The organism is Spiroplasma alleghenense (assembly GCF_003363775.1).
In the GTDB taxonomy this organism is placed as follows: Bacteria; Bacillota_I; Bacilli_A; order Mycoplasmatales; family Mycoplasmataceae; genus Spiroplasma_B; species Spiroplasma_B alleghenense.
Map to the genome: position 1 here is coordinate 288,357 of NZ_CP031376.1, position 57,671 is coordinate 346,027.

Genomic DNA, 57,671 nt, shown 5'->3' on the forward strand with positions numbered 1-57,671 from the left:
CAATTCAAAAATTTGAAAGACCAACTCAAACTACTGCAAAAATAAAAACAGCAGTTGTAGAGATGGGAACACCATTGTTCACAAAAGACTTGGAACCCGTTTACAAAGCGGATGGAAGTCAATTTACAACTGATGGAAAATTAGCAAAAATTTGAGAACCAGTTTATGACAAGGATTCTAAATTATTATTTGATCCAAAGGATGAAAAAATTGATAAATCATTATTCAGCAAGAATGGTGAACAAGTTTATAAACCAGACGGAAAACCTGTACTTCAAACTAAAGAAGTTGCTGTGAATACAGAAGAAATTAAAACTAAAACCTTATCTTCAGGACAAGAAATTAAATACATTGAAAAATCAGCTGTAGAATCAGGTAAACCATTATTGCTGAAAGATGGAACCCCGGTTTACAAAGTTGACGGACAACCATTGTTACAAAGTGATATTTTAAAGCAGGCTCCGGAGATATACTATTCAAATGATGGTAGACAGGTAAAAAATATTGATAACACAAAAACTTTGGTTACCGAAAATGGGGTAATTGCTTTTGACGAAAATGGAAAACTAAAAACTATTAAAGAACCAATTTCTGAAATTTTTGAGAAACCATTAGATTCAAAATTAGATAAATTAATTTCCTTAGATAATGAAAAACAAAACACTGATGAAATCATTGATAAATTTAATGATAATACTTTGAAAAAAGCACCAGTTGAAAAACTTGAACTATTCGAAGATGCAGCGTTTATTCAAGAAGAAGATAGTGATGATTTAGAAATTGAAATAAATGAATTTGATGATGATGAATTTGAAATTCATGAAGAAGAATTGGATTCAATGCTTGAAGAAGTTAAAGTGGAAAAAACTATTGAAGTACCAGTTGCCCCAATTGGAACTTTGCTTTACAACAAAGATAAGAAACCTGTTTATGACGCTTCAGGTAAGCAGATTATAATTTCAAAAAATAAAAATCCAATTATTGATGGTATCTATGATTCTAATAGAGAGTTAATATTTTCATCTAGCGATAGAGGTATTGACAAAACTTTATTTGATAATCAAGGTCGTCAAGTATTAAATAGCGATGGGAAATTAATAACCGAACCTAAAACTGTTTTAGTAAATCCTAGTGATATTAAAAATAAAACTTTACCTAACGGAGAAGAAGTTGAAGTTTTCTCTACACCAAATGTTGAATCAGGAATTCCTTTATTCTTAAAAGATGGAACCCGAGTTTATGACAAAAAAGGTGACCAATTAAAATCAACAGGAACAACCGAACCTTTAAGAACAGAAGTTTATAATAAAGACGGTCAAAACTTATTTAAAGATCCAAAAAATTATCAAAATGGAAAATCATTATTTACCCAAGATCAAATTCCTGTTTACGATATTAGTGGTTCAGCCGTTTTAAATGATAACACGGTTTATCAACCAGAAGATAAAAATATTTTAAATCCAGTTGAAAATAATTTAAGTCCTGCTCAAAAAGAAGAACCAGTTGTATTGGCAAAAGTCAAAACTCCGGTTGCTCCGGTTGGAACACAATTATTCACCAAGAACCAAGAACCAGTAAAAACTGCAAGTGGAAAGCCATTGTTAACAGATGGACAGGTTTCAAGAATTAACCAACCAGTTTATGACAATGTTGGTAAGTTGTTATTTACAGCTGATGATAAAAATTCTGACAAATCTTTATACGACAGCAAGGGCCAAAAAGTTTATTCTGAATCAGGTAAACCTGTTTTAGAAACCAAAGAAATTAAAGTTAGTCCCGAAGAGATCAAAGTTAAATCATTACCAAATGGAGAGAAGATTGAATATATCGAAACTCCAATTGTAGAATACGGAGAACCGTTATTCTTAAGTAATGGAAATCCAGTCTATAATTTAGATGGAACCCCATTGTTATTTAGCAAGGAGTTGAATAAAGCTCCAGAAACTTTATATAATAGTCAAAGCGAGCCAATCAATAACTTTGCAGAATCAAAAGAACTAGTGGATAAAAAAGGTCAGCCAGTTTTTGATGATCAAGGTAAACCTAAAACTATCAAAAAACCTGTAACAGAAACTAAGACTATTAAAGAAACAGAAAAACCTGTAACAGAAAATAAAGCTATTAAAGAGGTTGAAACAACTAAACCAATTGCTAAACCAATTATTATTGAAAAAATTGATGAGTCAATCTTAAAAACTGATGAATTAATTTTATTAGAACCAATTGTTGAAAGTGGAACTTTATTATTTGATAAAAAAGGTGAACCAGTTTATGATGGCCAAGGAAATCAATTGACTGCAAAAAGTATTGATGAATCAATTGTTGAAGAAATGTTTGATGCAAAAGGGAAAAATCTAAATCCTAAATCAGATGATTTTGATAAAAAACCTCATTTATTTGACCAACAAGGTAATAAAGTAACTGATAGTTCTGGTGCTTTAATTGTGAAAGAATCAATTATCAGTGTTGATGAAATTGCGCAAAATAATCTTGACGATGAAGTGATTGAAGTGATTGTGGTTCCAGTAGCTAAAAATGGTACAAAGCTTTATACTAACGATAATAAACCAGTCTTCTATTCAAGTGGTCAACCAGTTAAAGCAGATGATAATTTAGTTGATTATGATTTCTCAGATATTTATAACGCTGAGGGTGATTTGATTCTTGAAGAAAACGAAAATAAAGAACTGTTTGATTCTCAAGGGACTCAAGTAATTGAAGATGGTAAAATGATTAAGGTAAAAAGAGCTATTAGAAAAAAAGCTAAGGCTCAAAAAGATTTAAAAGCCAAAGAGAAAGCTCGAATCAAAGAAAACATCGATAAAGCTAATCGCGGGGAAAAACCTGTTTTAAATAACTCAAATCTTAATAATGTGTTTGATGAAGCAAACTCAAGATTAGGGCAAATTAGAGAAGAGTTAAAACAAATTACCAATGATCAACTTGAAGATTCAAGACCAAAATCAGCATTTGACAAATTATCACCAGAATTTGAAGATGATTACAAAACTGATTATGATTTAATTGATTTTAATAATTCAAGAAGACGTCAAAAAGAATTTACAGATGACTTACAACCAATTCCGCAAATGAATCAAAATTTTGTGCCAAAACAAAATGGATTCTTTGATAAGATTGAAGATCGCATGAGTTCAATTGAAAACATGCTAGCTATTTTAACTCATCAAGAAAAAACTATGGACTCAGATCGAATTAGAATTTTGCGCGAAGACATTGAAAGAATTTATTCAGACTTAAATAATATTAACTCTAGTGTTCCTAAGTTTGGTTATAACTCAAACCCAAACCGAAAAGCTAATGACTTTGATATTTGTGGATGTTCGCCAAACGGATGTGGTTCTCAAAAGAGAAAACACCATGTTTATAATGCAGGAAACAATAGTTCACAGCGTCACAATGACTTTAGAGTTGCTAACTTTAGTCACCACCACAATTGCCACCATCAACAAAAAGATGGACGCCAATTTTGTGAACACTGTGGTAAAACCTATAAATATTAATAATTCATAAAACTCTCACATAAGTGAGAGTTTTTACTATTTTATTGCTATAATTAAAAAAGAGGTATTTATGATTGACCATTTAGAAGCTATTCAATGAGACTGTGAAACAAGAAAGTTTTTGGTTTCACAAAATTTTAAAGTCGATTCAAGACTAAAAAGTTTTATTGAAAATAATATATTAACTATCCCAACAACCCAAGATATTGTCAACGAGTTATATCCTTATATTGATTTAAAAATTAAAGAGGAATTAATTGCTAAATCAATTGAAAGGGAAAGCTGTGTTAAAAAAATATTGCAAAATTCAATTGCTAAAAAAACTAAGTTAATCCCTTTTTTACTGGATGAATGTGATGATAAGTTTCATCAACAAATTGCTAAAAGAATTATTACTGAATTTAACCAAATTATTTATAAATATGGGGTCAGTAAAATCCAAACCAACGTAATTAAAATAATTTGAAAAGAAAATCCTGTTATCGGACAAATACCATTTGTCCTTGAAACCAATAATGGGGTTATTATTGTTGATATTAGAACGGGGCAAACTAACTTTGAGGACAGAAGCAAGGGGTTATTGTTTTTATATGAAAAACTTTGATCGCAAAATTCTTCATCAAAAGTTTTAAAGAAAATCTTAATTAATCCTCGTTGAGATATCGCTGTCCAAGAGGTAGAAAATCCAAATAAAAATGAAATTTGAAAGTTATTAAATTTTTAATACCAGGACAAAATAGACTATGAGTGAAGCAATTTTGCACCAGCTAATTTGCAAAGTATCAATTTAACAAGTGATGACCAAGTTTACAAGGATAATATTTTTCCTTTTGAACCAAATAAAACAGCATATTGAATCAATATAAATAATTTTGGTTTTGGTTCTTATAGTGGAAGTCAGTATATAGAAACAAATGAAGCAGAAAGTACAATTGATGGAAAAATACAAAATGGTTGAAAACTCAAAGAAGAAACTAAAAAACTGTTTATGCAATTTCAATTCATAAACAGTTTTTAAGTATATTGTTTTTAAATAATTCAAGTAGATTCTCAATTTTCAGTTTGACCATCTAAATTATCAAAGGTTGATGTGGCTGTAAAAGTTATTTTCATAAAATCAGTACCATTAATTATTTCTCTAGTTTTAAATTCATTAACTTTTGAGGTGAAGAATAGTTCCTTATAAGGAAGCCCTAATGCGGAATCCTCTTTAGAATATAAATCTAATTTTTCCTCTATTTTTAGTTTTGCTTCCTCAGTTTTACCGTCCTTGATTAATTCTTTTAATTCTTTTTGACTAGATTGGTATTCCCATGAAAAGGGATTATTCTCACTATTTTCATACCCGTGATCATAGCTACTTAGCATGTAGTGAATTGTTTTTGAATCAATTTTACCATTTCTGTCTATTTTTTTTGTTTGATTGAAAGTAAAATCAATGTCTTTATATTCATAAGTTTCTCCGCCTATTATATTTTTAATTTTTAAATCGAATTTAATTTTGTATTCTTGACCACTTTTAAAGGGTTTTTCACTATTAATTTTTTCATCAATATCTGAATGCACCCAAACTTGTCTGATACTTCAAACTTCATTTTCCGGATATTGAAAATCTTTAAACATCATCTCAGATATAACATTTTTTATTTTCTCCGCAATCCTGTAACTTAATGAGGTTCATTCTTTTTTGTCACCTACTTCCCCATCAAATAAATAAAACTCTCCTAAATATTCAAATCTTTGTTCTTTTACTCAAGCATCTAAGTTTTCCGCATTTAATTCCATTTTTTTAACTGGTGTTTCAAAACAAGAAACTACTCCAGTTGTTGATGTTGTCACTAGTCCCAAAGCAGCCAATACGCTTAATAGTTTTTTCATAATTTTCCTTCTTTCCTATAAAATTTAAGCATTTAAATTAATAATAATTTAAATTTATTATGTTTTTATTTAAATTAACTAAATAATTCAAGTAGATTCTCAATCCTCAGTTTGGTTATTTAATTTTTCAAATGTTGATGTGGCTGTAAAAGTAATCTTCATAAAATCTGTTCCATCAATTACTTCTCTAGTTTTAAATTCATTAACTTTTGAGGTGAAATAAATTTCCTTATAAGGTAATTTATCTGAATTCTTTCCGGTTGAATAGTAGTCTAGTTTATGTTCTATCACTTGTTTTGCTTCTTCAGTATTGCCAGTTTTTATAAGCTCTCTCAATTCTTTTTCCCCACTTTTGTACTTTCAAGAAAATGGATTACTTTCCTTATTTTCATAGCCGTCACAATTACTTAACATGTAATGAAGAGATTTTGAACTAATTTCATCCCTTTTTGTAAGTGTATTGGTCTGTTTAAAAGTAAATTCAAGCTTTTTGAATTCCAAGGTTTCCTTACTATTCAAATAGTTGACGTCTAGATCAAATTTAAATTTATATTCATGTCCACTTTTAAAACGGTTCTGATCGTTTATTTGTTCTTTATAGTCGCTGTAACTTACACGAACATATAAGTCTATTAATTCTTTTTCTGGATATTCAAATGATTTTAGCATTGCTTCTGCAATAGTGTTTCTTATTTTATCCTTAAAAACCTCCATTAAAGAAACTCATTCCTGGTTTCCTTCCTCATTTAAATCGTCAAATAAATAAAATTCTCCTACATATTCGAATTTTTGTTCCCTTACTCAGGCATCTAAGTTTTCGGTATTTAATTCCATTTTTTTAACTGGTTTTTCAAAACAAGAAACTACCCCAGTTGTTGATGTTGTTATTATCCCCAAAGCAGCCAGTATGCTTAATAGTTTTTTCATAATTTTCCTTCTTTCCTTACTATTATTATAGTAAACTAATTTTTCGCTTTTTAGAAAAAAAATTAAATTTTTTCCATATATTTATTTATTTTTTAGAAAATTGGAATATAATGTTTTTGTATAAAGGAGAAAAATTATGAAAAAAAATAACACTCTTAGAAAACAAAAAAATACGAAACTTTATAATAAACACATATTTACATCATTTTTTATGGTTTCAGTAATAGCGATCGGAGCTTTGGTTGCAATTCCAAAAACTACACAACAATTATTCAATTTCGAAGGAATTAACTTTGGTAGTCAATCTGAAGCTGTTGAATACGCACTTTCAAATAGTCGCAGACTAGAATCAAATGATCGTAACTATTATTACAAATATAACAATAAGGTTTATTCATTTTCAGAAAGAAATGCTGTAATTGACAAAATGATTTTAGACTCTCAACTTAGAGAAGAAAGTACTTATAAAAATGTAAATGATTATGTAATTTCAAATTCTGGGGAGTTGTCAGCCAATGTAAAAACCGAGAATAACGATGAACTTAAGAAAGTTTATAAGGGAAGAAATGGATTTTCTTATGTTGATATAGATGAAGCAGCCAGAACTTTTCAAAATTATGATGAAGTAATTTTGATGGAAAATCTCAACAAAAATTCTACTGAACAATTAGAATTTTATAATGAAAGCGAGGCTATTCAGTATTTAGAAAATATGAAAAAAGAATCTCTTGATAATGGTGAAGAAAGTGACTGTTATTTGGTTTCTGGTTCATGCCAAGATGAAGGAGCTGTTAAGCAATGATTGAAAAGTAGCTCTACTTATAAATATCGTTATAAAGACTATGAGTGAAGCAATTTTGCACCAGCAAATTTGCAAAGTATTAATTTAACAAGTGATGATCAAGTTTACAAGGATAATATTTTCCCTTTTGAACCAAATAAAACAGCATACTGAATTAATATTAATAATTTGGGTTTTGGTTCTTATAGTGGAAGCCAATATATAGAAACAAATGAGGCAGAGGCCACAATTGATGGAAAAATACAAAAAGGATGAAAACTTAAGGAAGAAACTAAAAAACTGTTTATGCAATTTCAATTCATAAACAGTTTTTAAGTATATTTTTTTTAAATAATTCAAGTAGATTCTCAATCTTCGGTTTGACCATCTAACTTATCAAAGGTTGATGTGGCTGTAAAAGTAATCTTCATAAAATCAGTACCATCAATTATTTCTCTAGTTTTAAATTCATTAACTTTTGAGGTGAAGAGAAGTTCCTCATAAGGAAGTCCTAGACTTGCATCGTATTCATCAGAATATAAATCTAAGTCATCTTTTATTTTTAACTTTGCTTCCTCAATTTTACCATCCTTTATTAATGATTTTAATTCTTTTTGATCGGGTTTATATTTCCAAGAAAATGGGTTATTTTCATCATTTTCATACCCATGATCATAACTACTTAACATATAGTGAATTGTTTTTGAATCAATTTTACCATTTCTGTCTATTTTTTTTGTTTGATTAAAAGTAAAATCAATGTCTTTATATTCATAAATTTTACCGTCAATAATATTTTTAATTTTTAGATCAAATTTAAATATGTATTTTTGACCACTTTTAAAAGGTTTCTCGCTATTAATTTTTTCTATTAAATCATCATAATCTACCGACACCTTTATGTTTAAAACTTCATTTTGTGGATATTCAAAAGATTTAAGCATCATTTCCGATATAACATTTTTTATTTTTTCTGCAATTCTAGAATCCAATCACAACCATTCTTTACTTTCTCCTTCTACACCGTCAAAAAAATAAAATTCTCCTATATATTCAAATTTTTGTTCTTTTACTCAAGCATCTAAGTTTTCGGTATTCAAATCCATTTTTTTAACTGGTGTTTCAAAACAAGAAACTACTCCAGTTGTTGATGTTGTCACTAGCCCCAAAGCAGCCAATACGCTCAATAGTTTTTTCATAAATTTCCTTCTTTCCTATAAAATTTAAGCATTGCAATTAATAATAATTTAAACTTATTATGTTTTTATTTAAATTAACTAAATAATTCAAGTAGATTCTCAATCTTCAGTTTTACCATCTAAATTATAAAAAGTTGATGTGGCTGTAAAAGTTATTTTCATAAAATCAGTACCATCAATTATTTCTCTAGTTGTAAATTCGTTAACTTCTGAGGTAAAATAAAATTCCTTATAAGGTAAACGGAACGCTGATTTTTCTGTAGAATATAAATCTAATTCCTCCTTTATTAATGCTTTTGCTTCTTCAGTTTTACCTTCCTTAATTAATGATTTCAATTTTTTTTGACTAGATTGATATTTCCAAGAAAACGGGTTACCTTTATCATTTTCATACCCGCGATCATAGTTACTTAGCATATAGTGAATGGTTTTTGAATCTAGTTTTTCGTTTCTATCTATTTTTTTTGTTTGATTAAAAGTAAATTCAATGTCTTTATATTCATGGGTTTCTCCACCTAATATATTTGTGATTTTTAAATCAAATTTAAATTTATATTCTTGACCACTTTTAAAAGGTTTTTCGCTATTAATTTTTTCCTTAAAATCTTTATAATCGTCTGAAACTCTTATGTTCAAAACCTCGTTGCCTGGATATTCAAATGATTTAAACATCATTTCTGATATAACATTTTTTATTTTATACCCAATGATATTACTTAATAATGGTCATTCATCTTTGTCGCCTACCACCCCATCGAAAAAATAAAATTCTCCTACATATTCAAATTTTTGCTCTTTTACTCAGGCATCTAAGTTTTTGGAATTTAATTCCATTTTTTTAACTGGAGTTTCAAAACAAGAAACTACCCCAGTTGTTGACGTTGCTACTAGCCCTAAAGCAGCCAATGTGCTTAATAGTTTTTTCATAATTTTCCTTCTCTCATTACTATTATTATATTAAACTAATTTTTCGCATTTCAGAAAAAAAATTAAATTTTTTCCATATATTTATTTATTTTTTAGAAAAATGGAATATAATGTTTTTGTATAAAGGAGAAAAATTATGAAAAAAAATAACACTCTTAAAAAACAAAAAAATATGAAACTATATAATAAACACATATTTACATCATTTTTTATGGTTTCGGTAATAGCAACCGGTGCTTTGGTCGCAATTCCAAAAACTACACAACAATTATTCAATTTTGAAGGAATTAACTTTGGAAGTCAATCTGAAGCTGTGGAGTATGCGCTTTCAAACAGTCGAAAACTGGAATCAAGTGATCGTAACTATTATTACAAATATAACAATAATGTCTATTCATTTTCAGAAAGAAATGATGTCATTGATAAAATGATTTTAGATTCTCAACTTAAGGAAGAAAGTACTTACAAAAATGTAAATGATTATGTAATTTCAAATTCTGGGGAGTTATCAGCAAATGTAAAAACCGAGAATAACGGTCAACTTAAAAAAGTTTATAAAGGAAGAAATGGATTTTCTTATGTTGATATAGATGAAGCGGCTAAAACTTTTCAAAATTATGATGAAGTAATTTTAATGGAAAATCTCAATAAAAATTCAACTGAACAATTAGAATTTTATAATGAAAGCGAGGCTATTCAGTATCTAGAAAATATGAAAAAAGAATCTCTTGAAAATGGCGAGGAAAGTGATTGTTATTTGGTCTCTGGTTCATGCCAAGATGAAGGAGCCGTCAAACAATGATTAAAAAGTAGTTCAACTTACAAATATCGCTACAAAGACTATGAGTGAAGCAATTTTGCACCAGCCAATTTGCAAAGTATTAATTTGACAAGTGATGATCAAGTTTACAAGGATAATATTTTCCCTTTTGAACCAAATAAAACAGCATATTGAATCAATATTAATAATTTGGGTTTTGGTTCTTATAGTGGAAGCCAATATATAGAAACAAATGAGGCAGAAGATACAATTGATGGAAAAATACAAAAAGGATGAAAACTCAAAGAAGAAACTAAAATCAATGCGTTATTATCTTCAATGATGTTTATGTCGGAAATGTACAATGGCTTGGATTCATTGACAAGGGCTCTAAACGATAAAACAGAGGCTTGGACTCTCGAAAAAGACGTTTTCAATAACAACACAGATGAGTTTAACTTTTTTAAAGAAAACGTTGCAAATCTTGCGGATATAGATTTAGAAGCAGATGATGACGGGCTTAATTTAAAAAAATTTGAAGATGAAATTAATTCCAAAGCCAAGGACATGGATTCTCAAACTAAAACTCTAGTATTTTTTAGAAAATTATCAAATTTGTCTTTGGTAAAAAATAATTTAGGTTCAGATGGCAAAGATGGAGACATGCAAAAGTTTGAAGATGAATGCAAAAAAGTTTTAAAACAAGTAATTACCTCAGATGATGAAAGAATGGAAGAAATTTATGCTGAATTATTTGATATAAACAATCCAAAAATTGGTGTTAACGATATTATCGATGTCTTTCTAAATCCTAGCAGTTTTCAATATAAAAAAGATGACACAAGATTAGCTTTTGTTAATGTTATTAAAAAAACTACTGAACTAGGAGATGCCATTATGAATCCGATGTCTGGTTTAGATGGATTGGTAAGCAAATACTACGATGCAAAAGGTAGACCAAAAGATGTAGAAGTAACTTACGAAGATAAATTAACAATTGTAGAAGCCCAAAATCAAGTAATCAAAAATAAATATAAAGAATCTGATATGATACTTCTTGATGATGGTAATTTTTATTCTAGAGAAAAAGTTATTGAAAAAAATTATGAAAGAACAAACGATATTGCGATAACTGCTGAGAGAAAAATTACAACAACAAAACCGGCTGCAAAAGCGGGATTAGAAAATTTAACTGGTAAATTTAATACTGCTCAACAAATTTGGGATTTGGGAAACAAATTATCACCATATAAATACAAAACACTAGGAATTGATTTTGGTGATGGACAAGAAATTTTATATACTTACTTATCAATTGGCTATTTTGGTTGAGAATTACATAAACCAAGTCCGGGAAAAGCTCTAACTAAAATGAAGTTATACGATAGTGTTAATACAAATCAAAATGAAAGTGGTTTTAGAGTTAGAGGAAGCTACTTTACGAACCAAATAGATGCAATAAATTATTTGAAAACTCTAATGATTCGCGATCCAGAGGAGTATACCGAAATCCAACAGTTTAATATTAGTATCATGGACAAAACTGAAGAAGGGATTATAAATAACGATACTGAAAATTATCTTTCAAAAGAGGAACAGTTAGATATTTTCATAGATCAAATCTTTCAAAAATACTATGCTAATATGAAACAAAAGTATTTCACAGATGGATTTGGAAACAAATTTGACAATAGTATTGATGCTTTAAATAGCATGCGTGAAAACATTACAAAAAGAAATTTTGTTAAAAAATATCAGTGAAAAGATAAAGATTCCATCAAACGAAACTATGATTCTTTTGAAGAAATGATTACAGTTCAAAATAATTATATTAAAAATACTTACATTAATGAAAAAGTAGTTTTATCAAGTGATTTAATCGCCAATACCAACTTTGATAAATTAGATGCCCAAAATGGAGGACAAAATAAATTTTACTCAATTGTTGATGGGTCAAGACAAAGATACTTTAAAACCTATGATGATGCTTATTATTTTGTTTTAAGAAAAAATAATTTTGAGTTAAATATTGACGAAGTAGTTAACTATCAAATAACTTATAACGGAGAAGTATTTGCCTCAGAAGAAGAATTTATCAACTGAGTTAGAGAAAATACTAAAGTAGTAAACGGAAAGGAAATGGTGCATTAATATGTCAATGAGTTTATTTAAAATATTATTAAGTAGTCAAATGGCTTTATCAGTTGGTGCTTCTACGGCTGTAATGGTGGCTGATAATCCCATATCCCAATCAGATCATGAATATGAAGTTGAATCAATGAAAAATTTAATAGCTTCAAAATCAAAGGTCATTTCAAGTGAAGATATTTATGAATTTCAAGGACAAGAATTTAGTGGTCGTGAGGAATTAGATAATTATATTTATAACAATGATTTAATTCAAGAACAAACAACATCTTCGAATTTAAATAAAATAATTAAAGATCACCAAAATAATATTCTAGACAAAGATAAAATGTATGGAACCGATTTTGAGGATTTCCAATTAATTTATCGTGATGCTTTTGGAAACGCCCAAACTTCAAGAGAAAAGTCTTTAAATTCTTTTACAAATAAAGGTTTGGTCCGCCAAAAATACAGTTACGACTATCAAGGGTGATATGATTCACCAACTGAGGCTAAAGATAACTTTATTTATACTTCGGGATTGGAAAAATCATTATATTATCAAGTTGATAACCGTTATTACAATTTATTTAATACAAAAGATCAAGAAGAACTGAAAAGCACTTTTCTCGATGGTTACTATGTCAAACCAAGTAACTTCACCAAAAATGATAAGTTATTTGGGGATAACCAAAAAATAGAAACTAATGTTTATAATAAATTTCGTGATAGCTGAGTGTCATTTAATCGCAAAGGGGCAACCGAGGGAATTGAAGATGATTTAAACTATCAAGACTATATTGATTTTAAAACATCAAGATCTATTAGAATGAACCCATATTAATATGCAAAGAGCTTTATTGAAAAATTTCAATAAGCTTTTTATTTTTTTTAAATATATATCAGTTATTTCAATCAATGACATCAGTAACGTAGGCATTAATATCTGTATATTCATTATTATGAATTGTTCCTTTCTTTAAAAGAGCGTGAAAGCTTTCAATTACAACGTTATCACTACATTGACCGACTCTTCCCATAGAAATTTTGATCCCTTCTGCATGACATCTATTTTTGTAAGCATTTGAGATATATTGTGATCCGTGGTCAGAATGAATTATAATTCCGTTTGTGCTAGAATTAATTTTTTTTATTCTAATCACTGCAGCATTAAAATTATCTAAAACCAATTTTAAATCGTTAAATTTAGAAATTTGAAAATCTATTATTTGTTTTGTACAAGCATCAATAATTGTTGATTGATACATTCTTTTTCCATTTAAAACTAAGTATGTTACATCTGTATATAAAACTGTAAGTTCCTTTTGAATATTATATTTTCTTTTAACCAAGTCTGGAAAATCTCAAATTTTATTTACTTTAGCTTTTCGTCTTTTGTAAATATATTTCCTGACATATTTTGAAATAATTCCTTGTTCTTTCATAATTCTAAGTACTTTTTTATGATTAATTCTTGGTAAACCAATTGATTCGTAGTATTCGTTAGTAAATTTGGTTAATTGTCTGTAACCAAACTGTTCCTTGTTTTCTTTAAAAATTTTTCAAAGCGTATCAATATGAAATTGATCTTTAATAATCGTTCAGTCTTTATTTTTGAAACGATTTCAATAAGAACGCTTTAATTCACAAACTTCAAGTAAAATTTTTAACTTATGATCTTTTAATTCCTCACGAATGAATTCTACTTTTTGTCTTCTGTTGACTTGTAGAATTCATGGAGCTTTTTTAAAATTTCATATTTTTCCTCCAAAGAATCCATTTCTTTTTTTTGTTTATTTAGTTCCTTGTTGGGAGAAATGCTATTTCTTTCCTTATAGAATCAATCCCTGATAGTGTGGTGAGACATATTGAATTTTTTTCCTGCCACAACATTTCCCTCAGTTCTTGCATAATCCATTATTTCTTTTTTTAATTCATTAGTATAGCTGTTAAATTTTTGTCCTTTAGTTGCCATAAAAAAATGAACCTCCTAAATGTATTATAAGGGGTTTCCCAGATATTACAATGGCGGGTTCATTCTACTATTAAAATTACACCATATAATGATGTTCATGTTATTATTGATGATGTGAATTACAACAGCAACGCTGTTGAAATCAATTCCTTAAAAAAAGGATACGACGCTAATTATTTTCAAGATAAATCAAATTATACAAAAAGAACCGAGACTTCTGGAGGTAAAAAAAAGTTTTATTATACAAATACATTTCAAACTGAAAATGGAAAGCGAACATTAAAATTTCTCCCTAAAACTGGAAGCTCGCTTGGTGCTGATGTTGATTTTAATCGAATTGGTTTTTCGAATGTATATGGTTCGTCAATTAATTTATATTCAAAAAAAATTACTGACATGGTTGGAGAAAACAAGGAACAATATAATATTTATGAATCAACTGGTCTAAATTATGCAATTAATAGCGCTCATGATATTAGAAGCCAAGATGTTTTAAACATGTACTCAATTTGATTTCCATACTTTGTTAAAAATGAATTCTTAAACTTTAAAGGAGTTGAGAGAGGAGAATTTAACAAGTATGGGGTTAAAAAAGACTTTTTATATGATGTTAATGGACGAAAGGGTTATGACTACTCTTTATCTGATGGTCTAGATTACTATCACAATACTGTTAAACCAGATTTATATAAAAGATATGTAGGTACAGATCAACATGGTAACAATCTTTACCGAATTAATAACAATTTTGATGCCACAAGTGAAGAGTTAGAAAATTACTTTTACCTACAAGGAAAACAAGATATTCGTTTAATGTATACTTTCACCGGGGAAAGAAACCACTCCTCAATTGATGGAATTTCATTAGCTCAAACTCAAGCAGAAGCACAAGAAAAACTATTTCAAATTGAGAGAAGTATTTTAAGTAAAAAATACTTTGCCTATGATGTTTATGGTAACTATGAAGTTTCAGGTAACAATGAAGATGAAGCGGTGCGTAAACTACAACAAAAAATTGATTTACAAGCTCGTTATGTTCACAAAGATGAAATTGCTAGTTGAAATGATCAAGTGGTAAGTTTTGAAAATGTCATTAGTGATGGGGTTTATATGACTTATCGTACTAAAGTTAATGGAGAATGAATGTACTTTTTAAACTATCATGACGCATATAACGCATTAACTGGTAATACTTCTAGCCAAAAAGTTGTTCATACTAAAATCGTTAATGTATATCTTTACACCCAATATAAAGGTGATGAAAAAATTAACCACACTTACTCAAGTGATGAAGAATTAGAAGCGTTAGCAAATAAAATATTAGGTTATGTTAACTAAGAAAAAAAATAAAATAATTTTAGCTGTAGTATTAGGGATAGTTTTAAGCTCAATTAATATTACGGCTTTAATTTTTATCAAATCCGGGCTTTTATTGTGAACAACTATAATATCAACAATTATCATATTTTTATTAATCGCTATTATGCTAGAACTCAATCAGGTGAAAGAAGAGGAATTTGAAAGTAAAATAAAGGGTAAAGAATTTCAAAGAAAAATTTGTGAAATTTTAACAGTTAGTTTAGTGGCTATTATTTGTTTGAACTTCATGGTTTTTTACTCACTTTGATCACTTATTAATAGTTTAATTTCTCCCTCAGCTACAATAATTTTTGTAATTTTAATTACTTGGTTTGTAAGTAATTTATTAAATAGTAAAATTTCTGCACTAATTTCAGCACTAATTATTTTTCAACCATTAATAAATAACATTAATTTCTATAGTTTAACTGCAATTGGAGCAGTTGGGGGAACTATTCATATTACCTTTTTTGGCAAAGAAAATATTTTTGAAGATGAAAAAATCAACGATAGAATAATAAATTTTAAACTTCGTATTATTACATTATCAATAGTAACAGCAATTATTTTATATGGGTTTTTTCCTTTCTCAAAACCAGGAATTTACCAAGATACTTTAGGTTTTCAAAGTTGAAAGAAAATCGTGAATTTATTGCCAGTGTTACTATTATTAATCACCAGCTTATTTTATACAAATTATCTTATTTGTATACCAATTTATATTTTTTCCCAAATTTTAATTAGCAGTCTTTTGGGATTTGCAATACAAATTAATGCTCATAACCAATTGAACTTCTTAGCTTTAGATAATTTAGTTTTTAGTAATACAGATTACTTACCGATTTTTTTAAATATTATTAAAACCGGCTTTGATTTATTTATCATTTCATTTATCGGTATTTTACTACTTATGGTTAGCGAAAAATTTAATGAAATAAGTCAAAAAAAGTTTTTTAATTGGATTGACCAAGACGATAGTCAAAAACCTAGACTAAAAACACTGAATATATTTACTTATGAAATGATATTTTATGGAAGCAAAAGCTCTAAATATTTATATGACAGTGAAAAATATTCACTAAAACAATGCAAAAGAAATATGATATTAGAATCATTTGAATTACTTTTAAATTCAATAAACCCATTTGGGATAGTAAATTTAACTTCAATTTTGTGATTTTATCAAAATACACAATCAGCTCCCAATATTTTAGTGATTCATTTACTAGAGTTTAATTGATTAGTTTATATAGCATTTATTTTTATTATTACAACCGATATTCTCGGTAAATACAGTGATTTTCTATTTAATAATTGAAAATTTGATGTTAGAAGGTTAAAAATTCACAAAAAATCAGGTATTGAGGTTAAATAAACAGTTAATTAGTCCAATAACTGATCGATATTAAAGCAATATTTTAGTTTTTTTAATATAAAAGTAGGTGGTATTCGTCGATATGTCAAACAAAAACGTGCTATTTTTACCATATTTTTATTACCAAATAGGGTAGACGCCAATAAAAAACCTAAATAAAAGCACATTTAGACATAAAAAAACTCTCAATACATCATAAATATAAATGATTTTAAGCATTTATTGGGTCATTGAGAGTTTTTTATTTATTTTAAATTATTAATTTCAGTTTGATTTGCTTTTTGATTTACTGCTACCAAAGCTTTTTTTAGCTTTTCCTGCTCCAAAATCACGTTTGCGACGATCTTTTCCTGCTCCGCCCTTATCGAATCCAGATGCTCCAAAATCTGCTGATTTTGTAAATGATCTTTCTCCTGAAAAGCCGTCTTTTCTTGGTCCTGAACTACGGCTGCTATCTGAAAAACTTCTTGATGAACCTCCACCATTTGATGAACCTCTAAATCCACCACTTCTTGATGAACCTCCACCATTTGATGAACCTCCACCATTTGATGAACCTCTAAATCCACCACTTCTTGATGAACCTCCACCACTGCGTCTTTCAACAATTGGTAGTTCTCAGCTTTCGATATCCATTTTTTCGATTTCTTTGTTTTGGTATTTCTCTAAATCTTTTAAATGGAAGAAGTTATTTCTATTTCCAACTAGTGAAATTGAATTACCGTTTGAACCAGCACGAGCTGTTCTTCCGATTCGGTGAATGTAATATTCGTGATCGTGAGGTAAGTCATAGTTAATAACATAGTCAATACCAGGAACATCAATTCCACGAGCAGCAACATCAGTTGCTACCAATACTTTAGTTGCTGATGTTTTAAAAGCTTTTAAAGCGCGATTTCTCTCACTTTGACGTTTGTCACCATTAATAACAAAGCTTCTAACTCCGTTTTTATATAGTAAATTACTAATTTCCTCAGTTTGAGACTTAGTATTTGCAAAAATAATGCTTAATTCTGGCTTAATTTTGTTATAAATAGCTACTAAAGCATCTTCTTTGTTGTGTGTTTTTGTATCAATAAAGTACTGTTTAATATTAGCTCCACTTAAAGCTGTTCTCTCAACTGAGATTTCAACGGGATCTTTTAGGTATTTATTAGCAATTTCAATAACTTGTTTGTTCATGGTTGCTGAAAATAATAAAGTCTGGTGTTCATTTGGAACTACGCTAAACAAATTGTCAATATCTTGTTTGAATCCCATTTTAAGCATTTCGTCTGCTTCATCTAATACAACAGTTCTTACTTGGTCAAGTTTTAATACTTTTCTGTTTAATAGATCTGTGATTCTTCCTGGAGTACCAACAACAATATTGGTTCTCTTTAAGGCTTGAATCTGGCGAGCAATATTTGCTCCTCCGGTAACTCCTGTTGAAGTAATACCTTCTAAATACATTGATAAATCGCGTACTTTATCAAGGACTTGTAGTGACAACTCTCTTGTTGGTGTAACGATGATTGCTTGAACAAAATTAACATTTGGAGTTATTCTTTCAAGGATTGGTAATAAAAAAGCCGCTGTCTTTCCGGTTCCTGTTTGAGATTTACCAATAATATCTTTGTTTTCCAAAGCTACTGGTATTGTTTTTTCTTGAATCTCGGTTGCAACAGTTAAATTATGACGTGCAAGGGCTTTTTGAATTTGTGGTTTTAAATTTATTTCATTAAAATTCATTTGAATTTCCTTTCTGTTAGTTGGAGGATTAAGGTATGACTGTTTTTTATAATAAAAAAACCCTTAAACTTGAAAAAATTCTCAGACCAAACGAACAGAAATCAAGTTTTCTACAACTTATTAAGTATAGTTTATTTTAACAATTAAGTCAAATGAAAATCGGGCTTTTTTAAATAATTTTGCACTATTTTTTATAAAATATTTTGAAAATATGCTTAAAAATAGTAAAATAATAAGGTATTTGGTCAAGCCAAAGATTAGATAAGAGGTCATAAAATGAGCGATAATAAATATAAACCTGTAAATTATGCAGAACTAATTATTTCTGAAGTAGATTCAGCATACAAAAATTTCATTAAAAACTATTCAAAATTATTTACATTACCTGAAGAAATCCAAGATTTCATTAAAACAAATAAAAGAATTGGTGATCAAGAGCAGCTGGAAAAATATACTGTAGTTTTGGAGCAAAATTTCACAAAAATTAGTTGTAATCAGGGTAAAGAAAATTTTGCAATTTTCTTAAACCACCACTTCTACTTTGTTCGTAATTCACTAATCAATATTAAGTCAATTGATGCTAACTTATTGGAACAAAAATTACCAACTTCAGTTATTTCTGAACCAATGGGAATGGATATTGTTGCTTTAACTGCAGTTCATATGCTTGGAGCAAATGCTACTCAATTACAAGAAACTTACCAAAAACTAGAACTTGAAAAAGATGATAAAGCAATTTATTCAAATTTGATTAAATTCTTATCAGATACTTTAAATCTTGATGGAGAATCAGCCTTTAAAATGCTTTTAGATAATATTGCCAATTATTTACAAAATTATAATGAAGTTTATAAAGGTATTTCTGATTTACCCGAAGATGACTTTAGTGCTAAAAGAATCGAAATGTTCATGTACTGCACAGATGCCTACTTCCTATTAGGGATAATTTACAAAATTTTATTAACTACACCATTAAATAACGGGGTAATTGATAAGGATATCTATGGTCGATTAGTGCCAGAATTGGATGCGTTTAAAAATATTTAAATTAATTTAAAACTTCAAGTTAATTTGAAGTTTTATTTTTTGTCTATTTTAGCTAAAAATATTGCATTATTTGGGGATAAAATGTATTATATATTAGTGTAACTTCGATACACACGGTATTGTGGAAAGGAGGCTGAATATGCCAACAATTAACCAATTAGTAAGAAAGCCTCGTAAGGCTAAAACTTGAAAAACTAAAGCGCCGGCTTTGAACCGTGGAGTTAATACTTTGTTAAAAAAAGTAACTAAAGTTTCTTCGCCTCAAAAACGTGGGGTTTGTACCCGTGTTGCTACAATGACACCTAAAAAACCCAACTCAGCGTTACGTAAGTACGCAAGGGTTCGTTTAACTAACGGAATGGAAGTAACTGCTTATATTCCTGGAGAAGGACATAACCTACAAGAACATAGTGTTGTTTTAATTCGTGGGGGAAGGGTAAAAGACTTACCTGGGGTTCGTTACCATATCGTTCGTGGTACTCTAGATACAACTGGAGTAAACGGAAGAATGCAATCGCGTTCACTATACGGAACAAAACGTCCAAAAGAAAAAAAATAGTAAATTAAATTAAATAAATAGAGAGGGGTCAAAAAATGAGAAAACATCAAGCCGAAAAAAGAGACGTTCTTCCTGATCCAGTCTACAACTCAAAATTAGTTACGCGTGCTGTAAATAAAATTATGTTAGATGGTAAAAGAGGAACTGCTCAAGGAATTCTTTATGGAGCTTTTGATAAAATTAAAGCTAAAACTGAACAAAATCCAATCGATGTCTTCAACAAAGCAATTGATAACATTCAACCACACTTAGAACTAAAAGTTCGTCGTATTGGGGGAGCTAACTATCAAGTGCCAGTTGAGGTAAGTAATGAACGTCGTGTAACACTTGCACTTCGTTGATTAGTAAACTACTCACGTTTAAGAAACGAAAAAGAAATGGTTGACCGTTTAGCAAATGAAATTATCGATGCTTCAAACGCAACTGGTGGTTCTGTTAAAAAACGTGAAGATACTCACAAAATGGCGGAAGCAAACAAAGCCTTTGCTCACTACCGTTGATAAAATATATTAACATTTTTAAATTTATGAAGGAGAAAATAAAATGCCAAGACAATTTAGTCTAGAAAAAACACGTAATTTTGGTATTATGGCCCACATTGATGCGGGTAAAACTACTACCACAGAACGTATTTTATTCCATACTGGTAAAATTCATAAAATTGGTGAAACTCATGAAGGAGCTTCACAAATGGACTGAATGGCACAAGAACAAGAACGTGGAATCACAATTACTTCAGCAGCTACCACAGCTTTTTGAAGAGATTTGCGTTTTAACATTATTGATACTCCTGGTCACGTGGACTTTACTGTTGAAGTAGAACGTTCATTGCGTGTCTTGGATGGGGCGGTTGCTGTATTAGATGGTCAAAGTGGGGTAGAACCTCAAACTGAAACTGTTTGAAGACAAGCAACAACTTACAAAGTACCAAGAATTGTTTTTGTTAACAAAATGGATAAAACCGGAGCTGACTTTATCTACTCAGTTAAATCAATTGGAGATCGTTTAGGAGCAAAAGCTTCACCAATCCAATTACCAATCGGAGCAGAAGATGCTTTTGATGGTATTATTGACTTAGTAGAAATGAAAGCTTATCATTTTGACGGAAAAGCTGAAGAAATTGCAAAAGAAATTGAAATTCCAGCTGATTTAAAAGATCAAGCTGCTCAATTACGTAATCAATTAATTGAATCAGCAGTTGAATATGACGAAGCCTTAATGGAAAAATTCCTTGATGGAAAAGAACTAACAGTTGCTGAAATTAAACAAGCAATTCGTAAAGGGGTTCTATCAGCTGAATTCTTCCCAGTACTTGCAGGTTCAGCATTCAAAAATAAAGGGGTTAAACTTTTATTAGATGCTGTAACTGATTATTTACCATCACCATTAGATGTTCCTGCAATTAAAGGAATTCTACCAAATGGACAAGAATCTGAACGTAAAGCTGATGACAAAGAACCATTCTCTGCATTAGCATTCAAAATTATGACAGATCCATTTGTTGGTAAACTAACTTTCTTTAGAGTTTACTCAGGAGTACTAAATAAAGGAAGTTATGTATTAAACGCTACAAAAGATAAAAAAGAACGTGTTGGACGTTTATTAAAAATGCATGCCAATGACCGTGAAGAAATCGAAGAAGTTTACGCTGGGGATATCGCCGCAGCGGTTGGACTAAAAGATACTACTACTGGGGATACTTTAACTGATGAAAAACATGAAATCATTTTAGAATCAATGGTTTTCCCAGAACCAGTTATTAACCTAGCTTTAGAACCAAAAACTAAAGCTGACCAAGAAAAAATGGGAATTGCTCTGAATAAACTTTCAGAAGAAGATCCAACATTTAGAACATTTACTGATGAAGAAACTGGACAAACAATCATCGCTGGAATGGGTGAATTACACCTTGACATCATCGTTGATCGTATGCGTCGTGAATTCAAAGTTGAAACTAATGTTGGGGCTCCACAAGTTTCATACCGTGAAACTATTAAAGCTTCAACTAGAGCTGAAGGTAAATATGTAAAACAATCAGGGGGTCGTGGACAATACGGTCACGTTGTGATTGACTTTGAACCAAACCATGATAAAGGATTTGAATGAGTTGATAAAATTGTTGGGGGTAAAATCTCAAAAGAATATATTAACGCTGCCAAAGCTGGTTTACAAAACGCTCTACAAAACGGGGTTATCGCTGGATACCCAATGATCGATGTAAAAGCAACTATTGTTGATGGTTCATACCATGATGTCGATTCAAATGAAATGGCTTATAAAATTGCTGCATCTTTAGCTTTAAAAGAGGCTGCAAAACGAGTACAACCAGTATTATTAGAACCAATTATGTCAGTTGAAGTTACAATTCCTGACGAATACTACGGAGATGTAATGGGTAACATTTCATCAAAACGTGGTTTAATTGAGGGAAGTGAACAGCGCGGAAACGCACAAACTGTTAAATCAAAAGTTCCATTAAGTGAAATGTTTGGTTATGCAACAGAATTACGTTCATTTACTCAAGGACGTGGTAACTATACAATGCAATTTAGCCACTATAATGAAGCACCAAAATCAATTGCAGAAGAAATTATCAAAAAAGCTGGAAAATAATTAATTATTTTTATAAAGTTAAATACTTTATTTCCAGTTAAAAAACTATTGTATTTAAATCTATTTATAATACAATTATAAATGACATTTGTCGTATTATTATAAATGAAGGGAAATTAAAAAAATGGCAAAAGAACAATTTGACCGTAGTTTACCTCACGTTAACATTGGAACAATCGGACACGTTGACCACGGTAAAACTACATTAACAGCTGCAATTACTAAAGTATTAGCAGCAAAAGGTGGAGCAGAATTTAAAGATTATGCAAACATCGATAACGCACCAGAAGAAAGAGAACGTGGAATTACAATTAATACTTCACACGTTGAATATAAAACTGCAAAAAGACACTACGCTCACGTAGACTGTCCTGGCCACGCCGATTATGTTAAAAACATGATTACTGGGGCTGCTCAAATGGATGGGGGAATCCTTGTTGTTGCTGCAACTGATGGACCAATGCCTCAAACTAGAGAACATATCTTATTATCAAGACAAGTTGGAGTACCAAAAATCGTTGTTTTCTTAAACAAATGTGACATGGTTGACGACGAAGAATTAATCGACTTAGTTGAAATGGAAGTTAGAGATTTATTAACATCATATGAATTTGATGGTGATGGAGCTCCAGTTATCCGCGGGAGTGCTTTAAAAGCTCTTGAAGGTGACGCTAAATGAGAAGCTAAAATCGAAGAATTAATGAACGCAGTTGATGAATACATCCCAACTCCAGTTCGTGAAACTGATAAAACTTTATTAATGCCAGTTGAAGACGTATTTACAATTACTGGACGTGGAACTGTTGCAACAGGACGTGTTGAACGTGGAATTGTAAAAGTTAACGAAGAAGTTGAAATCGTTGGATTACATGAAGAAAGTAAAAAAACAGTTGTTACTGGATTAGAAATGTTTAGAAAATTATTAGACTTTGCTGAAGCAGGGGATAATGTTGGAGCATTACTACGTGGTGTTAACCGTGAAGATATTGAACGTGGACAAGTTATTGCTAAACCAGGATCAATCAAACCTCATACTCAACTTAAAGCACAAGTTTATGCTTTAACTCAAGAAGAAGGTGGACGTCATAAACCATTCTTTAACAAATACCGTCCTCAATTCTACTTCCGTACAACTGACGTAACTGGTGAAGTTACTTTACCAGCTGGAACAGATATGGTTATGCCAGGGGATAACGTTGAATTAAACATTGAATTAATTAAACCAGTTGCCATCGAACAAGGAACTAAGTTCTCAATTCGTGAAGGTGGACGTACTATTGGTGCGGGAACTGTTGTTGAAATTACTAAATAACAAATTCTTATTAATATCAAAAAACTGAGATTTCTCAGTTTTTTTTGTTTTTAATCTGGTGTTTATTTTCTATAAATTAATAAAAAAAATTGCTAAAATAAATAGGTTTTATATTATATAATAGTAATAATAGGAGAAACATAAATGAAAAAATTATTAGTAGTATTATCTAGTATTGCAATTACCGCTCCAACTGTAACTGCGGTAGTTTCATGTACTGGAAGTAATCGTAAAGTTCCCGTTCCCGAGGGAAAAATCGAAATCGGTAATCGTTGAACCGGAGTTGATGAGCTAGACTTAGAAACTGGTTCAAAAAGAGCTAAAACAAATAAAACCACAACTATTCTAACTGAAAACCAAGGACAAGGTTCACGTAAATCTCGCTCACAAAGTGATAAGTTATTGAAAAGTAGTTTAGCTGGTCAAAACCTAATTGAAAAGAATTTAATTACAAATGCTGAAAATATCAAATTTAAACCATATGCTGACATTGGAATTGTTGAAGATAATGTTGAGTACGCTTTAAAATGACATAGTAAATCAGGGGCAAGTTATGATGAAGCCATGAAAGCTATGGATATTGCGGATAAAAAAGATGTTATTAATTACAATGATTTAGCGGCAATTGATAACAATTCAGATTTAATTAACCGTTCAAACGGTGATGGAGTAGTGCTAGGATTTATGCAAAATGCTAGTGATAAAGGTGAGTTAACTCCAATGTGGGATGCTGCCCCAAAAGACTTTAATAATAACCAGTCAGAAGAATGATTTGATGCCAGATTTAACAAATGAAAAAAAGATGGTTTAAATACTAAAAACATGACAATTTCATTTGGTCCCTTTGCAAATTCATTTTGACATACTGCTTACCAAAACAATATGACAGAAGAAGAATTAGCAGACCAGTTATTGGCTATTTCAAACAAATATGGAACTCGTTCATTTGATTTCTATTTTGCAGCTCCATATTTAAGTATTAGTGGAAGTTATAAAGAATCACAAAAATTATTAGCAGGAGCATTAAAAGTTCTTCTAGAACGTGATAATGATATTTCTAACCCATGAGATTTTAGACTTTCATTGGTAAGTTCAACTGAAAGTGGAGTTGGAGTAGCACCGGGATTCTTTACCACTGGTAAAGAAGAACATGTTGGGGATGAATTCTCACCACTTTATGTTTTTACTAAATATTTAGGAATGAACTTCAAATTGAACCTAGTAACTGGGTACTTAACAACTGATAATCAAAAACCAGATGGTGACTGAGAAGTTGAACAAATGAAAAAAGCTATTACCAATACCCAAGAATCATGAAGAAAAACTAACAAGATTTTAAATGGTGAAGACATGTCTGAAAAAGATGTTTATCGTCGAATGGCTGTAACTCCTTGAAGTGGAAGAAGAGCTGAAAATTCTACTTATGACTTTACTCCAAAAGATGCTGCACAATTAAGAAAATTTGCCATTGAAAAAAATCTGGGAGAGTTGTCAATGTTTTACATTACCCGTGATCATCCATCATTTTTTGAAAGTAATGGATTAAGTGGAAGTGCACTAGCAGATAAAAACCCAATTGACCAAAACATTCGTTCCGGAGCAGGATTTGAAGAATACGCTTATGCTAAAGCTTTAAATGGGAAAATGTCATATGATACAGCCCAATCTTTAAAAGAAATTACTGATAAACAAGAAATCAAAAAATTAAAAGGTTATCTAGATATTAATACAATTGCGGATAATAAAAAATTTGATGATATTGAAAATGATGGTTGAGATGGAATTGGTGGGGGTGGACCTAGTGTTTTACCATGAGGGGATGGAGGACCAACATCTCCAGTTGACCCAGGAAATCCGCCAAGCAATAAGAGCTTGTATCGTGATCGTTTTGAAGCTAACCCAGTTCGTGCTCAAAACAACAATTGAATTACTAAAAAAACCAATAAAACCACCTCATATTTCTCACCATATTTAGATGCAGGATTATGAGATGGAAACAACATTGATGAAATTTATAATGGGGGAAACTCAGGAAAGGGTGTTAAAGGATTTGATCACTTAACTTTAGCTTTTGCTCAACAAGTAAATAAACACAATGATAGTTTAGAAATTTCATTTGCTGGATTAGAAAAAAATAATGAAGGTTATACTTACTGAGAACAAAATCAATTAAAAGGCAAAGTGTTAGATCCAATCGTTAAAAAGGGGCACTTTAAAAATATTAAAGTTGCTTATGGAGGAGCTACTACTGGGGGAATGACTGCTAAAAACCCATGAAACGTGGCTTGAGAATTAAGTGGTCATGATATGAATAAAGCAGTGGCAATTCTAAAAACAGGTTTAATCGATTTTCAAAAAGAAATTGCTGATTTAGTAAATCAACCAATGACTAAGGCGATTGACTTTGATATTGAGGGACACGCCCAAGAAAACTTAGATGAATTACATGTTTTAGCTCGTACTTTAGCGGAGATGAAATTAAGTGATAAGAGCTGAGATTTCTCACTGACTTTACCAGTATTACCATCTGGGCTAACAGCTGTTGGATATAAAGTTTTAGATATTTTTGTAGAAGAATATCAAAAAGCTGGCTTAAGTTATCAAGCAATTCCAATTACTAACTTAATGTTAATGGATTATGGAAACCCAATTTACCAACAAGCTATCAAAAATGGAGAAACCAACTTTGATTTAGCTAAACAAGCTTTATTAGCAACCAAAAACAACATTGCTACATCAATCTTTAATAATTACAACGAAACTATTACCATTGATAAAGTCTACCAATTGCTAGCAGCAACTCCAATGATTGGGGTTAATGATACAGTTGATGGAGTCTTTACATTAGAAGATGCTAAAGAATTATATAACTGAGCCAATACAGTTGGTCTAGCATATGTTTCAATGTGATCTATGAATGATGATCGTGGTCGTACCAATAATATTAACGCAGTTAACAAGAGTTTAGTAACTCATGGACTAGCTTATTTAGAGCAATATGATTTTGCTCGTGCATTTGCTGGTGATTGAACTGCTAGTGTTATCAAACCAAGAGATAAATGAGAAAATAATTAATTTTATAAACTCAAGAGAAATTAATAATAGCATTAAAAATCAACTTTAGGATAAAATCCAAAAGTTGATTTTTTACACTTAAATACTATTTTATTAACACTTATAGTTGACATTATATATACAACTATATAAGATTAGTTATATATTAATTGCAAATGATTCAAAATATTAATAGTTTAAAAATTAACATAATCAATACACAAATTATCCCTAGTTGACTTTATATATATATATATATACTAGGTATAGAAGAATAAAATTATAAGGAGAAACAAAATGAAAAAATTATTAAGTATCCTAGCCACCACCACCTTGGTGATCTCAGCACCCCTGAGTGTGATTGCTTGTGGAAAGACAAGACCAGAGGTGAACGACGAATTTGATTATCAAAAACTATTGAATGAATTTCTAATGACAGCAACCAATATCTTCAACCAAAATCTACAAGACGATTTTTCTGATATTTATTTTTTAAGTAAATCAGATGCTGAGGATCAATTTTTGGAATTTAATTTTGAAGAAGCTTGAGAATCATTAAGTGATAGTGGAAATAAAGAATATAAATTGCCTAAAGATCATCCCGAATTTTTTAAAATATCAAGCATTTTAAAATCTAAAGCGGACATCCAAAAAATTAGAGCAGAAGCTCAAAAAGAAATCCTTCAAAATGTTAATTACAAAGCTATTTTAAAAGATGGGAAAAATCCTTTTACATCAAATATTGAAGTTGAGGAAATTACTCTAGTTGAAAAATACAGTGACAAAGACCAAAGAATTTTAGGAATTGAATATAATTTATCAACTGTTTTAGAGCATTTAGATGCAAAACAAAATTTTCAAATCAGCACAATTAACTATAAATCATCGATAACAATTTTTGAAGATATTGATACAGCAGAGATTTTTAAACAGGGAGCAGAAAAAACCGATGAAATAATTACATCGGATAAATATTCTAATTCTTTTAATTTCTTTAGTAACAATGGCAATGAAGAAGCAATTAATAAAAATATTTCACAACTTTCAAATTTTAAAGAATTATTTGAAGAAGAAATAAAGGGAGATATTAAAAAAGAATTGGACAACGAAAAAATTGACTTTGAAACTAACAACATTAAATTTACCACTAATAAAGGTTGAAATTGCATTACTGATCAAACAAGTTCGGGAGGTACTAATTACTATTTTTCTCAAAAAACTGAATGAGCAAATAAAGTCAAAAAAGCATTGAGACTTGGTGGGGATGAAATCGATACATTGGCAAATAACAATTCTTTGTATAACCCTGCAGATGTTTCAAAGGAACTTGTTGAATACTTAAAAACTGATACAGAGTCTTCAAAATATATTAATACATTCAATTTGTGACATCGATACCATAAAGCTTTTGTTATAAAACTTGAACAAAAAGTAAAAAATAAAAAAATAAATCTTAAAGAGGAAATGAATACATCATTTCAGCGTCGATTAATCGGATTACATGGATATCAAGTTGGCGGGATTAATCTCGTTTATACACCAAATTTTGGAAACCAAATTTCATTGGAACTACCTGAGCAATTTATTGTCAATAAACAATATACTACTTTTGATAATACCCAAGAACTATATAATGAATGGTTAAGAGTTAATTTCTTGTTTCAAAGAGAATTTCTAGGATTTACACAAAAAGATAGCTCGATATCAGAAGAAGACTATGATTACACATACGAATTCAAAAAACCAAAAGAATTTGATGTTGAAATAGTTCCGGGTGAATCATATAAATTAAGTGATTTTTTTAAACCTATTTACGAACAAACGTTTGAAAAAATAAAGAATTCAAATCTCGCTAATGGTGTTGATAAACCAGAAGATTATATTAATTCCTTGAATTTTTTCCACAGACCAGGATATTTTAAAGTTAATAAAGAAGGTTATATTTTTATGTTTGAAAATGATGGAAATCTGATAGAAATAAATTCAGTGATGACATATTGAACGGAATCATACTATGAATTCCCTAATCAAGGAAAGGGTTTTTTATTCTTCCACACTCTATTCAGAGATGATATTAAAGTCTTAGAATACGGTGACTCAAAAACTACAATGAGAATAGTAAACTAATTTAAGAAAACAATTTAAATATAAAAAATTCAACCGAACGGTTGAATTTTTTGATTTTTCATAAAGATTAAGTAAATAACTGAGTTGTTCCTAAAACACTACCAATTACAGTTCAAATAGGCATTGTAATAATAGCAGCGATTGTAGAAATTGAAGTTAGATTACAAGCTAATTCAGGTTCCTTATTGAAGTTTATCGCATAAACCACAATTACATTTGCTGGAGGAGTTGCAGCTAATATTAAAATAACAGATAATTGCATTCCATCAATAGCTCAGGCTCCCGAAGCTTGTCCAATACCTGCAACAACTAATGTTAATAATAAAGCAATAATTGGTACCACAATAATACGAATAAAAGTTCCATATCAAACATTTTTATCTTTTAGGGCTTGTTTAATATTTCCCTTAGCCATTTTCATTCCAATGGCAATTCAAGCTAGTGGTGTACAAACTGCTGAAAGTGCAGTTAGAATATTTGAAATTGGGGGAAATAATAAGTCAACTCTAAATGGAGAGAATTTATCAACTCCATTATATGAAACAAATTGAATTCCAGGAATCAATTGAGTGGCCCAAATAGTGAATCCAGCAATTGTGGCAATTAAAACAGGATTAGAAAAAATCTTTTTCAAGTTAGCATTTCGCATTTTGCGAGCTTCAACCAAGCCGTCTTTGCGAATTTGTTTTTTTAATGCTTTTTGTTCAACTTGCAATTCTTGCATTTCAATTTTTGTTAAAGTTTCTTTTTTAATTTTTAAATCACTTTTAGTAAGTAAACCCGCTTGGGTGATGATCGTATTATCCTTGCTCATAATTAAGAAACCAACCGAACACAGGAATACTCAATAAGAAATATTGAAATTATTGGCAGTTAATTCTCCTTGTTTACCAAATAATTCACGAATTAATGGTAATCCAAAGTAAGCTGTTGACCCTAAAGCAACACACATCGCTAAGGTATCTTGAATATCGCGATTATATTTCAAAAAGAAAATTCTTGAAATGATGGTCATTATTAAGTAGAAAATAAATCCTAAGATAATAACTGATAATTCAGAAATAAATCGATCAAAATCAATATCAGTTAAAAAACTTTTTAGTACAAGTGATGGTAAACCCAATAACATAACAAATCTAATAAATGCTTGATCTCAATCCTTATTAATTATTCCTTTAACTGTTAGAAAAAACCCTAAAGAAATTACCGAGATTGTCGCTATAATGGCTGATCAAAGCGGCCAATCAAATAACGTCTTCTCAATCGCTTCGGTAACTGGGTTTGAGTATAAAATCATAAAACCTCCACCTAGCTTTTATCGCTAGTCATTATTAATTTACCCAAAAAAGGTCAAATATTTTTCTATTTTTTCTATTTTTTGTCTGTTAAAAAGACAAAAAATTTCCGAATGTTTATATGTTTTTAATCATAGATATTAAACTCAATATGAGGTGAAAACTATGAAAGAAGTTATAAAAGAACTTGATAGTCAATTAAGTTCAAAAGAACGCCACAAACTTTTTTGAAAACGAAATTTTGCTAAGCAAACCGTTGTGCGTCGAATTCAAAAGTTTGGTGGTTGATTAAGTTCAATGATAATGCCAATGATTGGTATTATGATTGCTTGAGGTTTATTAACAGCCTTTTTCATCCCAACAGGATGAACACCAGTGGCTGTAATAAATGATTATGTTGTTGCCAATATGGTAACTTATCTATTACCAACTCTAATTGCTTTTAATGCAGGAAAAATCGTCCACGGAACTCGTGGGGGGATGATTGCAACCTTAGTGGTATTTGGAGTAATTGCTGGAAATCAAGTAAATCCAGGGTTTCTAGAAGGATCGACTCCGTCCCCACAATTCCTAGCAGCAATGTCTGTTGGACCACTGGCGGCAGGAATCTTAAAAGGATTTGATAAGCTTGTTGAAAATCGTATTAAACAAGGGTTTGAAATGCTAGTTAACAATTTTAGCTTAGGAATTATTGGAGCAATTCTGTGTATTGGAGCATTTTATGGAATGCCTTATGTTTTTAATTCAATTTCATGAGCATTTTTTAAAGCTGTCGAATTTTTAATCAATAATTCGTTGATATTTTTAGCAGCAATTATTATTGAACCAGCCAAAGTATTGTTTTTAAATAACGCTATTAACCATGGAGTTTTAACTCCAATTGGAACACAAATGGCAACTGAACAAGGAAAAAGTGTGTTGTTTTTACTAGAAGCTAATCCCGGTCCTGGATTTGGAATGCTAATGGCAATTATCTTATTTGATAAAAAATCTCGTGGTAATGCCACCGGGGCTAGTGTAATTCATTTATTCGGAGGAATTCATGAAGTCTACTTCCCATTTGTATTAATGCGTTTTGAAATGATTTTAGCCTTGATAACTGGGGGAATTGCAGGAAATGTGGTTTTCCAAATCTTCAATGTAGGATTAATTTCTCCAGCCAGTCCGGGATCTATTATTGCTATCTTTGTCTTTGCTCAATCATCAGCAATGAATTACTTATGATTAGCAGTGGGTATTTTAGCAAGTAGTGGAGCTTCATTTGGAATAGCTACCTTAATCTTTATGATAAATCGTAAAAAATATGCAAAACAAGGTCAAGAAGAACTTGATTTAGCTACTAAAAAAACTATTGAACTTAAAGGGAAAAAATCTTCTGTTCTAAAAGTTAAGGAAGTTACAAAAACACCAAAACTAATAATTTTTGCCTGTGAAGCAGGAATGGGTTCTAGTGCAATGGGAGCGGGATTATTACGCAAGCACTTGAAGGCCGCTAATTTAGATATTGAAGTTAAAAACTATCCAATTAAAGAGCTACCAGATAATAGTGAGTTTGTTATTACTCAAAGTGCCTTGACCCCGTTGGCAGTGAAAAAATGTCCTAATGCTCAGCACCGCAGTATTTCCAACTTTTTGGATAACAATTTTTATAAAGTTGTGGTTGGTGAACTTGAGGAATCAATTGATAAAGAAAAGGTTCTAAAATAAAATGAACTCAGATCGCAATGAACAAATCATTTACTTATTATTGAACTATAAGACAATTTTAGTTTCCCAACTTAGTCAAAAATTTATGACTTCAGAAAAAACTATTTTACGGGCAATTGTTAGCGTTAATGTTTTTTTAAAAAATTACAATCTGATTGTTGAAAATAATGAAGGATTATTGACACTAGTGGGAGATACTTCATTAATTTGAAAAAAATTTGATAGTGATAAAGAAGTTTTTACAAAATATGAAAGATTAATTTATATTTTTAATCACTTTTTAAAAACTGATGAAAAAATTACTATCTCGGATTTAGCGACGGACTTAGAAGTTCCAGTCACGCAAATCAAAAATGATTTCAAAGATTTGGATGGTATTTTAATTAATTATGATATTAAAATTGAATCTGATTTAAAAACTGGATTTAAAATCAATTTAAATTTTGAGTACCAAAGATATGCAATTTTTATTGACTTAATTTTTATGCATTTTTTATCACGTCAAACTGTTAGCTTTATAAAAGCTCAAGATGTTAAAGTTTTTTTCAATAGTTATGTTTATAAAATTTTGAAGAAGAATTACCAAATCAATAATTTTAATGCAATTTACTTAAATCTAATTCATTTAATCAAAGATGAGGGAATTGAGTGAAATGAAATTGACACCATCTTATTGGCAATGTTAATTACAATTTGATTAAATTCTACTGAAAACCAAGAGCTTTACGATGATTATAACTCAGATAAAAACTTTAGTTTAAAAACAATTATTAAAAAAATAATTATTCTTCGTGATGAAAATCATTTGATTGAAAGATTTAATCAAAATAATATTAAGTTTGAAAAAAATGTGGAAATTAAAAACTGCATAAACGAAATTCAAAAACTAACAAAAAAACTATTAGACAATGATATGAACCTGGACAAAGAGATTTATTTAAGTATGTATTCTCATTTGCAAAATAGTCTGAATGGCACTAATGATAAATATGATTTACAAATAAAAAATTATGTCTCAGGAATTCAAAATTATATTGATCAATATAAACATTTGTGAAATTGTTTGAACCAAATAATTAATAAATATTTTGAAGAAGATAATATTCAAGAACAAATTACTTACGGAATATTTATTTATATAGTGGTTTGACTAGATACCCAATTATATAAACTGCCAATGAAAATTCTTACTGTTTGTATTGGGGGAATGGGTCAAAGCAAAATGTTGGCAACTCATTTAAAAACAATTTATAAAAACGCAGAAATTGAAGCCCTGCCCTTTGCGTTTATTAATAATAAAATTTTAAATGAATATGATTTAGTGATTTCTTCAATTGAGATTACGAATACCAAAAATAAAAACACGCTGCACTTGCCGGTAATATTTAGCGTAGAAAATAAAGTTATCATTCACAAAAAATTAAATGAAATTTTTTATCAACATAAAATAGAAAAGAGTTATATTGAAATGCAAAGTATTCTTAAAAAAGAAAATATTTTAATTAATTTACCATCAGAGTCAAAAACCGAAGCAATTATTCGTGCTGGTGAAAAATTAGTTGAATTAGGTTATGTAAAACCTGAATATATCAAATCAATGTTAAATCGTGAAGCAAAAATCACAACTTACATTGGCAACAAAATTGCCATTCCTCATGGAGAAGATGGGAGTCAAAATATGATTATCAAATCTGGGATTGTAATTTTACATTACAAAGAGCCAGTTAATTTTGCTGAACCTGTCAATTTTATAGTGGGAATTGCTTCAAATAATAATTTACATTTAGAAATATTGGCTAATATTGCTGATAAATTTAGTGAGATTGAAAAAGTTGATGAATTGTTAAAAAATCCAACAATTGATCTACTATTCAATGAATTTAGAATTGGAGAATAATATGAAAGCGATACATTTTGGAGCTGGAAATATTGGTAGAGGTTTTATTGCTCCCATTCTATTTCAAGACAAAAAAATTGAGGAAATTGTTTTTGTTGATGTTAATGAAAAATTAGTTCAACAAATCAATCAAGAAAAAAAATATCAAGTGATTGAAAAGGGCAATCAAATTAGTAAAATTGAAATTAAAAATATTAAAGCCATTACTGGGACAAGTATTTTTGATGATACATCTAAACTAAATTTTGATGATTATTCAATTTTAACTATTTCAATAGGTCAAAATAATTTAAAATATATACTACCTCAAATCTTAAAAATAATTTCACAAAGAACAACTCCGCTTGTAATAATGTGTTGTGAAAATGGTAATCGAGTTTCAACTTTTTTTAAAGATATGATTTTAGAACAGGGAGTAAAAATGCAAGACATTAATTTTGTTGATTGTGTTGTGGACAGAATTGTTCCCAATGCTGTTTTTAAAAATTTAGATGTTGAAGTAGAAAAGTATTATTCTTGAGTAGTAAATTTAGATCAGTGGCCTAAAGAAGTTGAAAAAATAACTTCACTGGAATACTCTAATAATATCGAAGGAGAAATAAATAAAAAAATTTGTTTATTAAATGGGGCTCATGCTGCAATTGGGTGATATCGCTGACAAGTTGATAAATTTAAAATTTCTTTTGTTCGCGAATCTTTAGCCCAAGATGATACTATGGAATTTGTTCAAGGTTATTTAAATGAGCTAGTTGAAATTATTAGTTTAAAATATAATTTTGAAAAGACAGATTTAAAAAACTATGCAAAAAAAATTATTGAACGCTTTACAAACCCTTATCTAGATGATGAGTTAGAGCGAGTGTGTCGTAATCCAATTCAAAAATTACAAATTAATGAGCGAATTTTAAATCCCTTGCTATTTGCGATTGAAAAAGATTTGACTTGTAATTACATTAAAAAAACTTTCAAAAATGCTTTAAATTACGCTAACCCCAAAGATAAAGAAGCTGTTCAATTAGTTGAATTAAATCAAAAACTTCCTGAACCTTTATTAATTTGTGAAGTTATTAAAGGAATAACTAATGATTTGGTTAAAAAATTAGTTTAAACTAAAATTGAAATTGTAAAAATTAAAAGGTTTTCAAATTTTTGAAAACCTTTTATTTAGTGTAAAATAATAAAAAGAGGTATTTATGGGTAAAAAAAATAAAAATAACACTTTAACTAATGACGTAGTTTATGAAAAATTTTTAAATAAATACTTTCCTGAAAAAAAGGACCAAAAGTTATTTAAAGATCATAAATCATTGGTTTTTGGCAAGAGAATGAAGAAACCGATTTGAGAATTCATTTTTTTATCAATCAGTTCACTTTTTGTCTTAACAATCGGAATTCTTTATTTTGTTAAATCAGAAAGTCTTTCAAAAATTATTAAAAACGATTACGTATTTTTGTTTATTTCCCTAACTATGACAGTTTTGATATTATTGCGAATCGGAAATATTACAATTGCTAACTACCGTATTAATGAATCATTTATTTCTGACTATTGAACTAAAAAATATTGCAAAATGGAGAATATTGCTTATAACGAATTTAGAGGAAATAAGGTCTATGATTTAATTTTTCTTGATTTAATGGATAAAATTGATCATAAAAAGTTTCCCAATTTAAGAAGAATGCTGTACAGTTGTTTTTATATTTATTTTATTTTTATTATTCAAATTTTAGTTCTAGCAAATATGACCTTTGATGAAGAGGGTACCAAATCAGTGATTGAAATTGTAATTCCAACAATCGATTCATTGTTGGTGATTTATATTTCAAAAGAATATGTAAAAACTTTGGCTCAATTTTACCGTGATCATGAGTATAAACTAATCGAATACATTAACTTTTTTGATTTAAATAACTCTATCATCGATGAATTAACAGTAATAATCAATTCAGATCCTAAAACCCATCAAAAAGCGCTTTTGAATTTTGCTAATTCTTTGGGAAAGCTACGCCGATTTGAATTATATGTTGATTTAAGCAATATTTTAAAAATAATGATTGATAATAATTTTATTGGTGATTTAGATTTAAGAGCCCTTAAATACTACCTATTTATTACAAATTTAGCTTTGGGTAAAATTCTTGTTAACCAAGATGATCGCTCAGAAAACACTTATATAATGAAACTTTTCATTGATGAAGCAATAAAATAAAAAATTGTTTTTCCTTAAAAATACCTTTATAATCAATTGTATGTAAAAAGGAGAAAAACATGAATCATAAAATTTTTAAAATTTGTTATAAACTGGTTTTCGGAATTAATGGAATTTGTATCTTACTTTGAGGTTACATTTCAGGGATGTTAAATACTGAAATGATTACTAACCAATATCATGGTAACTACCAACTCTACACCGAAGAATTCATAACAACTTATACATTTTTATCAAATATTTTAGTCTTGACTTGACTAATATTTTCAGGAGTTTTCCATAAATGGGAAAACAAAAACAAGTATCAATCACAAAACTTTGCTTTAGCTATTTCTTGTTATATTTCAGTAACTTTTATTGTTTATAACTTTGTGCTAATTCCAGTTGAAGGATGACCAAGTTCAGCATCAGATCAAGCTATTACTATTTTTGATCATATGATTAACCCAATTGTAATGGTTTGCTACTTAGTTTTCCTAATGGATGGAAAACAAAAAGTTGGAGTTAAAAAAGAATTCTTAACTAAATTTGTTTGAATTTGAGCAGGAACTCTAGGTTATTGTGTATTTGCAATGTTAAGAGGAGAATTAAGAATTAATTCTGGAGATTACTTCAAAGGAATGGAATACCCATATTTCTTCTTAAATGTTCACTCAGGACTTGGAGTTGTTTGATTTATCATGGCCTTCATTTCTATTTCAGGAATGTTAGTAGGGTTTTCAATGCTTTATAACTTTGCAAGTAATAAAATGATTGAAAAAGAATACTACAAAAAGTGAAATAGTATTGAAGTTATTGAAGAATCAGAACCAAAAAAGATTATCAAAAAAGAATCTAAAAAAGCCGTTGTAGCTAAAAAATAGATATTGGGAAAAACCAGTTTTTTAAAACTGGTTTTTCTTTTGAATTTATAAGGAAGCAAATATGATTATTTCCCCCTTTTTAGGTATAATTACTTTAACCTAATTTTTAAGGAGGTTTTTATGAAAAAAATAACAGATAATCTATATTTGGGTGACAGATATTCAGCCCCAATTACAAGCGAGGTTGTTGTCTCTTGTGCTCAAGAAATGTACCAAGAAATTGTTAGTGATGGGAATAATTTTTTCAACAATAATCAAGGAGGGTACTACTTTAACTTCGAGGACTATCCTGCCAATAACACTCTTGACTCATCTTTGGTACTAAAAGCAGTCAAATTACTAGAAGAAAATGTTCCTAATAAAGAAGTTTATATTCACTGTATTTGGGGTATTAATCGTAGCGCTTCAATCGTTTTTATTTACTTAGTTCGAAATGGTCTTTTACCAAAAAATGATTTTAAATCTGCTCAAAAAGCATTTCAAAAATTGTACCCACCATTTTCGCCAAATCCAGGATGGCAAATATTTTTAATAAATAATTTTCCTTATGATAAATTATGCTAAAAAAAGTTATACATTGAAATAATTTTAAATACAAAGACCATAGTTATTTGATTGCCACAATTGATGGTAAAATTGCTTATTTAAATACTGGCGAAGATGCTATTGATGATTTTAATTATTTTGCTAAAAAACATAATTTAGATTTATTTGAAGATGAGAATTTAATTGATTTGGGTAAATCAACAATGAGTAATTACTTTAACAACAAAACTAAACTGAATTTTGAAGATTTTTATCTTTTTGGCACTGACTTTCAAATTAAAGTGTGAAGAACAACTTTTTCAATCCCTTGAGGAGTAAATATTTCTTATCAGGAACTGGGGGAGAAAATTAAAAAACCAAAATCAGCAAGAGCAATTGGTAGTGCTCTTGGAGCCAATCCCATTTTAATTTTAATTCCATGTCATCGAATAGTTGCTAAATCAAGAAAAGTCAATTATAAAAGTGGTCCGGGTTTTAAAATCTATTTACAAAAAATTGAGAATGGTACTAATACCTAGTTTGTGATATATTAATAAAATAAGTAGGTGAAAAAAATGAGAAAAGATATTATTATTTTTAGCGATTTAGATTCAACCGCACTAGGTGATGATCATTTATTTTCTAAGACAACAAAAGATATAGTTATTGATTTGTATAAAAGTGGTATTTATTTTTGTCCAATTACAGCTAGAAGCGCTGTTGATATTTTAAAGCAAGGAGAAATCTTGCAGCTGGATAAATACAACGGTATCATCGCCGGTGCAAACGGTGCTAAAATTTATGATTTTGGAACAAAAAAGTGGATTTTTGAGAGTTTTATTGACCGAAAAATTATTGAAACTATTTTTAAAGAAACTTATGGAAAAATAGGTAAAATTAAAGTTCATTACTTTGCTGATGACGCAGTTTATGTTTATGGTCAAGGGGAAAATTCGAAATATTGAAGCGAATTGATGAAAATGGATTATAATATTATTAAGTCAGTTGAAGAGATTGATAAACCTATCACCCATTTAACAATTATTTTGGAAAAAGATTCAACTGAAGAGAAAGCTGAGGAATTTTATAACAATTATATTCAAAAACTTGAGGGTGTTGATATAAAAAAATACACTTCAAGAATATTTGAAATAATTAACAAAGGTGTAAATAAAGGTTTAGCAGTTAAAAAAATTTGTGAGTATTTAGGATTTGATAAAAATAAATCAACTTCTTATGCTTTTGGAGACAGTTTTAATGATTTTGAAATGTTTGATAAAGTTAATGTGGGTGTTGCAATGCAAAATGCAATTCCTCAATTAATTGAAATTTCAAACGATGTAACTCTAAATAACAATGAAGATGGAGTTGCTCATTACATTAAAAACAAAATTATTAATAAATAAGATAAAGGAGAAATATTATGTCAAAAATACAGATAAAATCAATGGATGAATTTAACAAATTAATAGCTGAAAAAAAAGTGCTTGTGGACTTTTACGCTGATTGATGTGGGCCATGTAAAATGATAGCACCAATTTTAGAGGAAATCTCAAAAGAACAAGAGGATACTGTTATTGCCAAAGTGGATGTGGATGATTTAGTTGATATAGCAAAAAACTATGAAGTTATGTCAATCCCAACATTAATTCTATTTGAAAATGGGGTAATGAAAGAAAGAGTAACTGGTTTTATTCCAAAAAATAAAATTCTAGATTTAATTAAATAGGTACTGAATATGATAAAAATGATCGTTGTTGATATAGATGGAACACTTGCGTATAAGAAAAGTAAGGTTTCAAAAGAAAATATTGCTGCCATAAGAAAAGCTAAAGAAAAAGGAATTTGTGTTGTTATTGCCACTGGTAGAAACATAAATAAAATTAAAAAAGTTGCAGAACAAATTGATTCACATATGGATAAAAGCCCAATTGTATCTTTAAATGGAGGGATGATTCATTATTGAGATGAAAATCAAATTCCTGAAGTTACTTTTAAGCACCCCTTTGAACCAAAAGATGCATCAGAAATCTTTGAATTAGCTAAAAAAAATAAAGTTATTTTGTTTGCTTATTGTGAAGATGATAATCTAGCTTATGTAAATAAAAAAACAGGTTTATTTATATGATTCTTAAAAAGGGTAAGTAAAAGAAAAATTGCCTTATTTGATAAGGTAAAAGAACCTATTTTAGTGATGAAATTTATTTGTTATGGTAAAAATGAAAATATCAACAATTTTAGAGCTGAAATGACAAAGAAAAAATTTGAAACTTATGCTTGAAGTTATGTAACAAAAGGAACTACAAATTTAGAAGTTAACCCACATACAGTTGATAAATCAACAGCACTTAAACAAATTGCAACGGAAATGAAAATTAAGCCATCAGAAATTGTTTATTTTGGAGATGGAGAAAATGACTTAAAATCAATCCAGTGAGCTGGATTGGGTGTTGCCATGGATAATGCTCCTGAAAAAATCAAGGCTGAGGCAAATGATGTGACTTTACACCATAAAAAACATGGTGTAGCTGTTAAGATTAATGAACTTTTGGAAGAAAACCAATAATTAAAGTAATAGCAAAATCCACTTTTCACTTTTGTGAATTAGTGGATTTTTTTGTAAAATAACTTGTAATAAAGTTATCGTTTTTTATTAATAACTTGTCTAAATCAAGGTATAATAGAAAAAAGGAGATTTATATGAAAGAATACAATTCAAAATGCTTTAAATGTGTTGCTGAGCAACAAAAAGATAAAAAACCAGCAGGAGCAGCAGGAGTCTTGTTTGCAAAAATGCAACAAAATTTAGCAGGTAGTGTGGAAGATGAAGTTTTTGTTTGTCAAAGACATAGATAGTTTTAACAATGAATATTGAAAAAGTATTAGAAAATCTAAAAATTAATTTTAAAGATACTAATGAAGAGCAAAGAAAATCTCTTTTTAATACATATACTAGATATAGACTTCTAAGACTGGCTAAATTAAGAAATAATGAGGCAACAAACAAATATGCTCAAGAATTTCAAAATCAATTAATCTCAAAGATTGAAGAAAATTTAAAATCTGTTTCTTTTAAAGAAATTAAAGAAAGCAAAAAAAATGTTGATTTAGGAGCTGGAGTATATTTAATTTATTTAAAGGACAAAAAAGATAATGTGGTTTTAACCTACGTTGGAGAATCAAAACAAATATGAACTCGTTGGAAAAGTCACTTACGCGAAATAGATCCAAAAACATCTCAAAAACGTAAGCGACTATACAGCAAATTAAAAAAATTATATAAAGAGCAAAATCTTGACTACCGAAAAGTTAGATTCGTAAAAATAGCTGATGAGCCAGATTTGAATAATCGCTTAATCTCAGAAGCGTATTATATTTATAATTTTAAATCACCCATAATAAATGCTAATAATAAAAATCTGAATAGTCGTGCCGCTTGTATAAACGGACACGGTCGTATGTCAAGTTGTTTAAATTACCAAATCCAAGATTTTGAGGTTATTCCCGTGGTGCAATTCCGTTGCAAAAATAAGGAATGCCGAGTTAAATTCGAGATATTTTAGTAAATTATATTATAATTACTTAGAGGAGAGATAAAATGATATTTTTAAATGATAAAAAACAGTTTGAGCTAACTTTAAAAGCTATTAAAAAAAGCGCTGTTAAAAACTCTTTAATAATCGCTGAAGATGGAGCAAGTACTTTAATTTCAGAAGAAAAAACCATCTACTTGGTTTTTGATGAAGTAAAAGGGTGTGTTTACAAAAAAATTAGTAAAACATTGGCCGCTTTCTTAAAAGGTAATAAAAGAGAATTAAACATTGATGTTGATTCTTTTTTAGCAATTGATGATAAGAAAGGTGATGCAATTTTTGATGCTGTTGTTGAAACAGCAATGTTCGAAAACCACACTATGATTTCTTACAAAGAAAAACCAGCTCCAAAATTAAATTTTAATTTAATTTGCAAAGCTGACAAAACTAAGCGTTTTGAAGAAACTGCTATTAAAATGGAATTTGTAAATTTCACTCGTGATTTACAAGATACTCCTCCAAATATTGCAACAAGTGTTGTAATTGCTGACAAAATTGCTGCTAAAGCAAAAGAAATTAAAGGACTTAAAGTTACTGTTTTAAATAAAAAACAAATTGAAGATCTAAAAATGGGACTATTACTTTCAGTTAATGCAGGAAGTTATGTAGAACCAAGAGTTGTTGTTTTGGAATACGTTGGAGATCCTAAAAAAGAGAAAATCGGTCTAGTAGGAAAAGGAATTACTTTTGACTCAGGGGGATATTCATTAAAACCTTCAAATTTCATGGAAGGAATGAAATTTGATATGTCAGGGGCATCAATTATGTTGTCTTCAGTAATGGCTTTAGCAAAAGCGCAAGCTAAAACTAATGTAATGGCAATTGGTTTATTTACAGATAACAGAATCGGGGGTCATGCTACTCTAGTTGAATCAGTAATCACAAGTATGAATGGTAAAACAGTGGAAATTACAAATACAGATGCTGAAGGAAGACTTGTATTAGCTGATGGAATTACTTATGCAGTTCGTGAGGCTAAAGTTGATAAAATTATTGATGCAGCAACTTTAACAGGGGCAATTGTTATAGCTCTTGGTAAATGACAAACTGGGGTATTTTCAACCAATGATGAATGATATAAAGAAGTTGAGCAAGCTGCTCATGCAGGTCATGAACCAATTTGAAGACAACCTTTAATTGAAGAGCATTTAAAGGCAATGCAATGTTCACCAGTAGCTGATTTAGCAAACTCAGAGCCAGGTAGAAATGCTGGAAGTTCAACAGCGGCAGCCTTCTTGGACTCATTTGCAGAAGGAAAACCATTTGTGCACTTAGATATCGCTGGAACAGCAGATGATGGTAAACGTGGTACTGGAGTAATGATAAAAACAATCTTTGAATTATTAAATAAATAATTAGATAACAACCCAACATAAATGTTGGGTTTTTTATTTAATTTATAAGTTTAATTTTATTGTTTAATACTAAGTAATAGTATAAAATAAAAATGTAAATTAAATTATTACGTAGACAAGGAGGTAAATATCATGAAAAGAAACAATTCTATGAATATCGCTTACGTTATGATGATTCTTGCTTGTATTTCGATGTGTTGATTAATCATTCCTTTGATTTGATTAATACCAATGACATTGAAAACTAAAGCATTAGTAAATGAATACAGACCTGCCGCAGCTTTAGGTATTTGTGAAATTTTATTTGGAGCGTTATTTGGACTTATTGCTGGAATACTTGTTCTAATCAACAGCGAAAGCGCATATGTTGAAGAAAGTACTACTTCAAGTAACAACCTTCAAGAAGAAGCTGCTTAGTTTTTTCTGGCTTAATGAAATACATTTCATAAATTAAATGTAACTTCCTTCTATCATCTATTTTTAGAAGAGTTGCATTTTATTTTGAAAATTTATTTTTATAAATATCTTGTTAAATCGTATAATTTAATTAAAATTCTGCCTTAAATAATTTAAAATAATATGTAGTAAGAGAGGTCGACATGGTCTTAGAACAAATCTATAAATATAGTAAAGAAATTCAAACATCCAATGCCTTAATCTCTAAAGCTATAATTGAAGAAATAACCCAAACTAAGAGATTTGATTTATCAATTGTGCAGTTAGCTGAGAAAAGTGGCTGTAATCAATCTACGGTTTCAAAATATATTAAAAATGCCTTAGAAATTGAATCGTATCGAGATTTTGTAGCCACTTTAAATAAAGAAATTACTCGTTATTTTGAGGATAAATACAATAGTAATAATTTTGAAGAAAATACTAAAGCAATTGTTTCAGATTTACAAAGCACTTTAACTCACTTAGATCCAGAGAAAGTAAAACAAGCGGCTGAACTAATTTTTAAAGCTGAAAAAATTTCAGTTGTAGCAATCGGGGGCAATATTGCCTTAAAAAATGAAATCGAACATAAACTATCCCAAACTGGTAAATTTATTATGATTGGCACCGATTGACATCAACAATCAATTAATATTAATTTTATGAAAAAAGATGATGTTGTAATAATGGTTTCTTATTCTGGGGATAAATTTGAAACTAACCGAATCATTGATAAAGCTTATGAAAAAGGGGTTACTGTCATCAGCTTCACTGGTGCCTTTGAATCCAATATCAAAAATAAGTCTAACCTTAATTTTGAAGTGCAGTCTGGGGATGCTAAATTTCGTTCATTTTCTTTCACCAGTAGAATTGCTGCTTTTGCAATTTGGGAAATGATTTTTAAGGATTTTTTAACAATGGATGTAATTACCAGTGATGTTATAGATGCTTGAAAATGGCAACAAAAATAGTTCAAAAAATGGAAATTTCTTATTTCCATTTTTTCCTTTTATACGGAATAATGTTGTAAATATTGGAAATTATATTCCAAATTGGAATATAAAAGAGTATAATTTTATTGGAAAGAAGGAAAGAAAAATGAAATTAGATGTTTTCAAAAGTGAATATATATTTCTAGATCAAGAATTAAATTCACAAGCCGAAGTTTTTAATTTTATTGCAAAAGTTGCAGATGAGCATCAAATCGCAAATGATAAAGCTGCTTTAATTAAGGGTTTTATGGCTCGCGAAGATGAAGGCTCAACTGGATTTGAAGATGGCTTCGCCATTCCTCATGCTCGTATTAAAGAAGTAAAAAATCCTGCAGTAATTGTGATAAGATTAAAAACTGGTATTGATTGAAATGCGATGGATGGTAAATCTACTAATGTGATAATTGCTCTTCTAGTTCCTCAAGGACCTAGTGGTGAAGAACACTTAGCAATTTTAAGTAACATTGCAATGAAACTATTAAATAGTGATTTCAAACAAAAAATGAATACTTTGAAAAGTAAGAAGGCCATATTGGATTTGTTGAAAGCCGAACCAATTAAACAGGATAAACAAGTAAGAGAGAGAGAGAGAGAGAGAGAGAGAGAGAGAGCCGCGCCTTAAGATAGTTGCTATTACTGCTTGTATTACCGGAATCGCTCACACTTATCTAGCAGAAGAGAAACTTTTACAAGAACTACCAAAACATGGTTATGACATTAGGGTTGAAACTCAGGGTTCAAAAGGGGTGGGAACTCCTTTAAAACCAGCAGAAATCCAAGAAGCAGATTTAGTTATTTTTGCCACTGATACCAACGTTGATAAAAGTCGATTTATTGGTAAAAAATGTTATCAAACTAAAGTGGCAAAAGCCATGAAAGATCCGTTGGGAACTGTTAAAAACGCTATTGATTTAGGAGTTAAAATTGAAGGAAAAACAAATTTCACCACTAAGTCAGCAAAAGAACGTGAAGGGGTAATGTCTCATATTATGGCAGGAATTTCTTATATGATTCCTGTAATCGTACTTGGAGGAATTTGTTTGGCCTTTTCAATCGGAATTGCCAAAGCGATTTGAGGACCAACAGCGGGAACTGACGGACCTAATGGGGAATACAAATGGGGAATTTTAAATACCATGAGTTTGGTTGGATCAGCTGCCTTTGCCATGATGATTCCGATTTTAGCAGGGTTTATTGGTAACTCAATATCTGGAAGAGCTGCCATTGCTCCTGCTATGGTTGGAGCATTTTTAGGAAACAATCCAGCCAACTTTATGCCACTACCAGGAATGGAAACCGTGGCAACTCCAGCTGGATTTTTAGGAGCAATTGCGGCAGGTCTAATGGCTGGATATGCGGTTAAATGAATCAATACTTGAAGGGTGCCAAAAACTTTACAAGCAGCGATGCCAATATTCTTTATTCCAATTGTTGTTGGTTTAGGAATTGGGTTACTATTTATTTATGTGATTGGGGGACCAATTGGATGAGTAATGGACCAAATCTCAAAAGGATTTTCCCAAGCTTATCAATCAAAACTTGGAGCCTTTGCTGGGTTTGGACTAGGAATGGCACTTGGAGCAATGGCTGGATTTGATATGGGGGGACCTGTTAATAAAATTGCTTTTGTAACTGGTTCAGCCTTAGTTACAGCCAAAATCTATGAACCAATGGGAGCGGTTGCTGCAGCCATTCCAGTAGCTCCTTTGGGAATGGGAATTACCACAATTGTGGTTCCAAAATTCTTTGATAAAGATACTCGAAGCATGGGAGTTGCTGCCATCATTATGGGATGTATTGGAATTTCAGAAGGAGCTATTCCATTTGCAATTCGTGATCCAAAAAGAGCGGTTGTATCAAATGTTTTAGGATCCGCTGTTGCGGGGGGAATTGCTGGAGCCTTAATGGTAACAAATGCAGCAGCTCACGGAGGACCAATTGTAGCCATTCTTGGAGCGGTTCCATATGGAATTCAAACTCTATTTTTCTTCTTAGCAATTATTGCTGGGGTAGCGACAACTGTGCTGGTTTATTCATCATGATTGCTATATGATGCGGGAAAACCTGGTTCAGTAAAAGAAGCTCATGTAGCTAGAATTTTAGAATTAAATAGTGAATGTAAATTACAAGTTGGGGAATTGAAAGAAAAAATCTTTAATTTGAAAAAAGCTTCTAAACAAGATATCAAAGAGGCAAAACTTTCAAATTTAGATTTTGAAAAAATCAAAACCCAAACTCAACAAGAAGTTGAAACTTTAAAAAATTCTATTAAAGAAACTAAGGCTGACTCATTTGTTAAAAAAGAAAAAGCTAAAATGGCTTTTAACTTAGTTAAAAAAGATGAGGCAACTTTTATGAAAACTAAAAATAGTGAAGTGAAAAACTTTGTTAATACAGTCGGGGTTGATAAAAAAACCCAACTCGCTACTCTAAAAAATCAATTTTCTTCAAATGAATCTCAAGCAAATAAACTTGAAATCAAAAATTATAAAAATGAATTTGTATCACAAAAAGAACAAATTAATGAAAACTTTAAAAAGCAAATTAACGACTATCAAGTTGATATTCGCAAACAATTTGTTGAAAAGTATAATCAATTAGTTTAAAGTTAGTAATTTAAAAGCAAAATGGCCACCAAATTTTAGGGTGGCTATTTTTTATCTGTCATTCCTTACAATTGAAAAAAATTTAGTAGTTAATCTTGCATATTTTAAATTTAGACTTATAATTTAATCATTCCAAAATAATTAGAAAGGAATTGAAGGGATTCTTTTTGATGAAAAATAATTTAATACCTGCAATAATAATTTCTTGAGTATTAACTTTAATATTTTTTGATTTAGCTTTAGTATTCTTTTTACCAATTGTTGAGGAAGAAAAAACCATAATGATGATTTCTTTTGCAGTAACCTTAACAATTTTTATTCTATTAGTTCTAATTTATTTTTTAAGAAATTTTTTAAAACCCAGTAGAAAGTGGTTGAATAAAATACATGATGTTATTTTTTTAAATTTTTTTAGTTTTAAAATAAGAAAAGATATATTTTTAATTGTAATATTTACCATAACAGGAATTGTGTTAATATTTTCAAACTCGTTCACTTTTTATATTTTAGTGTTTATGCTTGTTGCTGATTTTACTAAAAATGCTGAGTTTTTTATCTTTATTTCTTCTGTAAGTTTTATTCTTCTTATTTTACTTTTTGCTGCCCTTATTTGAACTGCTGTAGAATTTAAAAATTCTAATAACAAATCTGAATTCTTTAATCGTTTAAGATACGTTTGTTTGTTATTGCCCATTTTAGGATGAATTTATTTTTTCACTTTTTTACAACAAAGAGATCAATTCAATCAAAAAAATTCAAAATTTCTAAGAAAATAAAGTTTATATAAAATAAAACAGCTGCAATTATAGCTGTTTTAAATAAATATTTAAAATTAATAAATTATTAGATAGGGTCACACAAAATGAAACATTTTACGCTTTATTAAGTTAATGTATTAAAATGTTTACATAGGGTGACATTTTTAAATTAAAAAACAATTTATTTTCGAAGAAAAATTAACAATTGTAGAATATTTTATAAAATCAAATATTCCAGCAAAAAAATTGGGAGAAAAATATGGAATTACAAAAAATTGAAGAATTATTAATATATGAAATCAAAATTTTTATCTCAAAGGGTTCTAGGATTAGCAGAAACAAAAGGACAAAAATTAGAAAGTTATAAAGTAAAATTAACTGATGAGAGCACTGAAAAAGAAATTTTAAAAAGAGAAGTAAGTTATTTGAGAAAAAGTTTGAAGAAATTGGAGGCTAGAGCTATTGTAGTAGCAAAGTGTGCTCGTACAAAATTCAGGGATATAAAAAACAAAGATTAAATTATGAATTATTTAAAACCATTGATTTTTTTTAGAAATAAAGGATTTGATTTGCTTTGACTTTGTGAAATTTCTAAAGTTAACTACAGCGGTTTTAATAATTGAGTAAAAGGAAACAAAAATATTTATAAAACTAAACGGAACGAGAGTTATGATTTAGCGAATGAAGTAATTTTCAATGACTGATATAAAATTTATGGAACAAATAAATTGCTGGGTCATAGATTAATTGCGTCCATCTTAAAAATCGGAAGAAGAACGGTTCTTTCGGCCATGAAAATAATGAAACTAGTGACATTAAATCGCAAAAAACAATATAATTGAAAACAACATACTAATAAAAATGTAAAACCAGTAAATACTGCTCCAAATTTACTAAAGGATGATTCAGGTTTTGTTGATTTTAAGACAAGAAAAATATTTGAAATAGTTTGTTTAGATCTAAGCGAATTTAAGGTAAATGAAGTAAGAATGTATTTATTTTGTTTTATTGATGTTTATTCAAGAAAGATATTAGCAAGGCATTGGTCTTTTATCAGAATCTTAAATCTTTGAAAGTTGATATGAGTAACTTGGTAAGTCAAAATAACTACAAAGGAATAATTATACATACAGATTGTGGAAGTTAATTTCGATCATACTGACTAAAAGATTATTGTTTAAAAAATAATATCATTTTAAGTATGACTGCCGGCTATGCTTCTTATCAGAATGTAATTATTGAGTCTTTTTTAAAACTTTTAAACATCATTACTTTTTCAAAATTCATTTCAAAAATTTAGTGGATTTACTAAATAAAATAAAAGAAGTAACCTGAATTTATAACAATATTAAAATTTATAAAAAAATAAAGACTATACCAGAGAAAATGTTTTTTTAGTGTAGTTAATTAATTATTGTAGTTTGGTGCACACTCTCTAAAATACTTTTAAAATTATTTTTATTATTTAAAATATATAAAAATACAAATATAAAAAAAGTTGCTTTTAAACAACTTTTTGTCTTTTTAATCTGTTATTAACAATAATTCTTTTGTTAAAATTTCGTGGTAATCAGTTGCTTTTAATCTATTTTTTTCAATTACTTTAAAAGTAACTCATTCTTCTTTATCGTCATCTTCACTATAATCTTCTTTGTAAGTTTCGCTTTTAAAGTCGTTCAACATTTCAATCGCTATTTCTAATTGTTCCTCGTCATTTTCGAATGTCTTAATTTTTGTCATTCCGAATGCGTATGTGTCAACAATATAATAAGCAAGGGAAATTTGATACTCAGGCTGTTCCGCAATTTTTTGCATTTCAACTGAATCTGGTTCGTAATCCTCATCAGATGTATCAAAGCCTAAATCTTTTGCAATTTTCACCTCGTTTTCAAATCCTTTTGAAGCATAATCACTACTTAATTTCATTCATTCTTCTCTAGTTTCTGGCGTTTTGAAAGTATAAATTTCACCAATTTCTTTCAAAATCTCCTCAGTCATTTCCTTGTCCACACCTTTTGGATCAGTACCACAAGCAATAACTGCACTTGAAGTAGATACTGTTAATCCAACGGCAGCTAATATTGATAATAATTTTTTCATTTGTTTCTCCTTTGATTTATAAAATCTAAATTAATTATATATACTTATATAATTAATATCAATACACTATTATCCTAAATTTTTTTAGCATTTATGAGTTCATAAAGATAATTATATTCAACAATATTAACGGCACCTGATTTAGTGTTTTTTTCTTTCGATTTTCTCTCCATTTTTTTAACTCTAATTAGCGAATGTAAAAGCAATAATTTCATATAGCGATAAACCTTTGTTTTGCTACAAACAATTCCTGCATTATTTAAAACGATGCAAATTCTTGGATAACCGTAATTTCCGTTTTCTGATTTATAAATGTTTTCAATATTAATTGCAAAATTTTCATCAAAAATAAATTAGCTAGATGGCTTTTTTCTCTTCACTCAGCGATAGTAGCTTGCCGCTATTATTTTAATAAATCTACAAATTCACTGTGAACTGATTTATTAAATCTTTAATAATTTGATTAAAATATCAAATTATTTTTTTGGTTTTTCATCAGTTCATGTAACTTTTTTAATATGAAAATTTTCGCTTCAGCCTCTTTAAGTTTTTTATTTAAATTAGCATTTTAAACCTTATCAGGATTCAAGATATTGCTTCTTGAAACCTTACGGTTTTTGAGTCGGCTCAAATGGTTTAGTCGATTATTAATCCCTCACGAACTAACTCATTAAATTTTTTCAAGATTTTCTTACCATAGAGTAAGATGCATTATATTTTTTTGATAATTCTCTGAAAGATGCTCCTTTTTCAAAGCGCTCATTTACTATGTTAATTTTTTGTTCAATTTTTAGTATATTTGATTTATTACCTTTTTAATTAGCCATAAAAAAATCCTCTTGATAAACTATGAAATTATTCTATCAAGTATAGAATAATTAAAACTTTTTTTGAAACCTTTTTATGTCATTTTTTAGGCTCTCTTCTGCTCTTGCCAAAAATAATTTACAAGATTTAAGGTATTAATTAAAAAAAGGAGATTCATTGCATTTGATGATATTTCCTTTAGGTTAACTTTTTTATCATCTTTTTATGAAACCGTATTTCCCAAAAAAGTTGATATTTTTTAAAAATTTAAGCAATTCCATTTTTACTTATAAAATCCTTAGTTCGCGGAAAATTGCAAATTAACATTTTGGTACTAACTAGTGCTACCTCTCCAGTAATTTCGGTAAAGATAAAATTTTCTGTTTTATTAGGGAGTAATTTAATTTCTTTTATTTCGGAGGTAAATCTATATGCTTCATAAATTGGCGAATGCGAATATCCCAATTTTAAAGGATTTGATAATTTATCTATCCTTTTTTTAATTTCTACCTTAGCTGAGTCAATATCCCCCGACTCTAAAATAGCTGCGACACTATCAAATGCGCCATTACTTGCAAAAACTGCATCTGTGTTTTTTTTATCTTTAGAATTTATTCTACCTAATCAGTAATTAGTTAAATTTTCAAGTTGCTTATTTTTAACTTTGTCTTCGCTTACTTTATTGGTTTGCTTGAATTCGAATTCCAAATCCGAAACCTCATACTCTTGATTACTTTCTGCATCCATAATTTTAATATTTTTGTATTTAAAATTATAAGATTTGTTGCTAATTAATGTCTGACCTCTTTCAATTTTGGTGTCGTAATCATTTTTATCAATTTCTGCCCTAAAACTGTAGAAATTTTCAGTATTTGTATCTATTGTTTTGGACATTTCTTTAATTACTGTTTTTATAAAAATTGATTGAAGTATGTCTTGTCTTCCTATTTCAGCATCCATTTCCTGATTCGGCTCATCAATAAAAATAAATTCACCTTCGTATTTAAATTTATGATTTTCTTTAAAAAAAGTTTTTAACGTTCTCCTTATTAAATTCCTTAAGTTCCGCTTTCTCTTCTTTTCCAGGACTTTCACAAGCAACAACACTAATTGTTGAAGATGCCAGTAGTGAAATAGATCCCAAAACAGCTAATAATTTTTTCATTTTTGTTTCTTCTTTTATTTGTATTACATAAACAATAATATCACCTTTTATTAATATATTATATTAAAGAAAGCAAAAAAATTTGACAATAGATTTGGTAAAACTTTATTGCTCATAGTAGTGGTATTTATTACAATTTTGAGGGTAGAAATTTTTCAAACCAATCTCAGGTGGTTGATTATTTTCTAACAAAAGCTAATAAAAAATTTGAGCAAGATAAACACTACTACTATAAATATAAGGGGAAATACTTATTCTTTAGAGGAAAAAAATCAATTGATTGAAGACATGATAAAAGATGCTTCAGTAAAAAAAAAAAAAAAATGACATTTCGAAATGTTGGAGACATGTAATTTTTAATTCAGGGGAACTATCTGGTTTGGTTCAACAAGCTTATAATGATAAATTTGTTGATGTTTATAGGGGTAAAAATGGAAATTTCTATGTTGACTTAGATGAAGCTACACAATCATACTTTGATTTTGATTAGTAGCACTTACTTAAAATTTAAATAAAGGTGACCAAATTTATTTTTATGAAAAAATTGAAATTATTCATTATCTAGAAAAAGATAAAAAGCAATCTTTGTAATAGGGAGCGGGAGAAAGTAATTGTTAAGCATTATCATTAATTAGGGTTCTGCTAAAAAATTACTAAAGAGTTATTCTGCTTATAAATATATATATATATATATATATATATATATATATAAGGATCTTGAATAAAGGGATTTAACTAGAGCCACAATTTACAAAATAAAACTTAATTATCAAGATAAGTTATATCAATATAATATTTTTAATCATATCGCTAACAAAATGATTGTTTATTAAGAAAGGAAAATAAGGTAATTAACGCATTTATTTGTATTAATTCATTAACGCCGATATTGAAATTTGAATTTAAAAAAATCAACTTTTAATGAAACCAAACAGGTTTCAAATAGTTGATTTTTCTTTTTAAATTAAGAAATTTTTTGGTTTTTACTTATAAAATCCTCAATTTGCTGAAAATTTTGATTTTACGTTTTGATTTTCGACAAGTGTCGCCTCTCCTGTAACCTCTGCGAAAATATATTTTTCTGCTTCATTTGGCATGATTTTAATATCTTTTACTTTTGACGTAAAACGATATTTTTCATAAATAACAGTACTTGTGCTACTTAAATATGTGGAATTAGCTAAAGAATCTAGTCCTTTTTCAAGTTCAACCTTAGCGTTTTCAATATCGCCTGATTCCAAGTACTTTGTAAGTTGACTGCTAAAAGCTGCGTGATTGGCATAAACTGGATTTATTTTATTATTTTTTGATGAGTTAATACCTCCCAATCAATAATTTGTTAGATTTTCCAATTGTTTGTTATTTATTTTGTCTTCGCTAACTTTATTTGTTTGTTTGAATTCAAATTCTAAATCTTTAATATTAAAATCTTTGTTATTTTTTGTATCTTCAATTTTCAAATTACTAAATTTAAAATCATAATTTTTACCGCTTATTAATGATTCGCCTTCATCGATATTGGCATTATAGTGATTACCGTCAATTTCTGCATAAAATTTATAAAAATCGACAGTATCAATATTTATAGTTTTAGACATTTCATTAATAATTGTTTTTGTGAAAATTCATTCTAAGAATGACTGTGAAGGCAATTTCCCTTTAAATTCTTGATCACTTGGTTCATCAATAAAAATAAATTCACCTTCGTATTTAAATTTACGATTTTCTTTAAAAAAGTTTTCAACGTTCTCCTTATTAAATTCCTTAAGTTCGACTTTTTCATCTTTCCCCCCAGGACTTTCACAAGCAACAACACTAATTGTTGAAGTTGTAAGTAGTGAAATAGATCCCAAAACAGCTAATAATTTCTTCATTTTTCTTTCTCCTTTATTTGTATTACATAAACTATAATATCACCTTTTATTGATATATTATATTAAATAAAGTAAAAAAATCTGACAATAGATATGGGACAACTTTATTGGCAAGTTCATTGCTGTTTATTCCCCATTGTAGTGGCATTTATTACAATTTTGAGGGTAGAAATTTTTCAAACCAATCTCAGGTGGTTGATTATTTTCTAACAAAAGCTAATAAAAAATTTGAGCAAGATAAACACTACTACTATAAATATAAGGGAAGAGTCTATTCCTTAGAGAAAAAAAATCAAGCGATTGAAGACATGATAAAGGATACTAAAGTAAAAAAAAGAAATGACATTTCGAAATGTTGGAGACATGTAATTTCTAATTCAGGGGACTATCTGGTTTGGTTCAACAAGCTTATAATGATAAACTTGTTGATGTTTATAAGGGTAAAAACGGAAATTTCGATGTTGACTTAGATAAAGCTGCACAATCATACTTTGATTTTGATTAGTAGCACTTACTTAAAATTTAAATAAAGGTGACCAAATTTAGTTTTATGAAAAAATTGAAATTATTCATTATCTAGAAAAAGATAAAAAACAATCTTTGTAATAGGGAGCGGGAGAAAGTGATTTTTAAGTATTATCATGAATAAAGGTTATGCTAAAAAAATACTAAAGAGTTATTATGCTTATAAATATAGATATAAGGATCTTGAATAAAGCGATTTAGCTCGAACCACAATTTATAAAATAGAACTTAATTATCAAGATAAGTTATACCAATATAATATTTTTAATCTTATTTGTGACAAAATAATTATTAATTAAGAAACGAAAATAAGTTAATAAATGCATCTATTTATATTAATTCATTGACATTGATATTGGAATTTAATTTTTTCCAAAATTATTGAATTTTAAAATTTATAATTTTTTAGTTTTAATTTGTTCTTTTATAAATATTTAAATTTAAAAAAATCAACTTTTGAAACTTATTCGGTTTCATGAAAAGTTGATTTTATTTTAAAAAGTAAAATTTTTTTTGTTTTTACTTAAAGAATGCTCAAGTTGCAGAAAATTTTGATTTTACACTTTGATCTCCAACAAGTGTCGCTTCACCACTAACTTCGGCAAAAATAAATTTATCTGTTTGGTTAGGTAGTATTTTAATATCTTTAATTTCTGAGGTAAATTTATATTTTTCGTATAAAGTAGTATTAGAACCACCCAAATTTTTAGCATTTGAAAGTTTATCCATTGCTTCTTTAATCTGTGTTTTGGCTGAATCAATTTCTCCAGACTCTAAAATTCCAGCTATTTTACTAAAATTCCCATGGGTTGCATAAACTGGATTCATTTTTTGATTTTTTGATGAGTTTATTCCTCAATACCAATTATTTGTTAAATTTTCCAATTCTTTCTCTTTTATTTTATCCTCAGTGACTCTATTAGTTTGTTTAAATTCAAATTCAAAATCAACTAATTCAAAATCCTGATTATTTTTTGTATCATTGATTTTCATATTGTTAAATTTGAAATTATAAATTTTACCACTTACTAAAGACTGGTTTTCTTCTACCTGTGTGTCATAGTGGTTTCTATCAATTTCGGCATAAAATTGATAAAAATCTTCAGTTTCTACATTTATAGTTTTAGACATTTCATTAATAACGGTTTTTATAAAAATCCAGTTTAGAAAGCTTTGTGTGGATAACTTAGCTTCCATTGTTTCGCTTGGTTCATCAATAAAAATAAATTCACCTTCGTATTTAAATTTATGATTTTCTTTAAAAAAGTTTTCAACGTTCTCTTTGTTAAATTCCTTAAGTTCCACTTTTTCATCTTTCCCCCCAGGACTTTCACAAGCAACAACGCTAATTGTTGAAGATGCCAGTAGTGAAATAGATCCCAAAACAGCCAATAATTTTTTCATTTTTCTTTCTCCTTTTTTGTAATTTTATTAACATAAATTATAATATCATTTTTATTTGATATATACTATTAAAGAAAGGTAAAAAATTAATTAAATATGAAAATAATGGAAAATAAAAAAAATAAAGATAAAGATAAGAACAAAATAAAGCAAAAAATTTTGACGATAAGTATGGCAACAACTTTATTGGCAAGTTCATTGCTATTTATTCCCCATAGTAGTGGTATTTATTACAATTTTGAGGGTAGAAATTTTTCAAATCAATCTCAGGTAGTTGATTATGCTCTAACAAAAGCTAATAAAAAAATTGAGCAAGATAAACACTACTACTATAAATATAAGGGAAAAGTTTATTCTTTAGAGGAAAAAAATCAAGCGATTGAAGACATGATAAAAGATGCTAAAGTAAAAAAAGAAATGACATATCGAAATGTTGGAGACTATGTGATTTCTAATTCAGGTGAACTATCTGGTTTGGTTCAACAAGCTTATAATGATAAACTTGTTGATGTTTATAAGGGTAAGAATGGAAATTCCTATGTAGACTTAGATGAAGCTGCGCAGTCTTACTTTGATTTTGATGAGGTTTTATTGACAGAGAACCTAAATAAGGATTCAAGTGTTCCTATTGAATTTTATAACGAAAGTGAAATGATTCAATATTTAGAAAATAGCAAAAAAGAATCTCTTGAAAATGGTGAAGAAAGTGATTGTTATGTAGTTTCGGGAATTTGTCAAGACGAAGGTTCTGTTAAAAAATGACTAAAAAGTTCTTCCACTTATAAATATAGATATAAGGATTATGAGTGAAGTAATTTTGCTCCTGCAGAAATTGATAAAATAGATCTCAATAGCCAAGATTTGGTATATAAAGAAAATATATTTCCACATAGTGGAAATAAAAACGCATATTGATTGGGAATTGATAATCTGGGTACTGGAGCTTTTAGTGGAAGCCAGTTTATTGAAACTAATATGGACAACGATGCTGTTTTAAATAAAATTAAACATGGATGAAGTGTTAAACAGAGTGATACAATAAATATTTTTCTTTCTCCGATTGTGGGATTTGGAACTTTAGCTACAATGAAGTGAGATGTAGAGGATTCTAGAAATTCTGAAGAAGGAAAATGAACAATTTTAGACAATGTTTTTTTTGGTGACGAAGAAGCTTATGAAAATTTCTTTACCGATGTAGAATCAAAATCTGGAATTAATCTGATAGATTCTATCAGTGGTGACTTATACTACGAAAACATTGAAAAAGATTTGACAGGAATTGGAAAGAACATGGACTCTCAAACTAAAACGCTAGTATTTTTTAGAAAATTGGCAAATGCCTCTTTAATGAAAAACAATAGTCAAAATGAAAAATTAATGCTAGAATTTGAAAACCTTTGCAAAGAAACTTTAAGAAATGTAATTGATACGGGTAGTGAAAATACAAAAGCCGCTTATGATGAATTATTCAAACTAGATAATCCAAGTATTGCGGTTGATGATATTATAAATGTCTTTTTAAATCCAGCTGCATTTCAATATAAAGATGATGCAGGTCGAGAAGGGTTTTACAAATTTATGGTTGAAGCAAATAAAGTTGTTGATGCTGTAATGGCTCCAGTAGATACTTTGACAAATATAGTCGATGGTACCTATGACTATCTAGGTAAAAGAAAAAAAGATAAATTAACTCATCAGAATCGTCTTGATATAATTGATGCAAGAACCGAGATGATAAAATCAACTTATGGGGAAAATGAATTTATTAAGGCAGATGATGGACAGTATTATACAAGGGATGAATTAATTAGAATTAATGAATCTGATGTAACTAATGTTGATATCGGTGCGGATAGAAATATAAAATTTAATGATCCAAATGCTTCGAAATTAAAAAAAATTACAAAAGGATTTAATGCCGTGCAAATTGCATGGGAACTAGGTAATAAACTATCACCATTTAAAATGAAAACAATGTCATTGGATTTTGGAGAAGGTCAGGAGTTATTATACACTTATATGTCATTCTCACTACCTTTTGCTGGTGAAATAAATAAGCATGACCCATCAGAATATATTACACCAACTTTCCTTTACAAGGGTGTTGGTGGAAAAGATGAAAAAGGTTTTAGAGTAAAGGGAAGTTATTTTAATAATGAAACCGATGCTATAAATTACATGAAAACTTTAATGATTAGAAATCCAGAAGAATATTCACAAATATCAAAATTTACAGTAAGCATCATGGATAAAAACGAAGAAATGGCTATATCAAATGACGGATACAC

The 57,671-nt window shown here is 29.1% G+C and carries 50 protein-coding genes (2 of these 50 cut by a window edge); 36 read left to right on the top strand and 14 right to left on the bottom strand.

Annotation, left to right across the window (positions count from 1 at the left end; translation table 4 throughout):
• The 3 genes from SALLE_RS01325 to SALLE_RS01335 form a co-directional block, all read left to right on the top strand.
• Positions 1-3,521, top strand: partial view of a hypothetical protein gene (locus tag SALLE_RS01325; RefSeq protein ID WP_115557843.1) — the final stretch only. 6,322 nt of this gene lie to the left of the window's left edge; only the last 3,521 of its 9,843 coding nucleotides appear in the window; its start codon lies beyond the left edge, outside the window; it ends in the stop codon at positions 3,519-3,521.
• 70 nt (positions 3,522-3,591) lie between these two features.
• A complete protein-coding gene (locus SALLE_RS01330) occupies positions 3,592-4,245 on the top strand; it encodes a hypothetical protein (RefSeq protein WP_115557844.1) in 654 nt (217 codons plus the stop codon).
• Between the two features lie 48 nt (positions 4,246-4,293).
• Positions 4,294-4,539, top strand: a complete 246-nt coding sequence (locus tag SALLE_RS01335; RefSeq protein WP_115557845.1) for a hypothetical protein — start codon at positions 4,294-4,296, stop codon at positions 4,537-4,539.
• An 11-nt stretch (positions 4,540-4,550) separates the two neighbouring features.
• Here SALLE_RS01335 and SALLE_RS01340 read toward each other — a convergent pair whose 3' ends face one another.
• Positions 4,551-5,399: a lipoprotein gene (locus SALLE_RS01340; RefSeq protein WP_115557846.1), complete on the bottom strand. Its 849-nt coding sequence runs from the start codon at positions 5,397-5,399 to the stop codon at positions 4,551-4,553.
• Between the two features lie 78 nt (positions 5,400-5,477).
• Complete coding sequence (locus tag SALLE_RS01345) at positions 5,478-6,326, bottom strand: lipoprotein (RefSeq protein ID WP_115557847.1); 849 nt, start codon at positions 6,324-6,326, stop codon at positions 5,478-5,480.
• Between the two features lie 136 nt (positions 6,327-6,462).
• Here SALLE_RS01345 and SALLE_RS01350 point away from each other — a divergent pair, with 136 nt between their 5' ends.
• Complete coding sequence (locus SALLE_RS01350; protein WP_115557848.1) at positions 6,463-7,443, top strand: hypothetical protein; 981 nt, start codon at positions 6,463-6,465, stop codon at positions 7,441-7,443.
• An 11-nt stretch (positions 7,444-7,454) separates the two neighbouring features.
• Here the strand turns inward: SALLE_RS01350 and SALLE_RS01355 are convergent, their stop codons facing one another.
• Both SALLE_RS01355 and SALLE_RS01360 read right to left on the bottom strand, forming a co-directional pair.
• Complete coding sequence (locus tag SALLE_RS01355) at positions 7,455-8,306, bottom strand: lipoprotein (RefSeq protein ID WP_115557849.1); 852 nt, start codon at positions 8,304-8,306, stop codon at positions 7,455-7,457.
• 78 nt (positions 8,307-8,384) lie between these two features.
• On the bottom strand, positions 8,385-9,233 hold the full coding sequence (locus tag SALLE_RS01360) for a lipoprotein (RefSeq protein ID WP_115557850.1): 849 nt from the start codon (positions 9,231-9,233) through the stop codon (positions 8,385-8,387).
• Positions 9,234-9,369: 136 nt separating this feature from the next.
• Between SALLE_RS01360 and SALLE_RS01365 the strand changes: the two genes are divergently transcribed.
• Together SALLE_RS01365 and SALLE_RS01370 are read left to right on the top strand one after the other, a co-directional pair.
• Positions 9,370-12,144 carry a phage tail tape measure protein gene (locus SALLE_RS01365; protein WP_115557851.1) on the top strand — a complete coding sequence of 925 codons (2,775 nt, stop codon included), beginning with the start codon at positions 9,370-9,372 and terminating at the stop codon, positions 12,142-12,144.
• Position 12,145: 1 nt separating this feature from the next.
• A complete protein-coding gene (locus tag SALLE_RS01370) occupies positions 12,146-12,964 on the top strand; it encodes a hypothetical protein (RefSeq protein ID WP_115557852.1) in 819 nt (272 codons plus the stop codon).
• 13 nt (positions 12,965-12,977) lie between these two features.
• On the opposite strand, the gene SALLE_RS01375 is transcribed toward SALLE_RS01370, so the two are convergent.
• A complete protein-coding gene (locus SALLE_RS01375) occupies positions 12,978-13,880 on the bottom strand; it encodes an IS3 family transposase (RefSeq protein WP_218936938.1) in 903 nt (300 codons plus the stop codon).
• Positions 13,823-14,095: a hypothetical protein gene (locus SALLE_RS01380; protein ID WP_115557854.1), complete on the bottom strand. Its 273-nt coding sequence runs from the start codon at positions 14,093-14,095 to the stop codon at positions 13,823-13,825. Before SALLE_RS01380 ends, SALLE_RS01375 begins: the two co-directional genes overlap by 58 nt.
• 114 nt (positions 14,096-14,209) lie before the next feature.
• Here SALLE_RS01380 and SALLE_RS01385 point away from each other — a divergent pair, with 114 nt between their 5' ends.
• Positions 14,210-15,433 carry a hypothetical protein gene (locus SALLE_RS01385; protein ID WP_115557855.1) on the top strand — a complete coding sequence of 408 codons (1,224 nt, stop codon included), beginning with the start codon at positions 14,210-14,212 and terminating at the stop codon, positions 15,431-15,433.
• A complete protein-coding gene (locus SALLE_RS01390) occupies positions 15,423-16,829 on the top strand; it encodes a hypothetical protein (protein ID WP_115557856.1) in 1,407 nt (468 codons plus the stop codon). Before SALLE_RS01385 ends, SALLE_RS01390 begins: the two co-directional genes overlap by 11 nt.
• A gap of 258 nt (positions 16,830-17,087) precedes the next feature.
• On the opposite strand, the gene SALLE_RS01395 is transcribed toward SALLE_RS01390, so the two are convergent.
• On the bottom strand, positions 17,088-18,560 hold the full coding sequence (locus tag SALLE_RS01395) for a DEAD/DEAH box helicase (RefSeq protein WP_115557857.1): 1,473 nt from the start codon (positions 18,558-18,560) through the stop codon (positions 17,088-17,090).
• A gap of 276 nt (positions 18,561-18,836) precedes the next feature.
• Between SALLE_RS01395 and SALLE_RS01400 the strand changes: the two genes are divergently transcribed.
• The 7 genes from SALLE_RS01400 to SALLE_RS01430 all read left to right on the top strand — a co-directional run bounded on the left by SALLE_RS01400 (position 18,837) and on the right by SALLE_RS01430 (position 29,272).
• The gene (locus SALLE_RS01400) at positions 18,837-19,607 is read left to right on the top strand and encodes a hypothetical protein (protein ID WP_115557858.1); all 771 of its coding nucleotides are present in this window, start codon (positions 18,837-18,839) and stop codon (positions 19,605-19,607) included.
• Positions 19,608-19,746: 139 nt separating this feature from the next.
• On the top strand, positions 19,747-20,166 hold the full coding sequence (rpsL, locus tag SALLE_RS01405) for a 30S ribosomal protein S12 (RefSeq protein ID WP_025250723.1): 420 nt from the start codon (positions 19,747-19,749) through the stop codon (positions 20,164-20,166).
• A gap of 35 nt (positions 20,167-20,201) precedes the next feature.
• Positions 20,202-20,669, top strand: a complete 468-nt coding sequence (rpsG, locus tag SALLE_RS01410) for a 30S ribosomal protein S7 (RefSeq protein ID WP_115557859.1) — start codon at positions 20,202-20,204, stop codon at positions 20,667-20,669.
• Positions 20,670-20,709: 40 nt separating this feature from the next.
• Entirely contained in the window at positions 20,710-22,779 is a 2,070-nt protein-coding gene (gene fusA, locus SALLE_RS01415) for an elongation factor G (RefSeq protein ID WP_115557860.1), read from the top strand.
• A 124-nt stretch (positions 22,780-22,903) separates the two neighbouring features.
• Positions 22,904-24,091: an elongation factor Tu gene (gene tuf / locus SALLE_RS01420; protein ID WP_115557861.1), complete on the top strand. Its 1,188-nt coding sequence runs from the start codon at positions 22,904-22,906 to the stop codon at positions 24,089-24,091.
• Positions 24,092-24,235: 144 nt separating this feature from the next.
• A complete protein-coding gene (locus SALLE_RS01425; RefSeq protein WP_115557862.1) occupies positions 24,236-27,166 on the top strand; it encodes a lipoprotein in 2,931 nt (976 codons plus the stop codon).
• 276 nt (positions 27,167-27,442) lie between these two features.
• Positions 27,443-29,272 (top strand): hypothetical protein, encoded by a 1,830-nt coding sequence (locus tag SALLE_RS01430; protein ID WP_115557863.1) that lies wholly within the window; start codon positions 27,443-27,445, stop codon positions 29,270-29,272.
• Positions 29,273-29,339: 67 nt separating this feature from the next.
• Here the strand turns inward: SALLE_RS01430 and SALLE_RS01435 are convergent, their stop codons facing one another.
• Positions 29,340-30,569 carry an AEC family transporter gene (locus SALLE_RS01435; protein WP_115557864.1) on the bottom strand — a complete coding sequence of 410 codons (1,230 nt, stop codon included), beginning with the start codon at positions 30,567-30,569 and terminating at the stop codon, positions 29,340-29,342.
• 163 nt (positions 30,570-30,732) lie between these two features.
• On the opposite strand from SALLE_RS01435, the gene SALLE_RS01440 reads away from it, so the two are divergent.
• The 20 genes from SALLE_RS01440 to SALLE_RS01525 all read left to right on the top strand — a co-directional run bounded on the left by SALLE_RS01440 (position 30,733) and on the right by SALLE_RS01525 (position 48,605).
• A complete protein-coding gene (locus tag SALLE_RS01440) occupies positions 30,733-32,274 on the top strand; it encodes a PTS transporter subunit EIIC (RefSeq protein WP_115557865.1) in 1,542 nt (513 codons plus the stop codon).
• Position 32,275: 1 nt separating this feature from the next.
• Entirely contained in the window at positions 32,276-34,171 is a 1,896-nt protein-coding gene (locus tag SALLE_RS01445; RefSeq protein WP_115557866.1) for a BglG family transcription antiterminator, read from the top strand.
• Between the two features lies 1 nt (position 34,172).
• Positions 34,173-35,279: a mannitol dehydrogenase family protein gene (locus SALLE_RS01450; RefSeq protein WP_162807921.1), complete on the top strand. Its 1,107-nt coding sequence runs from the start codon at positions 34,173-34,175 to the stop codon at positions 35,277-35,279.
• Positions 35,280-35,364: 85 nt separating this feature from the next.
• Positions 35,365-36,381: a hypothetical protein gene (locus SALLE_RS01455; protein ID WP_115557868.1), complete on the top strand. Its 1,017-nt coding sequence runs from the start codon at positions 35,365-35,367 to the stop codon at positions 36,379-36,381.
• 59 nt (positions 36,382-36,440) lie between these two features.
• Positions 36,441-37,244, top strand: coding sequence for a Pr6Pr family membrane protein (locus tag SALLE_RS01460; protein WP_115557869.1), 804 nt, complete (start codon positions 36,441-36,443; stop codon positions 37,242-37,244).
• A gap of 120 nt (positions 37,245-37,364) precedes the next feature.
• On the top strand, positions 37,365-37,808 hold the full coding sequence (locus SALLE_RS01465) for a protein-tyrosine phosphatase family protein (protein ID WP_115557870.1): 444 nt from the start codon (positions 37,365-37,367) through the stop codon (positions 37,806-37,808).
• Complete coding sequence (locus SALLE_RS01470; protein ID WP_115557871.1) at positions 37,802-38,308, top strand: methylated-DNA--[protein]-cysteine S-methyltransferase; 507 nt, start codon at positions 37,802-37,804, stop codon at positions 38,306-38,308. The genes SALLE_RS01465 and SALLE_RS01470 overlap by 7 nt, the downstream gene beginning before the upstream one ends.
• A gap of 36 nt (positions 38,309-38,344) precedes the next feature.
• A complete protein-coding gene (locus SALLE_RS01475) occupies positions 38,345-39,175 on the top strand; it encodes a Cof-type HAD-IIB family hydrolase (protein ID WP_115557872.1) in 831 nt (276 codons plus the stop codon).
• A gap of 17 nt (positions 39,176-39,192) precedes the next feature.
• Positions 39,193-39,498, top strand: a complete 306-nt coding sequence (trxA, locus tag SALLE_RS01480) for a thioredoxin (RefSeq protein WP_218936932.1) — start codon at positions 39,193-39,195, stop codon at positions 39,496-39,498.
• 9 nt (positions 39,499-39,507) lie between these two features.
• Positions 39,508-40,335, top strand: coding sequence for a Cof-type HAD-IIB family hydrolase (locus SALLE_RS01485; protein ID WP_115557873.1), 828 nt, complete (start codon positions 39,508-39,510; stop codon positions 40,333-40,335).
• A gap of 134 nt (positions 40,336-40,469) precedes the next feature.
• A complete protein-coding gene (locus SALLE_RS05985; RefSeq protein WP_170126453.1) occupies positions 40,470-40,625 on the top strand; it encodes a hypothetical protein in 156 nt (51 codons plus the stop codon).
• 8 nt (positions 40,626-40,633) lie between these two features.
• The gene (locus SALLE_RS01490; RefSeq protein ID WP_115557874.1) at positions 40,634-41,332 is read left to right on the top strand and encodes a GIY-YIG nuclease family protein; all 699 of its coding nucleotides are present in this window, start codon (positions 40,634-40,636) and stop codon (positions 41,330-41,332) included.
• A gap of 35 nt (positions 41,333-41,367) precedes the next feature.
• Positions 41,368-42,717 (top strand): M17 family metallopeptidase, encoded by a 1,350-nt coding sequence (locus SALLE_RS01495; RefSeq protein ID WP_115557875.1) that lies wholly within the window; start codon positions 41,368-41,370, stop codon positions 42,715-42,717.
• A 132-nt stretch (positions 42,718-42,849) separates the two neighbouring features.
• A complete protein-coding gene (locus SALLE_RS01500) occupies positions 42,850-43,134 on the top strand; it encodes a hypothetical protein (protein ID WP_245886018.1) in 285 nt (94 codons plus the stop codon).
• Between the two features lie 182 nt (positions 43,135-43,316).
• Entirely contained in the window at positions 43,317-44,123 is an 807-nt protein-coding gene (locus SALLE_RS01505; protein ID WP_115557876.1) for a MurR/RpiR family transcriptional regulator, read from the top strand.
• Between the two features lie 127 nt (positions 44,124-44,250).
• Positions 44,251-44,766: a PTS sugar transporter subunit IIA gene (locus SALLE_RS06045; protein WP_218936933.1), complete on the top strand. Its 516-nt coding sequence runs from the start codon at positions 44,251-44,253 to the stop codon at positions 44,764-44,766.
• Positions 44,767-44,797: 31 nt separating this feature from the next.
• Positions 44,798-46,750, top strand: coding sequence for a PTS fructose transporter subunit IIC (locus tag SALLE_RS01510; protein ID WP_484356118.1), 1,953 nt, complete (start codon positions 44,798-44,800; stop codon positions 46,748-46,750).
• 170 nt (positions 46,751-46,920) lie between these two features.
• Positions 46,921-47,526, top strand: a complete 606-nt coding sequence (locus SALLE_RS01515; RefSeq protein WP_115557877.1) for a hypothetical protein — start codon at positions 46,921-46,923, stop codon at positions 47,524-47,526.
• 275 nt (positions 47,527-47,801) lie between these two features.
• Positions 47,802-48,026, top strand: a complete 225-nt coding sequence (locus SALLE_RS01520) for a hypothetical protein (RefSeq protein WP_115557878.1) — start codon at positions 47,802-47,804, stop codon at positions 48,024-48,026.
• Between the two features lie 3 nt (positions 48,027-48,029).
• A complete protein-coding gene (locus SALLE_RS01525; protein ID WP_115557879.1) occupies positions 48,030-48,605 on the top strand; it encodes a hypothetical protein in 576 nt (191 codons plus the stop codon).
• A gap of 427 nt (positions 48,606-49,032) precedes the next feature.
• Here SALLE_RS01525 and SALLE_RS01530 read toward each other — a convergent pair whose 3' ends face one another.
• The 6 genes from SALLE_RS01530 to SALLE_RS01555 form a co-directional block, all read right to left on the bottom strand.
• Complete coding sequence (locus SALLE_RS01530) at positions 49,033-49,608, bottom strand: lipoprotein (RefSeq protein WP_115557880.1); 576 nt, start codon at positions 49,606-49,608, stop codon at positions 49,033-49,035.
• 74 nt (positions 49,609-49,682) lie between these two features.
• Positions 49,683-49,958, bottom strand: coding sequence for an IS3 family transposase (locus SALLE_RS06130; protein WP_115557881.1), 276 nt, complete (start codon positions 49,956-49,958; stop codon positions 49,683-49,685).
• 724 nt (positions 49,959-50,682) lie between these two features.
• Positions 50,683-51,375: a hypothetical protein gene (locus SALLE_RS01540; protein ID WP_115557882.1), complete on the bottom strand. Its 693-nt coding sequence runs from the start codon at positions 51,373-51,375 to the stop codon at positions 50,683-50,685.
• A gap of 61 nt (positions 51,376-51,436) precedes the next feature.
• The gene (locus tag SALLE_RS05940; RefSeq protein WP_162807922.1) at positions 51,437-51,580 is read right to left on the bottom strand and encodes a lipoprotein; all 144 of its coding nucleotides are present in this window, start codon (positions 51,578-51,580) and stop codon (positions 51,437-51,439) included.
• 983 nt (positions 51,581-52,563) lie between these two features.
• Positions 52,564-53,454, bottom strand: a complete 891-nt coding sequence (locus SALLE_RS01550; protein ID WP_115557884.1) for a lipoprotein — start codon at positions 53,452-53,454, stop codon at positions 52,564-52,566.
• Between the two features lie 1,044 nt (positions 53,455-54,498).
• Positions 54,499-55,383, bottom strand: coding sequence for a lipoprotein (locus SALLE_RS01555; protein WP_115557885.1), 885 nt, complete (start codon positions 55,381-55,383; stop codon positions 54,499-54,501).
• A gap of 105 nt (positions 55,384-55,488) precedes the next feature.
• Here SALLE_RS01555 and SALLE_RS01560 point away from each other — a divergent pair, with 105 nt between their 5' ends.
• Positions 55,489-57,671, top strand: the 5' portion of a protein-coding gene (locus tag SALLE_RS01560; protein WP_162807923.1) for a hypothetical protein. The gene runs 580 nt beyond the window's last position; 2,183 of the gene's 2,763 nt are visible here — the first part of the coding sequence; the start codon lies at positions 55,489-55,491; its stop codon lies off the right edge, out of view.